At 42.1% G+C, this 57,671-nt stretch carries 61 protein-coding genes and 1 riboswitch (1 of these 62 running past the window's edge); of the genes, 48 read left to right on the top strand and 13 right to left on the bottom strand.

All coding sequences use genetic code 11. The features are described 5' to 3' along the window. The first annotated feature begins 219 nt into the window (after positions 1–219). From C1A47_RS10945 to C1A47_RS10965, 5 genes are all read left to right on the top strand, one after another. Entirely contained in the window at positions 220–831 is a 612-nt protein-coding gene (locus C1A47_RS10945) for a DUF1285 domain-containing protein (protein WP_111895083.1), read from the top strand. Between the two features lie 46 nt (positions 832–877). After that, positions 878–1,744 carry a glutamate racemase gene (murI, locus tag C1A47_RS10950; protein ID WP_111895084.1) on the top strand — a complete coding sequence of 289 codons (867 nt, stop codon included), beginning with the start codon at positions 878–880 and terminating at the stop codon, positions 1,742–1,744. 86 nt (positions 1,745–1,830) lie between these two features. Further along, positions 1,831–2,838: a DUF4062 domain-containing protein gene (locus C1A47_RS10955; protein WP_111895085.1), complete on the top strand. Its 1,008-nt coding sequence runs from the start codon at positions 1,831–1,833 to the stop codon at positions 2,836–2,838. A 44-nt stretch (positions 2,839–2,882) separates the two neighbouring features. Next, positions 2,883–3,887, top strand: coding sequence for a ferrochelatase (gene hemH / locus C1A47_RS10960; RefSeq protein ID WP_111895086.1), 1,005 nt, complete (start codon positions 2,883–2,885; stop codon positions 3,885–3,887). Positions 3,888–3,899: 12 nt separating this feature from the next. Beyond that, on the top strand, positions 3,900–4,544 hold the full coding sequence (locus C1A47_RS10965) for an MBL fold metallo-hydrolase (RefSeq protein ID WP_111895087.1): 645 nt from the start codon (positions 3,900–3,902) through the stop codon (positions 4,542–4,544). A 6-nt stretch (positions 4,545–4,550) separates the two neighbouring features. Here the strand turns inward: C1A47_RS10965 and C1A47_RS10970 are convergent, their stop codons facing one another. Continuing rightward, complete coding sequence (locus tag C1A47_RS10970) at positions 4,551–4,736, bottom strand: DNA gyrase inhibitor YacG (protein WP_111895088.1); 186 nt, start codon at positions 4,734–4,736, stop codon at positions 4,551–4,553. 82 nt (positions 4,737–4,818) lie between these two features. On the opposite strand from C1A47_RS10970, the gene C1A47_RS10975 reads away from it, so the two are divergent. From C1A47_RS10975 to C1A47_RS10995, 5 genes are all read left to right on the top strand, one after another. Further along, the gene (locus C1A47_RS10975) at positions 4,819–5,457 is read left to right on the top strand and encodes a DUF938 domain-containing protein (protein ID WP_171294378.1); all 639 of its coding nucleotides are present in this window, start codon (positions 4,819–4,821) and stop codon (positions 5,455–5,457) included. Continuing rightward, positions 5,447–6,643 carry a TIGR03862 family flavoprotein gene (locus tag C1A47_RS10980; RefSeq protein WP_111895090.1) on the top strand — a complete coding sequence of 399 codons (1,197 nt, stop codon included), beginning with the start codon at positions 5,447–5,449 and terminating at the stop codon, positions 6,641–6,643. Before C1A47_RS10975 ends, C1A47_RS10980 begins: the two co-directional genes overlap by 11 nt. Before the next feature lie 58 nt (positions 6,644–6,701). Further along, complete coding sequence (locus C1A47_RS10985; protein ID WP_111895091.1) at positions 6,702–7,109, top strand: GFA family protein; 408 nt, start codon at positions 6,702–6,704, stop codon at positions 7,107–7,109. A gap of 50 nt (positions 7,110–7,159) precedes the next feature. Beyond that, positions 7,160–7,226: riboswitch (Fluoride riboswitch) on the top strand. 120 nt (positions 7,227–7,346) lie between these two features. Beyond that, positions 7,347–7,730, top strand: a complete 384-nt coding sequence (gene crcB, locus C1A47_RS10990) for a fluoride efflux transporter CrcB (RefSeq protein WP_111895092.1) — start codon at positions 7,347–7,349, stop codon at positions 7,728–7,730. 13 nt (positions 7,731–7,743) lie between these two features. Next, positions 7,744–8,064, top strand: coding sequence for a DUF190 domain-containing protein (locus C1A47_RS10995; protein WP_111895093.1), 321 nt, complete (start codon positions 7,744–7,746; stop codon positions 8,062–8,064). A 45-nt stretch (positions 8,065–8,109) separates the two neighbouring features. Here C1A47_RS10995 and C1A47_RS11000 read toward each other — a convergent pair whose 3' ends face one another. The 7 genes from C1A47_RS11000 to rsgA form a co-directional block, all read right to left on the bottom strand. Continuing rightward, positions 8,110–8,442 carry a HopJ type III effector protein gene (locus C1A47_RS11000; protein WP_111895094.1) on the bottom strand — a complete coding sequence of 111 codons (333 nt, stop codon included), beginning with the start codon at positions 8,440–8,442 and terminating at the stop codon, positions 8,110–8,112. A gap of 137 nt (positions 8,443–8,579) precedes the next feature. After that, entirely contained in the window at positions 8,580–9,917 is a 1,338-nt protein-coding gene (locus tag C1A47_RS11005; RefSeq protein WP_111895095.1) for an ABC1 kinase family protein, read from the bottom strand. Positions 9,918–10,004: 87 nt separating this feature from the next. Beyond that, on the bottom strand, positions 10,005–11,375 hold the full coding sequence (locus C1A47_RS11010) for a sensor domain-containing diguanylate cyclase (RefSeq protein ID WP_111895096.1): 1,371 nt from the start codon (positions 11,373–11,375) through the stop codon (positions 10,005–10,007). A 219-nt stretch (positions 11,376–11,594) separates the two neighbouring features. After that, positions 11,595–12,047, bottom strand: a complete 453-nt coding sequence (secB, locus tag C1A47_RS11015; protein WP_111895097.1) for a protein-export chaperone SecB — start codon at positions 12,045–12,047, stop codon at positions 11,595–11,597. A gap of 24 nt (positions 12,048–12,071) precedes the next feature. Next, the gene (gene grxC, locus C1A47_RS11020) at positions 12,072–12,326 is read right to left on the bottom strand and encodes a glutaredoxin 3 (protein ID WP_413772961.1); all 255 of its coding nucleotides are present in this window, start codon (positions 12,324–12,326) and stop codon (positions 12,072–12,074) included. A gap of 16 nt (positions 12,327–12,342) precedes the next feature. After that, the gene (locus tag C1A47_RS11025) at positions 12,343–12,753 is read right to left on the bottom strand and encodes a rhodanese-like domain-containing protein (RefSeq protein WP_111895099.1); all 411 of its coding nucleotides are present in this window, start codon (positions 12,751–12,753) and stop codon (positions 12,343–12,345) included. Positions 12,754–12,845: 92 nt separating this feature from the next. Next, a complete protein-coding gene (gene rsgA / locus C1A47_RS11030; RefSeq protein WP_111895100.1) occupies positions 12,846–13,904 on the bottom strand; it encodes a ribosome small subunit-dependent GTPase A in 1,059 nt (352 codons plus the stop codon). Between the two features lie 120 nt (positions 13,905–14,024). Here rsgA and orn point away from each other — a divergent pair, with 120 nt between their 5' ends. The 4 genes from orn (at position 14,025) to C1A47_RS11050 (ending at position 18,310) form a co-directional block, all read left to right on the top strand. After that, complete coding sequence (gene orn / locus C1A47_RS11035) at positions 14,025–14,579, top strand: oligoribonuclease (RefSeq protein WP_111895101.1); 555 nt, start codon at positions 14,025–14,027, stop codon at positions 14,577–14,579. Between the two features lie 423 nt (positions 14,580–15,002). Further along, positions 15,003–16,418 (top strand): NAD(P)/FAD-dependent oxidoreductase, encoded by a 1,416-nt coding sequence (locus C1A47_RS11040; protein ID WP_111895102.1) that lies wholly within the window; start codon positions 15,003–15,005, stop codon positions 16,416–16,418. A gap of 218 nt (positions 16,419–16,636) precedes the next feature. Next, positions 16,637–17,365 carry a Bax inhibitor-1/YccA family membrane protein gene (locus C1A47_RS11045; RefSeq protein ID WP_111895103.1) on the top strand — a complete coding sequence of 243 codons (729 nt, stop codon included), beginning with the start codon at positions 16,637–16,639 and terminating at the stop codon, positions 17,363–17,365. 144 nt (positions 17,366–17,509) lie between these two features. Then, positions 17,510–18,310 (top strand): enoyl-ACP reductase, encoded by an 801-nt coding sequence (locus tag C1A47_RS11050; RefSeq protein ID WP_111895104.1) that lies wholly within the window; start codon positions 17,510–17,512, stop codon positions 18,308–18,310. 60 nt (positions 18,311–18,370) lie between these two features. Here C1A47_RS11050 and holA read toward each other — a convergent pair whose 3' ends face one another. The 4 genes from holA to C1A47_RS11070 form a co-directional block, all read right to left on the bottom strand. Further along, positions 18,371–19,357 (bottom strand): DNA polymerase III subunit delta, encoded by a 987-nt coding sequence (gene holA, locus C1A47_RS11055; protein ID WP_111895105.1) that lies wholly within the window; start codon positions 19,355–19,357, stop codon positions 18,371–18,373. Positions 19,358–19,369: 12 nt separating this feature from the next. Continuing rightward, positions 19,370–19,954, bottom strand: coding sequence for an LPS assembly lipoprotein LptE (lptE, locus tag C1A47_RS11060; protein ID WP_111895106.1), 585 nt, complete (start codon positions 19,952–19,954; stop codon positions 19,370–19,372). Positions 19,955–19,971: 17 nt separating this feature from the next. Then, a complete protein-coding gene (leuS, locus tag C1A47_RS11065) occupies positions 19,972–22,596 on the bottom strand; it encodes a leucine--tRNA ligase (RefSeq protein ID WP_111895198.1) in 2,625 nt (874 codons plus the stop codon). Between the two features lie 141 nt (positions 22,597–22,737). Continuing rightward, the gene (locus C1A47_RS11070) at positions 22,738–23,109 is read right to left on the bottom strand and encodes a DUF4124 domain-containing protein (RefSeq protein ID WP_413772962.1); all 372 of its coding nucleotides are present in this window, start codon (positions 23,107–23,109) and stop codon (positions 22,738–22,740) included. Between the two features lie 501 nt (positions 23,110–23,610). Here C1A47_RS11070 and C1A47_RS11075 point away from each other — a divergent pair. From C1A47_RS11075 to ilvC, 3 genes are read left to right on the top strand one after another with little or no spacing between them, the layout of a single operon-like run. Then, positions 23,611–25,338 (top strand): acetolactate synthase 3 large subunit, encoded by a 1,728-nt coding sequence (locus tag C1A47_RS11075; RefSeq protein WP_111895107.1) that lies wholly within the window; start codon positions 23,611–23,613, stop codon positions 25,336–25,338. Next, positions 25,335–25,826: an acetolactate synthase small subunit gene (ilvN, locus tag C1A47_RS11080; RefSeq protein ID WP_111895108.1), complete on the top strand. Its 492-nt coding sequence runs from the start codon at positions 25,335–25,337 to the stop codon at positions 25,824–25,826. Before C1A47_RS11075 ends, ilvN begins: the two co-directional genes overlap by 4 nt. 24 nt (positions 25,827–25,850) lie before the next feature. Then, positions 25,851–26,867, top strand: coding sequence for a ketol-acid reductoisomerase (ilvC, locus tag C1A47_RS11085; protein ID WP_111895109.1), 1,017 nt, complete (start codon positions 25,851–25,853; stop codon positions 26,865–26,867). Positions 26,868–27,138: 271 nt separating this feature from the next. On the opposite strand, the gene C1A47_RS11090 is transcribed toward ilvC, so the two are convergent. Then, entirely contained in the window at positions 27,139–28,032 is an 894-nt protein-coding gene (locus C1A47_RS11090; protein WP_111895110.1) for an amino acid ABC transporter substrate-binding protein, read from the bottom strand. A gap of 1,130 nt (positions 28,033–29,162) precedes the next feature. Between C1A47_RS11090 and C1A47_RS11095 the strand changes: the two genes are divergently transcribed. The 31 genes from C1A47_RS11095 to C1A47_RS11245 form a co-directional block, all read left to right on the top strand. Further along, positions 29,163–29,672, top strand: coding sequence for a hypothetical protein (locus C1A47_RS11095; protein WP_162625940.1), 510 nt, complete (start codon positions 29,163–29,165; stop codon positions 29,670–29,672). A gap of 133 nt (positions 29,673–29,805) precedes the next feature. Next, positions 29,806–30,507, top strand: a complete 702-nt coding sequence (locus C1A47_RS11100; protein ID WP_111895112.1) for a molecular chaperone — start codon at positions 29,806–29,808, stop codon at positions 30,505–30,507. 3 nt (positions 30,508–30,510) lie between these two features. Beyond that, positions 30,511–32,811, top strand: a complete 2,301-nt coding sequence (locus C1A47_RS11105) for a fimbria/pilus outer membrane usher protein (protein ID WP_111895113.1) — start codon at positions 30,511–30,513, stop codon at positions 32,809–32,811. A gap of 57 nt (positions 32,812–32,868) precedes the next feature. Beyond that, the gene (locus C1A47_RS11110) at positions 32,869–33,234 is read left to right on the top strand and encodes a hypothetical protein (RefSeq protein ID WP_227539772.1); all 366 of its coding nucleotides are present in this window, start codon (positions 32,869–32,871) and stop codon (positions 33,232–33,234) included. 187 nt (positions 33,235–33,421) lie between these two features. Next, positions 33,422–34,675 carry a glycosyltransferase family 4 protein gene (locus C1A47_RS11115; protein ID WP_111895200.1) on the top strand — a complete coding sequence of 418 codons (1,254 nt, stop codon included), beginning with the start codon at positions 33,422–33,424 and terminating at the stop codon, positions 34,673–34,675. 38 nt (positions 34,676–34,713) lie between these two features. After that, positions 34,714–35,268 carry a phosphatase PAP2 family protein gene (locus C1A47_RS11120; RefSeq protein WP_111895115.1) on the top strand — a complete coding sequence of 185 codons (555 nt, stop codon included), beginning with the start codon at positions 34,714–34,716 and terminating at the stop codon, positions 35,266–35,268. A gap of 54 nt (positions 35,269–35,322) precedes the next feature. Next, positions 35,323–35,523 (top strand): Fe-S cluster assembly protein IscX, encoded by a 201-nt coding sequence (gene iscX, locus C1A47_RS11125; protein WP_111895116.1) that lies wholly within the window; start codon positions 35,323–35,325, stop codon positions 35,521–35,523. Positions 35,524–35,631: 108 nt separating this feature from the next. After that, positions 35,632–36,063: a nucleoside-diphosphate kinase gene (ndk, locus tag C1A47_RS11130; RefSeq protein ID WP_004902254.1), complete on the top strand. Its 432-nt coding sequence runs from the start codon at positions 35,632–35,634 to the stop codon at positions 36,061–36,063. Between the two features lie 120 nt (positions 36,064–36,183). Then, positions 36,184–37,419, top strand: a complete 1,236-nt coding sequence (gene rlmN / locus C1A47_RS11135) for a 23S rRNA (adenine(2503)-C(2))-methyltransferase RlmN (RefSeq protein WP_111895117.1) — start codon at positions 36,184–36,186, stop codon at positions 37,417–37,419. 21 nt (positions 37,420–37,440) lie between these two features. Then, a complete protein-coding gene (pilW, locus tag C1A47_RS11140) occupies positions 37,441–38,298 on the top strand; it encodes a type IV pilus biogenesis/stability protein PilW (protein WP_111895201.1) in 858 nt (285 codons plus the stop codon). Continuing rightward, positions 38,289–39,071, top strand: coding sequence for a helix-turn-helix domain-containing protein (locus tag C1A47_RS11145; protein ID WP_111895118.1), 783 nt, complete (start codon positions 38,289–38,291; stop codon positions 39,069–39,071). Before pilW ends, C1A47_RS11145 begins: the two co-directional genes overlap by 10 nt. A 21-nt stretch (positions 39,072–39,092) precedes the next feature. Then, positions 39,093–40,208, top strand: a complete 1,116-nt coding sequence (gene ispG / locus C1A47_RS11150; RefSeq protein ID WP_111895119.1) for a flavodoxin-dependent (E)-4-hydroxy-3-methylbut-2-enyl-diphosphate synthase — start codon at positions 39,093–39,095, stop codon at positions 40,206–40,208. Then, entirely contained in the window at positions 40,205–41,497 is a 1,293-nt protein-coding gene (gene hisS / locus C1A47_RS11155) for a histidine--tRNA ligase (protein WP_111895120.1), read from the top strand. The genes ispG and hisS overlap by 4 nt, the downstream gene beginning before the upstream one ends. A gap of 30 nt (positions 41,498–41,527) precedes the next feature. Further along, entirely contained in the window at positions 41,528–42,229 is a 702-nt protein-coding gene (locus C1A47_RS11160; protein WP_111895121.1) for a YfgM family protein, read from the top strand. After that, a complete protein-coding gene (gene bamB, locus C1A47_RS11165; protein ID WP_111895122.1) occupies positions 42,230–43,381 on the top strand; it encodes an outer membrane protein assembly factor BamB in 1,152 nt (383 codons plus the stop codon). Positions 43,382–43,384: 3 nt separating this feature from the next. Beyond that, entirely contained in the window at positions 43,385–44,794 is a 1,410-nt protein-coding gene (gene der / locus C1A47_RS11170) for a ribosome biogenesis GTPase Der (RefSeq protein ID WP_111895123.1), read from the top strand. Between the two features lie 192 nt (positions 44,795–44,986). Then, positions 44,987–45,622 carry a beta-ketoacyl synthase chain length factor gene (locus tag C1A47_RS11175; RefSeq protein ID WP_111895124.1) on the top strand — a complete coding sequence of 212 codons (636 nt, stop codon included), beginning with the start codon at positions 44,987–44,989 and terminating at the stop codon, positions 45,620–45,622. Beyond that, positions 45,616–46,416 (top strand): lysophospholipid acyltransferase family protein, encoded by an 801-nt coding sequence (locus C1A47_RS11180; protein ID WP_111895125.1) that lies wholly within the window; start codon positions 45,616–45,618, stop codon positions 46,414–46,416. Before C1A47_RS11175 ends, C1A47_RS11180 begins: the two co-directional genes overlap by 7 nt. After that, positions 46,409–46,666 carry a phosphopantetheine-binding protein gene (locus tag C1A47_RS11185; RefSeq protein WP_111895126.1) on the top strand — a complete coding sequence of 86 codons (258 nt, stop codon included), beginning with the start codon at positions 46,409–46,411 and terminating at the stop codon, positions 46,664–46,666. The genes C1A47_RS11180 and C1A47_RS11185 overlap by 8 nt, the downstream gene beginning before the upstream one ends. Positions 46,667–46,675: 9 nt before the next feature. After that, a complete protein-coding gene (locus C1A47_RS11190; RefSeq protein WP_111895127.1) occupies positions 46,676–46,936 on the top strand; it encodes an acyl carrier protein in 261 nt (86 codons plus the stop codon). Then, entirely contained in the window at positions 46,921–47,469 is a 549-nt protein-coding gene (locus C1A47_RS11195) for a Clp protease (RefSeq protein ID WP_111895128.1), read from the top strand. The genes C1A47_RS11190 and C1A47_RS11195 overlap by 16 nt, the downstream gene beginning before the upstream one ends. After that, complete coding sequence (locus tag C1A47_RS11200) at positions 47,466–49,133, top strand: AMP-binding protein (RefSeq protein WP_111895129.1); 1,668 nt, start codon at positions 47,466–47,468, stop codon at positions 49,131–49,133. Before C1A47_RS11195 ends, C1A47_RS11200 begins: the two co-directional genes overlap by 4 nt. Beyond that, a complete protein-coding gene (locus tag C1A47_RS11205) occupies positions 49,130–49,876 on the top strand; it encodes a glycosyltransferase family 2 protein (RefSeq protein WP_111895130.1) in 747 nt (248 codons plus the stop codon). The genes C1A47_RS11200 and C1A47_RS11205 overlap by 4 nt, the downstream gene beginning before the upstream one ends. Then, positions 49,876–50,808 carry an acyltransferase gene (locus C1A47_RS11210; protein ID WP_111895131.1) on the top strand — a complete coding sequence of 311 codons (933 nt, stop codon included), beginning with the start codon at positions 49,876–49,878 and terminating at the stop codon, positions 50,806–50,808. The genes C1A47_RS11205 and C1A47_RS11210 overlap by 1 nt, the downstream gene beginning before the upstream one ends. Further along, positions 50,805–52,361, top strand: coding sequence for an HAL/PAL/TAL family ammonia-lyase (locus C1A47_RS11215; protein ID WP_111895132.1), 1,557 nt, complete (start codon positions 50,805–50,807; stop codon positions 52,359–52,361). Before C1A47_RS11210 ends, C1A47_RS11215 begins: the two co-directional genes overlap by 4 nt. Beyond that, complete coding sequence (locus C1A47_RS11220) at positions 52,351–52,782, top strand: acyl-CoA thioesterase (RefSeq protein ID WP_004902211.1); 432 nt, start codon at positions 52,351–52,353, stop codon at positions 52,780–52,782. Before C1A47_RS11215 ends, C1A47_RS11220 begins: the two co-directional genes overlap by 11 nt. Continuing rightward, a complete protein-coding gene (locus C1A47_RS11225; RefSeq protein WP_111895133.1) occupies positions 52,779–53,411 on the top strand; it encodes an outer membrane lipoprotein carrier protein LolA in 633 nt (210 codons plus the stop codon). The genes C1A47_RS11220 and C1A47_RS11225 overlap by 4 nt, the downstream gene beginning before the upstream one ends. Beyond that, positions 53,386–55,722: an MMPL family transporter gene (locus C1A47_RS11230; RefSeq protein ID WP_111895134.1), complete on the top strand. Its 2,337-nt coding sequence runs from the start codon at positions 53,386–53,388 to the stop codon at positions 55,720–55,722. The genes C1A47_RS11225 and C1A47_RS11230 overlap by 26 nt, the downstream gene beginning before the upstream one ends. Further along, positions 55,719–57,023, top strand: coding sequence for an NAD(P)/FAD-dependent oxidoreductase (locus C1A47_RS11235; protein ID WP_111895135.1), 1,305 nt, complete (start codon positions 55,719–55,721; stop codon positions 57,021–57,023). Before C1A47_RS11230 ends, C1A47_RS11235 begins: the two co-directional genes overlap by 4 nt. Position 57,024: 1 nt before the next feature. Beyond that, positions 57,025–57,561 carry a DUF3261 domain-containing protein gene (locus C1A47_RS11240; protein WP_111895136.1) on the top strand — a complete coding sequence of 179 codons (537 nt, stop codon included), beginning with the start codon at positions 57,025–57,027 and terminating at the stop codon, positions 57,559–57,561. Continuing rightward, on the top strand, positions 57,561–57,671 hold the 5' end (the start) of the coding sequence (locus C1A47_RS11245) for a beta-ketoacyl-[acyl-carrier-protein] synthase family protein (RefSeq protein ID WP_111895137.1). It continues 1,089 nt past the right edge of the window; only the first 111 of its 1,200 coding nucleotides appear in the window; it begins with the start codon at positions 57,561–57,563; its stop codon lies beyond the right edge, outside the window. The genes C1A47_RS11240 and C1A47_RS11245 overlap by 1 nt, the downstream gene beginning before the upstream one ends.

A 57,671-nucleotide genomic window follows, 5' to 3' on the forward strand; every position in this document is an offset into this window, starting at 1 on the left:
GGCCCTGCGCCAACGATCACGACATCAAACTCCATCGATTCACGTTCGATGTGCTCCATGTAGGACTCCTCATATTGCTTAAAGGTGGCAACCAAAGTTGGTGCTGCCATGAGTGTTCTTTGGTATAGATTCAAATATTTTCAGTTAGTATAGATTTGAACCGTGTTCAGTCCATTGACTGAGAGGGCTGTATTTTCTGTCAAATAGGGCATAAAAGCGATGGCAAATCAAAAGATTTCACCCGATATGAACAAAAAAACGTCAAGTTGTGATGATAAAAATTTTAAACAGATTACTCAATACTTAAAAGATGGACAGCAAGGTCACAAAAGGTCAATTCCCCCTCTTGACCAATGGCACCCAACACATTGTGGCAAAATGAATTTAGTCATAAAATCCAACGGAGAATGGTGGCACGAAGGTCAATTGATCACGCGAAAAAGCCTGATAGACCTCTTTTCAAGTGTGCTTTGGAAAGATAAAGATACATTTTATTTAAAGACACCCGCCGAACAAATCGAGATTGAAGTTGAAGATGCGCCCTTGCAAATCAATCAGATTGACCAGATCGATCTCAATGGGGAAAGTTATTTGCAATTGACCACGACCCATGGTGATGTCGTGATTGTTGATGCTGAACATCCGATTTTTATGCAGCAGTATGCAGGAGAATCGCGTGCTTATGTCCATGTCCGTTTTGGATTGAATGCACTGATTCAACGTCAGTGTTTTTATCATTTGGTTGATTATGGAACACTCAGTGAAACGGAGCAGGGAGAGTACATTTTGTCTTTACAAAGTGGTGATTTTCTCTTGCAATTACACAGTTGAGGTTTAAGCTTTACCACATGAATTTGATTGCCATTGAAGTCTGACCATGACCGCAATACAACCTAGACCACTTGTTTCTCAACCAATGCCTCAAGCAGATTCGCATGCGCCGATTGGGATTTTTGACTCAGGGATTGGTGGCTTATCTGTTGTACAGGAAATTGCACAATATTTACCGAATGAGCGCATTATTTATTTTGCGGATACGGCACATGTGCCTTATGGCCCGCGTTCTGGACAGGACATTCGTGAGCTGACTGCCCATGCCATTGAGTGGCTGTATCGTCAAGGTTGTAAAGCTATAGTGGTCGCATGCAATACGGCATCAGCGTTTAGTCTGGACTATTTGCGCGAGCACTATGGAGAAAACTTTCCCATTATTGGGTTAGTTCCTGCGCTAAAACCTGCGGTTTTGCAAACTAAAAGTAAGGTTGTGGCAGTGTTGGCAACACCAGCGACCTTCCGTGGACAATTAATTAAAGATGTCATGCAACACTTTGCAGAGCCTGCGGGTGTTAAAGTTCTCCCAGTGACGTGCTTAGAATTGGTGCCACTGATTGAAGCAGGGCAGCAGATGAGTGCACATTGCTTAGACGTTTTAAGAGAATGTTTAAGCCCAGTAGCCGAGCAAGGTGCAGATTATCTGGTGTTGGGGTGTACCCATTACCCGTTTTTGACTGAAGCCATTCAGCAGGTATTTGGTAATCAATTCAAGCTTGTAGATTCAGGTTTGGCAGTTGCACGGCAGACGGCTCGGGTACTGATCAAGCATGGATTAGTAAATAATCAGCCAATGTCTGGCACACAAATTGTTTGTTATGCTAGTGGTGGAAATACACCTCAATTACATCGCGTGGTTGAGCGTCTCATGCCGTTACATTTACAGTGGGAGATTGCAAATCTTGCCCTGTAATTTATACTGAAATGTCAGTTTTTTATGAATTATAAATAAAGTGGAATCTAGTTTATTTTTTGCGCAGTACACTCAAGAGTATAATTATGGTCGATAAACGATACCAAGTGTTTATTTCAACTTCGGGTCAGGAAATGCTTCCTGAGCGTAGTGTGCTGTGTCAAACCTTGGTCGGAATGGGTTTTTTCGCTTGGGGTTTGGAACAAAGAACACCGCTCAGTACAGCTTTGGCACGCCGACAAATTGATGACTGTGATTATGTGGTTATGTTATTGGGTAGCCACTACGGCGAGCAGTCCATGTCGGGCGTGAGTTATATGCAGCTCGAATATATTTATGCGGTCAGTAAAAATAAGCCCATTATTGCTTTTATTCACTCAGACATTGAGTCTCGACGTGATGTTTTACCGAAAGAGCCTGATATTGTGCAGGAAAAATTTCATGCTTTTCGTCAAATTTTGCAGCAAGAAGTTGAGCATATTTTTTATTTTAGGAATCTGCGGGAACTTGAATTGACCGTTCGCATGAACATGTCCAATATGCTGATTCGTTACCCTGCTTTGGGATGGGTGAGACCGCAGAACACCCAACAACTGAATGATGAAATTGTGGTATTAAAAGAAAAAATCAAAGGTTTGGAAGCTGAATTGGCACAAAAAATTCCAGATCCGCTGTTAAATGTGCGTAAAGTAAATAGCTTAGATACCTTTGATTTTGAATACCTATTACATGCCTATCAAGACGGGAACTTTAAAGAACTGAGATTAAAACGCCAAATGACATGGCTCGATATCTTGCAGGTTTTATCTCCCGTTTTTGATCATCCAACACCTGAAGAATATTTTTCTATTCGCTTAAATGATTATTTGAATGAAACAGGCTTGAAAGATGCACAAACACAAATGAAACGTGCACATGCTGTAGCACGTTCGCAGATTAATCTTCGAGCATTGCATAATATTAAGCATCAGCTCAAACAAAGTGAGTGGATTGTACCTGTTGGACGGGATGATCGGCAGCGGTTGATGTGGCAGTTCACTGAAAAAGGCAGCATCTTGCTCAAGAAAATGACAACAAATCAAGTATCCTTATGATATGTTGCAAGCTGAGTGAACAGTGCATGAATGGATAAGTCAGTGTGAATAATAAACCCAAGATTACAGTCATTTTAGCCAATTTAGGCACACCCGATGCAGCGACTGTTCCTGCGGTACGTGAATTTCTCAAAGAGTTTTTGTCAGACTCGCGCGTGATTGAAATCCCTAAATTACTTTGGCAGATGATTTTAAGAGCCTTCATTTTACCATTTCGCCCAAAACGGGTAGCGCATGCTTATGCTTCGGTTTGGGGTGAAGACTCTCCAATGCGCGAAATCATGTTTCAGCAAGTGGCTTGGCTCAAACCACGCCTTGAAGCCGCTTATCCCGAATTTGAGCTGCATATTGTGCCTGCCATGAGTTATGGCAATCCGGGATTAAAAGCACTTCTAAAAGAACTACCACCGCAAGAACATCTTCTAGTTTTGCCACTGTTTCCGCAGTACTCAGCGACTTCAACTGCACCGCAGTACGATCAGTTAGCAGAATGGGTGATGCAGCAACGCAATTTACCAGGTTTAACCATTATTCGGGATTATTACCAGCATCCACTGTATATTCAGGCACTTGCAGAAAGTGTTCAGCAGTATTGGGCAGAGTATGGTCGTGCTGAAAAGCTATTGATGTCATTTCATGGCATTCCACAGCCCTATGCAGACAAAGGTGACCCTTATGCCGAGCGCTGTCATGTCACTGCAAACAAAGTGGCACAAGCTTTGAACTTGACGGATGGTGAGTGGGCAATCAGCTTCCAGTCCCGTTTTGGCAAACAAGAGTGGGTCAAACCGTATACCGATGCGTTGCTAACCGAATGGGCACAACAAGGGGTGAAATCAGTTCAAGTTTTGAGTCCTGCATTTTCGGCGGACTGTCTTGAAACATTAGAAGAACTTGCCATTCAAAATGCCGAACTGTTCCAAAGCCAAGGTGGACAGTCGTATGCCTATATTCCTGCTTTAAATACTCAGCCACTGCATTTGCAGTTGTTTGAACAATTGTTGTCAGCACATTTAACGGCCCTACAACAGACCTTTGCAAGTTACTGAGATTAAGAAATTATGCTTCAAGTTAAAATTGTCCCTGTCACGGCATTTGCACAAAATTGTTCAATCCTTTGGGATGCTGATACCAAGCAGGCCGTATTGATTGATGCAGGCGGTGATGCGCGAAAACTGCAACAAGAAGTCGAAGCACTCGGTTTAACTGTACAAGCACTTTGGGTCACGCATGGGCATCTGGATCATGTCGGGGCAGTCGGTGAATTGGCACGTGTGTGGCAAGTGCCCGTGATTGGCCCACAAAAAGAAGATCAGTTCTGGCTCGATGCGCTGCAAGATGTTTCAGCGCGTTATGGTTTCCCAATTCCTGAACCTGTAGAGGTGACAGAGTGGCTTGAAGGTGGGGAAACTTTAAGTTTGGGTGAACACCAGTTTGAAGTGCGTTATGCACCAGGACACACACCTGGGCATGTGATGTTCTACAGTGCCGAATATGGTTTGCTGTGGACGGGAGATGTGCTGTTTAAAGGTTCGATTGGTCGCACGGACTTTCCACGAGGCAATCATCAGCAATTACTGGATTCGATTCAACGGGAATGTTTTAGTTTGCCCGATGACACCCAGTTTATTTCAGGACATGGGCCAATCAGCACCATTGGACATGAAAAACAGTTCAATCCCTTTGTTGCCAGCAAAGCAGGTTAAGACCTGCTAAAACTCATCTTCTTGGCGAGAAATATCCGATTGCGGTGAGTCTTGAGTGGGTAGACGATAATCTTCGTTTGCCCATGCACCTAAATCAATCAGTTTACAACGCTCCGAACAAAATGGACGATAGGGATTATCTTCCCAGTGGCTCGGTTCACCGCAGCGTGGGCAAGGGAAAGTGCGAGGCATAAGCAACTCCTACAAAAGCGTTTTCGGGTAGGCATTTGGTCAAGCACTTGTTAGACTTGTGCCAATTTGTGAATAGTTTGATCTGATTATGCATCTTCGTCAATTTCAAGCCCAGCGTATGCAAGCCCCGCGTGACTTTCAGGCCATTGAAAATCTGCCTGTTTGTGTGGAAATCGGTGCAGGCAAAGGTAAACATGCTGTTTTGTTTAGTCAGCAGCAGCCTCAGTCGACGCTGTATGCAATTGAGCGTACGCGCGAAAAATTTGAAGCGATGCAAAAACAGCATCAATTGGCTGATTTAAACAATCTGTGTCCTGTTCATGCCGATGCGTTGCCGTGGATTACCCACGCGCTCTATCCTGCACAAGTTGAGCAGTTTTTTATTCTGTATCCCAATCCTGAACCGCATAACCCTGCACAGCGTTGGGTGAATATGCCATTTTTTGAGTTCATTTTGTCACGTTTGCAGTTTGGGGGGCAGATTACCCTTGCCAGCAATATTCTTGAATATATTGAGGAAGCAGAACAGCAACTCAAAGACATTTGGAAATTACCCTATGAAAAACAGTTGATTGCATCGGATTCAGCTCGCACACATTTTGAAGTGAAATATTTGGAACGTGGTGAATTGTGTCAGCAACTCATCATCCGTAAACCTGCGGATTACACCACCCGTTTTGACGATTTTATGCCGCTCTTGGGACAAAACCATGCAGGCTAAATCGGTGGCGATTGTCGGGGCAGGGCCTGCGGGTCTGATGGCTGCAGAAGTGTTGAGCCAGTCAGGTTATGCTGTTGAAGTTTTTGAACAGATGCCTTCGGCAGCACGCAAGTTTCTTATGGCAGGTAAAACAGGACTCAATATTTCTCATGCCGAAGCTTTTCCTGAGTTTATCCAGCGTTATGATCATGCCGATTGGTTGAAACCGTGGTTAGAGCAGTGGGATGCCACATGGATTCGCCAATGGATGGATGGTTTAGGCATCGAATCCTATGTCGGGACATCAGGGCGAATTTTTCCTGTCGAGATGAAAGCTGCCCCTTTATTGCGTGCTTGGCTTAGACGTTTAGCCGATGCGGGTGTGGTGTTTCATTATCGGCATCGTTGTGTCGACATTCAGCCTGAGCAAGTGCTGTGTTTTCAACATACGCAAACGCCCTATGCACCTGTCATTCAACAGAAATTTTCCGCGATTATTTTAGCCTGTGGGGCAGTGTCTTGGTCGCGCTTGGGCAGTGATGGCGCATGGCAAGCATGGCTGAAACCTGAAGAAATTAAAACTTTTCAGGCGAGCAATGCAGGTGTGGAACGAACATGGTCAAGCTATATGCAGCCTGTGTTTGGTCAGCCTTTAAAGCGGGTTAAAGCTTGGGTCGATCAAGCCGAACAGGCGAGTATGGGCGATATTGTGATTACCCAATATGGTCTAGAAAGTGGACTGATTTATAAGTTGAATCGTGCCCTGCGACAGCAAGCTTCCATGCAGCTTTATTTAGATTTATTACCTGAACTGACCCAAGCAGAATTGGCACATAAGCTTCAGCCTCATAAAAAACAGTCGATGGCCAACATTTGGCGTAAAGCGGGTTTGGATGCTGCAAAAGCCAACTTAGTCCGCGAGCTTGTGCCGAAGACACTTTGGCAGCAACCCGAAGCATTGGCTGCTCAGATTAAGCAGCTTCCGATTGCGCTAACAGGTTTTCGTCCGATTGATGAAGCGATTAGTTGTGCGGGTGGAGTCAAGCAAGACGTTCTCAGTGATGCCTTGCAACTCAAGCAGCATGCAGGCATTTTTTGCTGTGGTGAAATGCTGGACTGGGATGCTCCAACGGGCGGTTATTTGCTGACAGCATGTTTTGCAACTGGACGTGCAGCAGCACACGGTGTGGCGCAGTTTTTAAGCTAAAGCCTATCTATTTTTGTTATGCTGACGCCACGATAAATACAACATGAGGGAAGAACAAATGTCTGAAACCATCTATCGTGGCAGTTGCTTATGCCAAGGCATTCAATACGAAGTGCATGGTGCGATTGGCGATATTGTCGAATGTCATTGCCAGCGTTGCCGTAAAGCCAATGGTAGTGCCTATGCGGCCAATGCCCCGATCCGTGTTGCAGACTTTAAAATTGTGCAAGGTGAGCACTTACTGAAAAAATATCAATCCACTGCCACCACACAGCGCTGTTTCTGTAGCGAATGTGGCTCACCGATTATCAGCGTAAAAGAAGAAACGCCTGACTTATATCGTTTACGTATTGGCACACTCGACACACCACTGACGCAAAAACCAACCATGCATATTTTTGCTGACTCAAAAGCAGAGTGGGATGAAATTTGTGATGGATTGCCACAGTATGCAGAACGTCCTTAAAAAGATCGGGAAAAACGATTTTTCATGTGATTGCAAGATCGTCTAAGATAAGTCCATCAGGAGATGGCATTCCTCCTGTCACAAACCGCCGTATCGGCTAATGATGCCTACGCCACCCTTCATCAACGACAGGGTACGTAGGTTTCGTGTGCGTACTCTGTTTAAGGAGTACGTCAATGATCTTTTTATTCTCATCATCTACTCTTTTAGATTTATGCTAAAGGAGAGCTAAAATATATGTATTATTCACTCATTTCGATTGCCCTTGGTTCAATGTTTGGGGCATGGACACGCTGGTTCGTGGGCTTAAAACTCAACTCAATTTACCCTGAGATTCCGCTTGGAACAGTTGTGGTCAATTTGGTTGGAGGATTTATTATTGGCTTTGCAATTTCATTTTTTGCACACAGCAGCTTGAGCCCAAACTATAAATTATTTGTGGTGACAGGCTTCTGTGGTGCTTTAACCACTTTCTCAACATTCTCGGCAGAAATTATTAGCCTATTGCAAAATGGCAAATTCAGTTTGGCATGTTTAGCAATCTCGCTACATTTGATCGGTTCATTGTTGTGTACATTCTTAGGTATGGCTGCACATCATTATTTAACCTCACAGTCTTAAGTTGGAGATCGCTATGCAAGGTTATTTACTGCGTTTTTATACAGAACAAAAAGTACAGCATCGTGGCAAGTCTTTATCAAAATGGTTACTCAGTGTTGCCCAGCAATTTAATATTCAAGGTGCAACCGTATTGAGTGCACTTGAAAGTATGGGGCGACAAGGTCAAATCCATTCGAGTCATTTCTTTGAGTTGGCAGACCAGCCGATACAGGTGGAATTGATTGTCACCGCACAGCAAGCCGAACAATTGTTGGATTATTTGCAGCAGCAAGAGCTGTCTTTGTTTTATGTCAAAATTCCCGTGGAATTTGGCTCAATTGGGCAGTTGTCATAAAAAAAGCAAGCGAGAAGCTTGCTTTTTTTATATGCAGTAACAGCCTTATTTTGCTGTTAAAACTTGACCTTCAAATTGAATCCCTGACCAGCCATGTTGCATAAACTGACGGATATTTTGGTGATCTGTGCCTTCTGGTGTTGCCAATACAGAAGCATAATGTTCTGCAAACAATGCTAAGGTATCTTGTGGATTTAACTCATTCAGTTGGGCAAATGAAAACACTTTAGCGCTGCCTTGGTTTTCAGTGCTGGCATTGTGCTGTGCGCCGTTTTGGAATGCAGTCGGTGTATGCGTGTAGTGTTGTTCAATGAATGCAATCACATCTGCAAATTTTGCTTGACCGTTTTGGAGTTGCTCTAGAAGAACCTGAGCCATAATAACCTCGAAGAATATTTAAAATACAGCGAAGCATAGCATTGTTAACAGGCATAAAAAAAGAAGCCTAAAAGGAGGATATGTTTTAGGCTTCATAATGGTTTCAGGTTAAGACGATTAACTTAAAGCCAGATTAATCAATTTTTAACGGATGTATCGTTTGTAGGAGTGATCTGTTGCTTTGAATCAGGAACCAGCTCATGGAACAGGCTATTTAGATTATCTTTAACTTTCAAATGTACCAGATTCCAGTAATGTCCCGTGAAGGTTCTGTTAAGCATTAAGGTATGCGGAGAAGGCTTGAATAAGTGCCAATACTTTAAAGATGGTTTCATTAACGACATACCATCATGATGCGCACTGTTTTTAGCAAAATCATAATGATGGGTTAAGGGGCGTAACAGAACTTCAAGCCAGTCTAGATATAACTCATTGGGAAAACGCTGCTTTTCGGTTAAGACATGTAGTTCAGCCAAGGTATCTTCGAGTAACTCAATATTGCCATGTCGGGCAGCTTGAATCAGTTGTAGAAAAAATTGGACTTGTTCATGACTGAGTTGTTTGACGCCACCGTAATCATAAATAATGACACTCCCATCGGGACGAAAGGCCAAATTACCTGGGTGAGGGTCACAATGAAAACGTTTGAGATAAAAAATTTCCTGTCCCATTGCGGTAAATAAGCGTTTACCCAATTCATTACGCAGTTCTTGTGACCATGTACTGGCATATTCAATGCTTTCACCTGCTTCAAAACTCAGCGTTAAAATATGGCGAGTTGAATATTCTTTAAAGACCTGAGGAATAACAATTTTCTGATCTAGTTTTTGATGAAATGCTCGTGCGATTTCAAGATTTTGTGCTTCGAGTTCATAATTCAGCTCATTTGCCAGACTCTCTTGGATTTCCTCAAATAATTGATCTTGCAGCTCTTTATCAATCTTGAGCATACCCATCATACGTAGAGCCAAGCGAATTTGTTTCAGGTCACTTTCACATGCGGCATCGACCCCAGGGTATTGGACTTTTACCACAACCTCCTGACCATTTTTTAAGGTCGCACGGTGTACCTGACCAATCGATGCTGCGGCAAAAGGTGTTTCGCTAAATTCACTAAAAACTTGTTCTAAATCTTGTCCAAGTTCATTTTCAACTTGTGCTCGAATTTCACTAAATACAACAGCAGGGGCTTGGCGTTGTAGTTTGCTAATCGCATTGGCCACTTCAGGGGGGAATACATCTTTATACTGAGATGCAATTTGTCCCACCTTCATGGCGGCCCCTTTCATTTGCCCGAGCGTATCTGCAATTTGGACACCAATTTCCTGAAATAGCTTCGACTTTGCTGCATGTTTTTGTTCTTCATCGGCATTTAAACTGCGAAGTGTATTTGAAACTGTTTTCGTGGCAATGCTCGCTGTCATCCCTGCAAGTTTAAAAAAACGCCGTGTCGGGGAGTGTGCTGAATTTGCCATAGAGTTGAAAACCTTTATTGTTGTATGAATTAAATCATAGAGAGCTTTAGCTTTAAATGTGATAGAGAATTGTTAACTGTAACGGGATTAAATGTGTTGATCAGCTTGAATCGTGCGACCACGTCCCGATTTTTTGGCACGGTACAAGGCCTGATCAACACTTGCTAATAAATTGGTCAAATTGCCATTACCCTGATCAATCAGCACGACACCAGCACTGTAATTCAGCTCTATTGGTTGATTTTGATAAATTAACGGATGGTTACTGAGCGTATTTCTTAATGTGTGATCTATTTCCATCGCTTCGTTTATAGAAGCAACTTTCATAATCACTAGAAATTCTTCTCCACCAAAGCGTCCAACCATCATGGTTTTTTGAGAATGAGAACGTAATAATTTACTAAAGTGAACCAGTGTCTTATCGCCAGCCAAATGTCCCCATGTGTCATTAATCATTTTAAAATGATCAAGATCTAGCATAAAAACACAAAAAGGCTGATGCAGATCTTGATTCTTACTCGATTGAAGGAGTTGTTCAAGCTGGTGCAGAATTTCATCACGATTTAGACACTGGGTTAGACCATCAATACTGGCACGTGTCTTGAGTATTTTTTCAGCTTTACGCTGTTCGGTAATATCAATCCCAAAATTCAGCGTTGTGTGATCAGGTAAAAGCAGCTGTGCCCACAGCGTGGTGAGTATGCTGCCATCGCGATGCAATGGATTCCATTCTTTGAGTTGTTTTGACCCAGCATTTTGTTGACTGTGTTGTAAAACCTGATCACGATATTTTTTATCGGGATAAAACAGTTTAAGTGGTTGTTCAAATTCTTGCAGTTCTTGTTTTGACCAACCAAAAATGTGTTCACATTGCTTATTCCACATCACGATTTTTTGTTGTTCATCCAGCGCATAAATCATGATAGGGGCATCGTCCACAATATCTTGATAAAATTCACGAATGTTTAAAGAGTGAAAAAAATTATTCTTAAAATTAGCCCGTTCGGAAAAATACAGTCGAACAATATTCAGAAAGAGAATGAATTCAGTACTGGTAAATAAATGATTGGGTTGTGATGAATAAAAATTTAAATATAAATAAACAGTTGATAGGTTTTCACGTGTGGTTAGTTTAAAAATGACTTCTTTACTTTCAAAATGGTTGCCACTTGAACTTGGTATATGAAAGGCAATCTTGGGATGGCAGGCTTGGAATGTGTGCTGGTGAATGTACTGCTGACATTGCTGTTCAGAAAACTGATGATGTGGTTCAGAAAAAAAATGACATTCGTCCCATTTATGATATTGCTCAATCAGCCATGTTGCAGATGTGTGGAGTTGAGTTGAGCTCTTCTTCAACAATTCATAAGGAGTAGTGCTTTGTTGAATTGTATCTGTAAGTTGGCTGACTAAAGATAATAGTTGTATGGAATTAAGGGTACGTATAGGGCTATGCATTTGAATTTATTCTGACCTACTCGGTAAATATCTATTTTAGCCATGTGTCCATGGATCTATTTGTTATATGCTTAATTGTAATAGATATACTTGTAATAATGAACAACTGTTGTTCATGGAAAAAAGGGATAGTGTGAGTGTGATCACAGCTTAGAAAAAATATTTTATTGTTCCATACATAAAAAAAGCCACATGATGTGGCTTTTTTTAGCGGTCAAATTATGCTTGACCTTGAGCCGCCGCCATTTCAGCGCGTTGCATGTTCGCTTCAAATTCAGCATCAAAGTTGATTGGAGTCAACAACAATTGAGGGAAGCTACCTTTAGTCACAAGGTCATTCACTGCTTCACGTAAAAATGGGAACAAGATATTTGGGCAGTATGCACCTAAAATGTATGGAAGGCGGTCTTCTTCTACACCACTAATGAGGAAGATACCAGACTGCGTAACGTCAACTAAAAATGCAGTTTCATTGGCATTTTTTGCTTCAACAACGACTTTCAATGAAACTTCATAGTGCGTTGGATCAATCTTTTCAGCAGCAGAAGAAAGATTGATATTGAGTTCTGGTTGCCATTCTTGAGTAAAGACTTGTGCACCTGGAACTTCAAAAGAAACATCTTTAGTATAAATACGCTCTAGAGCTAATTGAGCTTGTTGTTCTTCACTCATTTTAAATCCTTAGTGTGATTGTGGTTAAGCAAGTAGTGGATCGAGCTTGCCTTCACGCTCTAAAGCATAAAGTTGATCAAACCCACCAATAAATTGATCATTAATAAAAATCTGTGGCACAGTACGATGATTGGTGCGTTGCATCAATTCGATACGGACTTCAGGCGCTTCATTTGAAAGATTGATTTCTTTAAAAGCAACGCCTTTGCGCGTAAGCAATTGTTTTGCACGAACACAATAAGGGCAAACGGTTGTTGAATAGATGACAACTTCAGCCATGATCGACTCCTCTGACTTATTTCTTCGCTTTTACGAGTGGTAGACCTTGGGCTTTCCAGTTTGCAATACCACCATCTAAACGATAGCTATCGGCATGTCCTACTTGTTGTAAAGCACTGCCCGCAACCTGACCCAAATTACAGATAAACACCAATGGGCGATCTGAACCTTTCAGTTCTTCAAGATGGCTCGAAATCTGGCTGTAAGGAATGTTACGGCTACCACTGATATGTCCTTCACGGAAATCCTTAGCATCACGTAAATCGATGAGAATGGCATTTTTAACTTTGACTAAAATACCAAGGGATTGTGGTGAGATTTTTCGACCGCTGCGTCGTCCTTCAAACACGAAGAACAACACGATAAGAACGGCAAGAATACCAAATAAAAAAGGGTGGTTCCCCATGAATTCAAACCAACGTTCCACAATTCACCTTATAACCATCAAAAATTGAGCTAGAGTATAGCCTATATTAATAGTGATCAAAAACCTCGCTTCAAGGGTAAATTTCAACAAACTTAATTTTTTTGTTGCGCTTCTTGAATCTCATCACACAAACGTAAAAAACTTTCTAGGCGACGGGGTAGGATTTCACCTGCGGAAGCCGCTTTTTGTAATGAGCAGTTTTTCTCATGCTTATGGGTACAGTTACGGAACTGACAGGTGCCTAACAAGTTGAAAATCTCAGGAAAACCATGTTCAACGGCATCGAGAGTTAAATGCCATAGTCCAAATTCACGAATTCCAGGAGAGTCAATTAAAGCACCAGTTTCACCAAAACTAATCAGACGGGTTGAAGTTGTGGTGTGCTGACCTAGAGCTGAGTTTTCTGAAATGATATTGGTTTTTTGTGCCGCTTCAGGGGCAATTGCATTAATCAGTGAGCTTTTGCCTACACCTGATTGACCGACAAAAGCCACGGTTTCATTGTCTAAACGCTGTGCCAGTGTTGAAATATCGCCCGTAGAACAGGTGTGTAGTACTTCATATCCTAAAGCCTGATATTCGGTGACGAGTTCTAAAATAGGATCATTGTCTTGTAACAAGTCGGTTTTATTCAGCACCAATAACGCAGGAATCTCTGCATTTTGACACGCCACCAAATAACGGTCGATCAGCATGGGTGCAACTTCAGGCAGTGGAGCAAATACAATGACGATGAGGCTGACATTGGCTGCCACAGGTTTAACTTTGTGATAACGGTCAGGGCGGGTCAGTAAAGACTGACGTGGATGAATAGCAGTGATAATGCCCAAACCTGTATTAGGATCAGCTTGCCATTTGACCCGATCGCCCGTCACTAGCAGTTCAAGGTTGGTTCGGGTATGACAGCGCCATACACTGCCCATTTCAATCGGTTTCCAAAAGGGTTCTGGTTCGCCTTCGGCAACCACAGGTTTTTCAGGATGTGGCTCAGGGGTAGAGAGCGCTTTAACTTCTAGCTGACGTCCATAATGTTGCACCACCAAACCTTCAAGATCATTGGAAGTATCGAGATCTTCTTGGCGTGATTGATGCTGTTTTTGAATCCGTCGCTGTTGTTGCTCAGTTAAGCGACGTTTACGGATGAGAGCCATGCATATCCTAAAGACCAACTGAAGAGAATGGCAAAAATAGCATGAAGCCCCGATGAATTACAGCGAAGTTGCAAGAAATTTGCTAATATTGGGGTTTTCAGATAGATAAGAATTGAGTACATGAGCAGCACCCCAGATACACGTTTGATTTGGATTGACCTCGAAATGACAGGTCTGGATACAGATAATGATCAAATTATTGAAATTGCAACAATTATTACAGATGATCATTTAAACGTGTTAGCTGAAGGCCCTGTGCTTGCAGTGCATCAATCAGATCCAATTATCAATGCAATGGATGAGTGGAATACCCGCCAACATGGTCAATCAGGTTTGATTAACCGTGTACGTCGTAGCCAACTGACGGCGCGTGATGCCGAAGTTCAAACCATCGAATTTTTGAAAAAATGGGTCAACCCAAAAGCATCGCCAATGTGTGGTAACTCGATTTGCCAAGACCGCCGTTTCTTACATCGTCTGATGCCTGAATTGGAACAATTCTTCCACTATCGTAATTTAGATGTTTCTTCAGTTAAAGAGTTGGCGAAACGCTGGCGCCCAGAAATTATGTCAGGCCTGAAAAAAGAAGCCTCACATTTGGCTTTAGATGATATTCGTGACTCGATTCGTGAGTTGAAATATTACCGTGAATATTTTTTCATCATGAATAAATAATCCCTAAAACCTGCCCAAGCGGCAGGTTTTTTTATGGGTGAACGAACGTGATAGCGCAAAGAAAAGCAGAAGTGCTCTCTAGAAAAGCATCAGAAAATACGCCACTATATTGAAAAGGTCGAGAGTTTGAGTCGTGGTTGAGTAACGATTTCATAATAGATACTTACCCAAAATGGCATATTAATTGCTCAATTTTCAGTAAACACTCAAACGTAAAGGATGATGTCGGCCGATCAAATATTGAATAATCTGTGGTTATCATGGAGGTTACACGGCAAGTTTGAATATTTTTCTAGATTTCTTTTTTAGCGCGACATAAACCGTTTTTTCATTATCTATAGTTTCTTTGGTTTTCTCACTATTGAACCCTCTCCAAGAAAACGCTCAATCAAAATAATCAAATTCAAGATTTGGAGTCCGATTATGCGAAAGATAGATAAACCTCTTATTTTAGAGGACGTAGAATATAAGCGAAGTATTCACAACCAACTCGATAAGGAATGGAGTTGGTTGAACCCCGACTGTGCCGATATTGATCAGCCTGCCAATTATTATGAAAGTTCTCTGGCGGACTGGCAGTGTTTTGACACACTGAGTAGCGATCAGGAATGTGATGTTGTGGTGATTGGTGGCGGATTGCTCGGCTCATCAACCGCATTACATTTATCCGAAATGGGTGTAGACACTATTTTGGTGGAAAAAAACCGTATTGGTAGTGCCGCTTCAGGACGAAATGGTGGACAACTCACTCCAGGCTTGGCACGTTGGGAAGCTTCGGAAATGCTTGAGCACATGAGCGTAGAAGATGCCAAAAAGCTTTGGCGTTTTACAGCCGATGAAGCCATGCAACTCATTGATGACATTATTGATAAATATGATTTGTCCCTAGACCGTAAGCAGGGGCATATCACAACTGCAGTACATGAAGGGCATTTGATTGCACTAACGCAAGGTGCAGATGCTCGAAAATTCCTTGGCGAAGATCACACAAAAATCATAGGCAAACATGAAGTACATAACTATGTAAACAGCGAAGCGTATCATGGTGGGCTAATTGACAGTTTAGGTGGACAAATTCACCCGTTGGCACTAACTCGTGGTTTAATTTATGGCTTCTCTAAAAATGGTGGTCAGGTTTTTGAACAGACAGAAGTTATAGAATTAAAAACGCAGGCTGATGGTGTCTATGTGCATACGACACATGGCGTGATTAAAGCACGTAAAAGTGTGGTGCTGGCGGTACATCATGCCTCGTTTAAATTGCTAGAGTCACATAACCAAACCACGATTCCATTATTTACTTATGTCTGTACCACAGCACCTTTAGAAGTAGATTTAAAAGACATCATTCCTTCTGACTATGCGGTTTACGATACTCAATTTGCACTGGATTTTTATCGAGGGGTGTCAAAAAATCGTTTGTTATTTGGTGGTGAAGGTACAGGAACCTGCTGGAATCCACATCGTGCCTATCAGTATTTACAAAGACGGATTCATCACGTTTTTCCACAGTTAAAATCTGTTGAACTCGACTTTGTCTGGAGCGGGGAAACCGATCTTACCTATAATGGTGCAACCGATTGTCGTAAGTTTGGCGATCGTTACCCAATTTATGCGGTACATGGCTGGAGCGGTCACGGTGTGGCGCAAACGGTTCGGATTGGTAAAGCCATCGCCCATGATTTTATTGGTGTATCGCATGATTATGAAATGCTGACCAAAATTCCACATAAGGACATCTTATTTGGTCGGGAGCTTGCACCTTTAGCGATTCCTTTGGCAAAAGGTGCTTATGAAATTAATGCTTTTTTTAACCCAGCCAAACTGATTTCATTTTAATTCAGTCAGTCGAAAATTTAAAAAACCGCCGTGAATGGCGGTTTTTTTATTGCATTAAAATAATGAAATTAAAAATTCTTTAATTAATCTTATGTTTTTAATTTTTAAAGATATAACACAAAATATCGTTACAAAAATACAGCGTAAAATTTATATTTAGCACGCTTTAAAGATTAAAATTAGAAGGTATCTAGTTAAATATAACAATGAGTGAAACGATGCAAAGCAATAACCCCATTTTAACGCGTGTAGAAACCTACAGCGATTATCAGCACCCGATGACCATTCAGGGTGCAGTCAACAAGTCAGTCTTACTCACCAGCATTGCCGCAGGTCTAGGTTTGGTGTTCTTCTTCTACTGTGCCATGAGCATGAACTTTGGTTTAGCCATGACAGGTGCAATGGTCGGTGCGATTGGTGGCTTTATTTTGGCACTCATTACCACGTTTAAGCCAAACACCGCTCGTACACTGGCGATTCCGTATGCATTGTTTGAAGGTGCATTCCTTGGCGGTATTTCGTTTGTATTCCAAGCGAAATATCCAGGTGCGCCACTCCAAGCATTATTGGCAACTTTCGTCACTACCTTGGTTTTGTTTGGTCTGTACAAAATGCAGATTATTCGTGCGACTGAAAAATTTAAAGCCATTGTGCTTTCAGCCACTTTAGCCATCTGTATTGTGTTTGTTGTGCAAATGATGATGAGCATGATCTTTAGCTCAAGTATTCCTTATGTCTTTGAAAGCAATGCCTTAGGAATTGGTTTTGCGGCATTTGTTGCGATTATTGCTTCTTTAAATCTAATTCTAGATTTCGATTTAATTGAGAATGCAGCAGCGCAGCGCGCACCACAAGCATTTGAATGGACATGTGCAATTGCATTATTGGCAACTTTGGTTTGGATGTATATTTCATTTTTACGTCTAATCGGCATGTCACGTGATTAATCTCATGTATTGTTAAGCGAAAACGCACCTAAAATCAGGTGCGTTTTTTATTGGAAATCTTGAAAATAGGCGCATTATGCAATTTCTAAAAGTCTGAAGAATTGGCATTATGCAGATATAAAACATCTTGATGAGAGAAAATTCATGGCAGGATTATTAGCAGGAAAACGCTTTTTAATTGCTGGTGTTGCAAGCAAACTATCTATCGCATTTGGTATTGCACAAGCTCTACACCGTGAAGGTGCTGAATTGGCATTTACTTACCCAAATGAAAAACTAAAAAAACGTGTGGATGAATTTGCTGAGCAATTTGGTTCAAAATTGGTGTTTCCTTGTGATGTCGCTGTAGATGCAGAGATTGATCAAGCATTTGCTGATCTTGCACAACACTGGGATGGTTTAGACGGTGTGGTTCACTCAATCGGTTTTGCGCCAGCGCATACACTCGATGGTGACTTTACTGACGTGACTGACCGTGAAGGTTTCCGCGTTGCACATGACATTAGTGCGTACAGCTTCATCGCGATGGCTCGTGCTGCTAAGCCATTGTTACAAGCACGTCAAGGTTGTTTGTTGACATTGACTTACCAAGGTTCTGAGCGCGTAATGCCGAACTACAACGTGATGGGTCTTGCGAAAGCATCTTTAGAAGCGGGTGTACGTTACTTGGCATCAAGCATGGGCGTTGACGGTATTCGTGTGAATGCGATCTCTGCTGGTCCAATCCGTACTTTGGCTGCTTCTGGTATTAAATCTTTCCGTAAGATGTTAGATGCCAACGAAAAAATTTCTCCACTTAAACGCAACGTTACTATTGAAGAAGTGGGTAATGCTGCGTTGTTCCTATGCTCACCTTGGGCTTCAGGGATTACAGGTGAAATCATGTATGTTGATGCAGGTTTCAACACTGTTGGTATGAGCCAATCAATGATGGATGACGAATAATTTTTTAAATTATTTCACCCATAAAAAAATCAGCTTTTTTAAGCTGATTTTTTTATGTCTTTAATTAAACAAAGGCTTGCCACATAGTTCAGCCACGGCTTGTAAACATAGGTGTTCGGGATCTTCTTCAGAGGCGCCTTTAATTGCAGCATCAATTCGTAGTAATAAGCCTGACCAAGCTAAAAAACGTTGTGCTGAAAGTCGACGTAAGGCTTGTTGATATAAAGAAACACGTGTTTTCCAGATGCCAAGCTGTAGCGCATTCTGCGGTTGCTCATAGAGTTGCATTAACAAACGCATTTCTTTACTGATTGACCATAAAATCAGACTCATGGCTTCACCTGTGGCCAATAAGTACTGATAAATTTTCACCGACTGAGCAAAGTCACCTTGTAGCATGCTGTCATTTAGATCATAGGTACTATAACGTGATTGGTCTTGTAGACACTGATAAAGTTGCTCAATTCCGATGTGCTGTAAGTCGGGGAAAGTATCACTCACACGAATTAAACTGTTTTTGGCTGCCAGCAAGTTGTGCTCATGATGTTCAAGCAACCATTGCCACGCATCCTGATTTAAAGTGATGCCGAGTTTGTCGGCTTCTGTTGCTAAAATGCGTTGACGGTCTTGCGGGTAATTGGCTTGCAAAGAAACCAATACACCATTGGCTTCAATGGTCTGAAAAAAACTGGATTTTAGGCTTTGTGCATCTTGCTTGGGCATCACCACAACAAGCAGGTTCTGCTCATTGTATTGCAGGTATTCTTTGAGTAGCTTGAGTCCTGCTGCATCGGGTTTAATATTGCCATGTGCTTCAATTGCCAGTTGCTGAGAAAAGAGCGACAGGCTATTTAGCGCATTAAAGACATTTTTCCAGTCCTGAACACTGTGAATTTCATAGCGTTGTCGTTCAATTTCCTGACTTTGCCAATGGCGGCGCAGAGCATCGAGCAGGTTCTGTTCAAGCAAAGGTTCTTGACCTTGCATAACCCAAGCACCCTGTGCTTCGTGGACACGTTTGAGTGCTTGTAGGTAGTCGAGCTTCATAACAACAAAAAATTAAGGTGCTGTTGCTGGTGAGGAAGAAGCGGGAGCAGGTTGTAGCTGTGGTAAGCGATTGGTCGAAATTTGACGCGCCATTTGTTGAGCCACATCGTCAATCAAGTTGATAATTACAGAATCTTGTTCGTTATCATCGACGTTGACCGATTCAACGTTGTATTGATAGCTTTTTACACCATTAATGGTACGAGGGGCAGTGACAGGATTGCCTTGCGCATCTTCAATTTGGAAAGTGACATTTAAATGTAAAATCACTTCGGCAACCCGACCGCTAAGTTTTTGACGGCGGTAGTTGTACTCTAAGATATGAAGCGTATAAGCATCTTTAGCATCATCAAATTGAATGCCATAACCAGATAAATAGCTTTTTAACTTGGTTTGTAAAGTGTTCCCTTGAGGAATCAAATTATTGTTTGTATCTGTTACATGAAGGGCTTCACTTGGCAAGTTCAACTTCATGTGTGGGTATGCCACAGGCATTGAGGTCGGACTGAGACCTTTTAAATGAAAGCCACAGCCGACTAAGCTTGCACTTAGACCAAGAGTTAAAACGATAGATGCTAAACGTGGGACTAAGTGCATGCGTATTCCTCAACTAATTAAACGACTAAGTTCACCAATTTGTTTGGTACAACAATTTCTTTCTTGGTTTCACCCGTTAAGAATTGTTGAACTTCAGGTAAAGCTTTGGCTTGTGCTAACAAATCTTCTTTAGAAATATCAACACTTACTTCTAATTTACCACGAAGTTTACCATTCACTTGTACCACAATCGTTTGTGTATTACGGGTCAATGCTGACTCGTCAACACTAGGGAAAGCTGTTGTGGTTAAGTCGATACCAAACTGAGCCAAAACGGTTTGGCTTAAGTGTGGTGCAAATGGTGCAAGTAAAGTCAGTAAGGTAATCACAGCTTCACGTGCAACCGCTGCATCGTTGTCTGATTTTACTTCAAACTTGGTGATCGCGTTAAGCAATTCCATTTGAGCGGCAATCGCCGTGTTAAATGCATAACGACGTTCAACATCATCACCCACTTTGGCAATGGTTTCATGTACTTTACGACGCAAGTCTTGTGCTTCTTTAGACAAGTTTGCTTTATCTAATGCAACAGTTGCATAACCTTGTTCAAAGAAGTTACTGCTTAAACGCCATACACGTTTCAAGAAACGGTTTGCACCTTCAACACCTGCATCAGACCATTCAAGTGATTGATCTGGTGGAGCAGCAAACATCATGAAGACACGTGCAGTATCTGCGCCGTACTGGTCAATAATCGCTTGTGGGTCAACACCGTTATTTTTCGATTTTGACATTTTTTCCTGACCGCCAATGATCACTGGCTGACCATCTGCTGTGTATATTGCAGACAGGATACGACCTTTTTCATCACGCTCAAGTTCAACGTCAGCAGGGTTAAACCATGTTTTCTTGCCAGACTCATCTTCACGGTAGAAAGTGTCTGCCAATACCATGCCTTGAGTGAGCAAGTTGGCAAATGGTTCATTGCCTTGTACCACACCTTCATCACGCATCAATTTATGGAAGAAACGTGCATAAAGTAAGTGCAAGATTGCATGTTCTACACCGCCGATATATTGGTTCACGGGTAACCAAGTTTGAGCAGCTTCAGGTTTGATCATGCCATCGGTGTAATCAGGTGAAGCATAACGTGCGTAATACCAAGAAGACTCAACAAAAGTATCTAGGGTATCGGTTTCACGTTTTGCTGCTTTGCCACAACATGGACAAGTCGTTTCGTAGAACTCAGGCATTTTAGCCAATGGGTTACCAGAACCGTCTGGAACAACGTCAGTTGGCAAGATCACTGGAAGTTGTTCTTCAGGAACAGGCACTTGACCACAGTCGTCACAGTTGATCATTGGGATTGGACAACCCCAGTAACGCTGACGAGAAACACCCCAGTCACGTAAACGGAACTGAACTTTTTTGTTGGCTAAAGTTTGTGGTTCTAGTTTTGCAAGGAAAGCATCGAATGCAGCTTGGAAACCTAAACCGTCAAATTCACCTGAATTAACCAGTTTGCCGTCTTTAGAGCCGTACCATTCTTGCCATTCAGTTGCATTGAATGCAGTGTCATCTTTACCTTGAGCATCAATCACTTGCTTGATTGGTAAGTTGAACTTGTTTGCAAATTCAAAATCACGTTCGTCATGTGCAGGAACTGCCATCACTGCGCCAGAACCGTAAGTCATCAGAACGTAGTTTGCGATCCAAACTTCAACATTTTCACCTGTTAAAGGATGTTTTACGAATAAACCAGTCGCACGACCTTTTTTCTCAGCCGTAGCAAGATCTGCTTCAGCAACTGAACCATGACGACATTCTTCAATAAATTCATTGAGTTCAGGGCGAAGCTCAGCCGCTTTTTTCGCTAAAGGATGGTCGGCTGCAACAGCAACATAAGTCACACCCATTAACGTATCTGGACGTGTGGTATACACCATCAAGCTGTCTGCATAAATGCTTTCATCAGCAGAAGGGAAAATGATTTCCATGCCTTCTGAGCGACCAATCCAGTTACGCTGCATGGTCACAACCTGTTGTGGCCAGCCTTCTTTTAATTGTTCTAAATCATCCAGTAATTCTTGTGCATAGTCAGTAATGCGGAAGTAGTACATTGGAATATCACGTTTTTCAACCAATGCACCTGAACGCCAACCGCGACCATCAACCACTTGTTCATTGGCAAGGACGGTTTGATCGACTGGATCCCAGTTAACCGTTGAAGATTTACGGTAAATTAAGCCTTTTTTATACAATTGAACAAATAGCCATTGTTCCCAGCGATAGTATTCTGGTGTGCAGGTCGCAATTTCACGATCCCAGTCAATTGCAAGACCTAAGCTTTTTAATTGATTACGCATGTAATCGATATTTTCAAATGTCCATTTTGCGGGTGCAACTTTGTGTGCAATCGCAGCATTTTCCGCAGGCAAACCGAAAGCATCCCAACCCATCGGTTGTAGGACTTGTTCGCCTTTTAAACGGTGGAAACGGCTGATGACATCCCCAATGGTATAGTTACGCACATGACCCATATGCAGTTTGCCACTTGGGTAAGGGAACATCGACAGAATATAGCGATGTTTACCTTCTACCGTGTCAGCAACTTTAAAGACTTTACGATTTTCCCAGTCTTGTTGGACTTGAGGTTCAATCGCACTGGCTTGATATTCAGGGTCAATATGAGGTGTAGTCATAAACGTAATAAGAACAATGTGAAAATAGTTTGTGGCAAAGCATAGCGCAAAATGCACCTAAAAGTGAATTTTGCGCAAGAAAATATCATCTGTCTATCGGCAAATTTCGACAAACAGAAGAAAAGCTGGGAATTTTAAAGCTTATTGGGCTTGGGGTACTTTCATTGGCTGGTTTTGTTGGTTGCCTTGAGGCGGTTGTTGCATATTAGCTTGATTTTGAGCGGGTGCATTGTGATTTGTATTGCTTTGCGCTGTATTTGCCTGCTGAGCATTATTATTTGCAGTCATGGTTTTATTGCTTGGTGCTTCTGTTACTGGTGCAGGTGCCCAACCATGAGTTTGAATTTTACCACGAGTTTTTACCCCTTTGATTTTTGGAGGAGGTGTCGTGGTGTAATGTGTTGAACCATGCGCATCAACCCACTTGTAGTAGGTTGGTTGTGCAAAAGTGATATTGCTTAACCCCATTAAGCTCAATCCAATGATACTGGCAATTGTTATGTGTTTTTGCATTTTCATGGCAATCCTTATTGGTTTTAAATCATGATGCTGTGCAAATTTTAGCGTGTTTTTTTGCTGAAAATATGAATTTCTCGGATTAATTAACATTAAAACTTGGATTTTCAATTATTGAGTTCGATAGGGGATTGATAATTTGATTTTTGTGAGGTTAAGCAATTTTAGAAAAAAATCACAGAAGCCTTGACAATCGGAGATGAAACAACAAGAATGCTACACTTATTTATCTGATCACCCTTCGGATAAGTAAACGAATTGTGCAATAGGCATATATCTCTAGCCGAGCTATATGTTGAATTAAAAATGTGTTTATCCCAGCATGTTTTTTTTACGTTAAAGATGCAGTATTTACAGGTTATATCGCTGTTGCATCTGATTTTTATCCTATTGCAGCGCCTAGGCGTAAAATTTGTGCTATAAGAGTACAGTTTGTATGAATTAAACACTATGTAATGCCTCCCATTACATAGAAAAAAGATATTAGGGTGAATCACGTTGGAACTTCTATCTGGTGGTGAAATGCTCGTTCGTGCACTTGCGGACGAAGGTGTTGAACACGTTTTCGGATATCCTGGTGGCGCAGTTTTGCACATCTATGATGCATTATTTAAACAAGACAAAATTGAGCACTATCTAGTACGCCATGAACAAGCGGCTGGACATATGGCGGATGCATATTCGCGTGTCACAGGCAAAACTGGTGTTGTACTGGTCACCTCAGGTCCTGGCGCAACCAATACTGTTACACCAATCGCAACAGCGTACATGGACTCCATTCCGATGGTGATTCTGTCTGGTCAGGTCGCTTCACATTTAATTGGTGAAGATGCTTTCCAGGAAACAGATATGGTCGGTGTGTCACGTCCAATCGTGAAGCACAGCTTCCAAGTTCGTCATGCAAGTGAAATTCCTGCCATCATCAAAAAAGCATTCTATATCGCTGCGAGTGGTCGTCCTGGCCCGGTTGTGGTCGATATTCCTAAAGATGCGACTAATCCAGCAGAAAAATTTGCTTACGAATACCCTGAAAAAGTGAAGATGCGTTCTTACCAGCCACCTTATCGTGGTCATTCTGGTCAGATTCGTAAAGCAGTTGAAGAGCTGATTTCTGCTAAACGCCCTGTGATCTACAGTGGTGGTGGTGTAGTACAAGGTAATGCAGCAGCATTGTTGACTGAGCTTGCGCATTTATTAAATTACCCTGTGACTAATACCTTGATGGGTCTTGGTGGCTTCCCTGGTACAGATCCACAGTTTGTGGGCATGTTGGGGATGCATGGTTGCTATGAAGCCAATATGGTGATGCACAATGCCGATGTAATTTTTGCAGTTGGTGCACGTTTTGATGACCGTGTAACCAATAACCCTGCAAAATTCTGTCCAAATGCCAAAGTCATTCATATTGATATTGATCCAGCAACAATTTCTAAGACGATTTCTGCGCATATTCCAATCGTGGGTGCTGTTGAACCAGTACTTCAGGAAATGTTGAGCCAGTTGAAACAGTTGAATGTGTCTAAGCCAAACCCTGAAGCATTAGCGGATTGGTGGAAGCAGATCAATGAATGGCGTCAAGTTCATGGCTTGAAATATGAGCCTGCGGTTGATGGTGGTATGAAGCCACAGCAAGTGGTTGAAACTTTATATAAAGTGACCAATGGTGAAGCGATCATCACGTCTGACGTGGGTCAGCACCAAATGTTTGCTGCTTTGTACTATAAGTATGATCAACCACGTCAATGGGTAAACTCTGGCGGTTTGGGTACGATGGGCGTTGGTTTGCCGTATGCAATGGCAGCAAAGCTTGCAAAACCTGATCAGCAAGTGGTGTGTATTACAGGTGAAGCATCGATTCAGATGTGTATTCAAGAGCTTTCAACCTGTAAGCAATATGGCTTAAACGTCAAGATTCTATGCTTGAATAACCGTGCACTTGGTATGGTTAAACAATGGCAAGACATGAACTATGAAGGTCGTCATTCAAGTTCATATGTTGAATCATTGCCAGACTTTAGCAAGTTAATGGAAGCTTATGGACACGTGGGTATTCAAATTAACCACGCAGATGAGCTTGAAGCCAAACTTGAAGAAGCCATGGCAATTAACGATAAATGTGTGTTTATTAACGTGATGGTTGACCGTTCTGAGCATGTTTACCCAATGCTGATCGCTGGTCAGTCCATGAAAGACATGTGGTTAAATAAAGGGGAGCGTACACAATGAGACACATTATCTCTGTACTGATTGAGAATGAATCAGGTGCGCTTTCTCGTTTAGTGGGCTTGTTTAGTCAACGTGGTTACAACATTGAAACACTCAATGTTGCGCCTACGGAAGACCCAACTTTGTCTCGCCTAACATTAACGACGTATGGCGATGACCATAAAATTGAGCAAATCACCAAACAACTCAATAAGTTAATTGAAGTTGTAAAAGTGGTTGATTTGAGTGAAGGTGCGCACATTGAGCGAGAACTCATGCTGATCAAAGTGAAGGCATTAGGTGCAGCACGTGATGAAATCAAACGCACAACGGATATTTTCCGTGCTTCAATTGTTGACGTTACACCAACGACTTATACCATTCAGATTGTTGGTGCGACTGAAAAACTCGACGGATTTATTGATGCTTTAGCTGAAAATACCATTTTGGAAGTGGTGCGTTCAGGCGTGTCAGGTATTGCACGCGGCGAAAAAGTATTAACGGTTTAAAAAAGATTTTACTGGAGAACACAAATGCAAATTTTTTACGATAAAGACTGTGACTTATCTATCATCCAAGGCAAAAAAGTAGCGATCATTGGTTATGGTTCACAAGGCCATGCACACGCACTTAACTTGAAAGATTCTGGCGTAGACGTAACTGTTGGTTTACGTGCTGGTTCAGCATCTTGGAAAAAAGCTGAAAATGCTGGTCTTAAAGTTTCTGAAGTTCCTGCTGCAGTTGCTCAAGCTGACTTGGTCATGATCTTGACTCCAGATGAGTTCCAATCTCAACTTTATCGTGATGTAATTGAGCCAAACATCAAAGAAGGCGCAACTTTAGCATTTGCTCACGGTTTCTCTGTTCTTTACAACCAAGTTGTTCCACGTAAAGATTTAGATGTAATCATGGTTGCTCCTAAAGCGCCTGGTCACACTGTACGTTCAGAATATCAACGTGGTTCAGGTGTACCTGACTTAATCGCAATTCACCAAGATGCTTCTGGTAATGCACGTAACGTAGCACTTTCTTACGCTTCAGGTGTAGGTGGTGGTCGTACAGGTATTATCGAAACTTCATTCCGTGAAGAAACTGAAACTGACTTGTTCGGTGAGCAAGCAGTTCTTTGTGGTGGTGCGGTTGAATTGGTTAAAATGGGCTTCGAAACTTTGGTTGAAGCGGGTTATGCACCAGAAATGGCTTACTTCGAATGCTTGCACGAACTTAAATTGATCGTTGACTTGATGTTCGAAGGCGGTATTGCGGACATGAACTACTCAGTATCTAACAATGCTGAATATGGTGAGTACGTAACTGGCGTTGAAGTAATCAATGAACAGTCTCGTGAAGCAATGCGTAATGCACTTAAACGTATTCAATCTGGTGAATACGCGAAGATGTTCATTAACGAAGGTGCATTGAACTATCCTTCAATGACTGCTCGTCGTCGTCAAAATGCTGCACACGGTATTGAAGTAACTGGTGCGAAACTACGTGCGATGATGCCTTGGATTCAAGCAAACAAAATCGTTGATAAAGAGAAGAACTAATTTCTCGAATCAATTGATTTGAATGCAAAGACCCACTCTATTTGAGTGGGTTTTTTATGTTTACGGTTACGTGCCTCAAAAAGATGAACGCAGTGCTTTCATTTTTTTCGTACCTTGGATTCAAGCAAACAAAATCGTAGATAAAGAGAAAAACTAAGTTTTAGTTTATTCTAAATAAAAAACCCTAACTTAATGTTAGGGTTTTTTATTGCTCATTTCCCAATCTATGCTGTATAGCGTAAAAGTAAGCTATACAGCATGCTTTTAGGTTTTAGATACCTGCATCCGTTGGACGACGTTGCAAGTTTAAGTATGAACGACTTGGGTCTAAATCGAGGTTAATATTTTTTGGTGGAATTGGAGACTGGAACCATTTTTTATAAAGGTTTCGCATTTCGCCAGATTTCCACAAGCCATTCACGCTACCATCAACAACTTCTTTGAACTTACTATCTCCTTTTGGCAGCATGATTCCATAAGGTTCAGCGGACAATACAGGCCCTACAATCGCATAAGCTCCTGGATTTGAACTTTTAGCAATTAAGCCAGCAAGAATGTTGTCATCCATTACAAAAGCTTCTGCCTTGCCATTTGCTAAAATCGCAAATGAGTCATCCATATCACGACCATACAGATTGATGACATCGATATTCTTGCCGCGTTCATTGCGTTTGACATATTGGTCTGATGTTGTACCTGCGGTTGTGACAACTGCTTTATGATCTAAATCCGAAATATTGTGAATATTGGCGCCCTTTTTCACAGCCATACGTACTTCTGTGTAGTAGAAGTTGGTTGAGAAAGCGACTTCTTGCTGGCGTTTATAAGAGTTGGTGATTGACTCGCATGCCATGTCAATACGACCCGATTTAATGTCTGGAATGCGTTGGCTTGGTGTGACTGCCAGATACTCAATACGTAAGTTTGGCATATTGAGTTGTCTTTTGACATCGCTTGCAACATGACGACAAATATCGATGGCATAACCATCTGCTTTACCATTCGCGATATAAGAAATTGGCATCGATGTATCGCTGAAGCCAATGATGATTTTCCCCGAACTTTTAATCTTTGCAAGTGTATCAACAGCGTAAACTTGGCTTGCCCCGAGAGAGATGCAGGTGAACAAAGATGATGCAATGATGGATTTTGAAGATAGTTTCATAACTTCCCTAATTAGTAGCTTAATCGCTCTGTTTTGTTGTAAAAATAGGCAAAAACCCAGTGTAATTTATAAGCAAAACAAATGCCATAATTTTGCCTCTAATATTCTGATTTTGTTGGTTTTTATTTGAATTTTTGATGTTAAATCATTGATTTTATTTCACTATTTATTTTTAAAATTTTCATATAAAAATCCTGAAAAAACAATGTATTGTATAATAATTAACCTTTAAGATGTGAGGTGTCATTCAAATGAAACATAATGGTGCATTCATTGTTTAGTTGTGCTTTTTAATGGTGCTTTTATTTAAAAAAATAATCATTTTTTACTAAAAAACAGGTTAGAGGTGGTGTCTGAAAATGACTGACTTGAGCTAAAAACGGATTGCTGGATTGTCTTTTTTAGCAAGTTATGAATTTTTTGTTACACACATAAAATGTGAAAATGGCAAGTGAAATGGCTTCATCATTATGGGCTAAAAATTAGAAGTAATAGGATTATTGGGAAAGGAGCTTTTGCTAAATTGTTTGCTTCATAAGGTATGATATAAGGTGAAATACTTTTTAGGGTAAGTGTGGCAAAAGAAGACTCAGTTTGTTGTGCATTTAATTGTTAAATAGCTTGATAGTCATAAATTTTATAAAATACAAATAGTTAAATTTTTAGGGCATATCAGCGAATTGATTTTTATAAATAAGTATAAAATGTGAATTAAGTCTCATTTTTATGCTTAAAATATAAAATATTTATCAAAAATTGCTTTTATTGTTAACTTTTATTGTTTTTATATATTTTAATGTATTTCTTATGGAAAAATTAAGAATTATGTATGTATATGATTTTTTTGTTTGAAAAAATAATATGAGAAAGTTTCTTTTTTGTATTTGAGAATATTATATATAAGTAAGAAAATATTTAAGAAAATCTGTGTAAAAAATTATCATAATAAACAGAAATTTAAAGGAATAATTTTAATTTTTTAATTAAAACATGAAATCGGATGCTTTTTTCATCATTTTAAAAAACGTCGCTAACATTTATCCAGCACTTATAAAAAGATCTAACTCGAAATATAAAATGAGCTAAGGAATTTTATAAATGCCAATAAATAAAAACAAAGGAGATGGGTTATGAACATAATGATGAAAACACTATTATCTACAGTAGCATTCGTTGGTTTTGTTAGTATTGCGCATGCAGATAATGGTCCAAACCGTCATCACCGGTGTAATTTTAATGAGTTATGCACCAGTGCAGATATTCCAGTTGAACTAGCTGTAGATCCGGGCTGTGAATTAACTGTAGACACCAGTGCAATCACATTGACAGATCCGAATAATACAGGCACAGCAACACAATCGCGTAACTTTAATGTCAAAGCAAATTATGCTTATAAAATTAAAGTTGATACAGATCATCATGCAAGTGATACAACAACAAACCTAACATTTGGTTCTGATACAGTCTTGACCACTGTTTCTACAAGTGGTGGTTTATCTGCCTTAGGACAAATATATAATAAATCAATGCCATCTGCTGCTGGTGATGATTATACTGCCACTTTCACAACAGCAGAAGATTTCTCTACAAAACCAGTTGGAACTTATACAGATACTTATCATATCTATATTTACTTTTGATCTGGAATTTTAATTTGAATAAAATCTGAGTTCTATCAAAATTAATTTTGATAGAACTCATTATTATAATTTTGTTAAATAAAAAATTAACTATGAAATTAAACTAATCAAAAATATATAAAGGATGAAAAAAATGAAAAAATGGATATCTATCTTCTTGTTAATGTTACTGATGATGCAGACGCTATGGGCTGGACTTCGTATAATTCCATTGCAGATGTATATTTCAGATAAAAAGCAGCAAAGAAGTACATCAATCATGTTGACTTCAAAAGGAATGCCAGAAGCTAAAATTTTTGAAGTTTCGGCTGCAAAATGGTCGCAAAATGAGAAAGGTGAGGATATTTTAGAGCCAGATTCGAGTATTATTATAAATCCTAAAAACTTTGTATTAAAACCGGATTCAAAACAAATTGTAAGAGTGGGTTTTAGTAAAATGCCAAATTTGGGAGAAAAGGAAGGAACATGGCGAATTATTTTTTCAGAAGTTCCACCTGCATTATCTAATAATACAATTGGTTTTTTGCTTAACGTTTCAGTTCCACTCTTTGTTGGTAAGCAAAGTCCAGTGGATTTAAAAATTACTCCAAAATATGAAGATAATGGGTTCACTGTTAATATGAAGAATAATGCAGATTCGCATATTCAGATCTTAGAAATGAGCTTAGTTGATGAAAATAAAAAAGAAATTTCAGCAATTCATGATATGAAATATTTGTTAACGAAACAAGAATATGATTTTAAATTTCCTCAGATAAAATCAAGAAATACAAATAAAATTTTAATAAAAACAGATAAAAGTGAAAAACCATTGGAGTTTAAACTTAAGGAATAGACAATGAAAAAAATGATTATGATCATCAATGGATTGGTTATTTGTTCATTTGTTCATGCAGGGGGAGGAGTAGATAATGAACAAGTTTTGGTAGATGTTTGGCTCAATGGCGTTGATCGAAATGTAGAAACAGTATTGCTTAAAGATAATAACCAACTTTATGTGGAGTGTAGTGTACTAAATGAGTTGGAGGTGAAAATGGAATTTTTTCAAAACCATCCGAGTCAAAAGCAATATTGCTTGGTGAGCTCATCTTCAGTGACTTCTGAGTTAGATATGGGCTTGCAGGCGGTAAAAATTAATGTTCCTCCAGAGTACTTTTCTGGATTTTTAACAAAGGGAAAGCTATCGGTACCAAACAAAGCTAGCTTTGGTGGTTTTTTAAACTATGACTTTTATTTCGATAAGTCTACAAACTCGCATAGTTTCAATAATTTGTATGAATTAGGTTTTTTTAAAGATTATTGGATGTTTAAAAACTCTGTGATTTACAGAGATCAGGTTAATAGTGGTGAGGAATCAGTCGTTCGGTTGAATACTGAGTTTAGTCTTGATTTTCCAGAGAATTATACTCGGTTGATATTGGGAGATACTACAACAGTCTATAATCCTTTGGCGAGTTCTTTTCGTTTTGGAGGGGTGAGCTTTGGGACCAACTATAATGAACGTTCTGATTTTATTTACTGGAATTCTCCAATATTGAGGGGGAGTGCTGTAGTTCCTTCTATTGTTGATTTATATATCAACGGAACGCGAATTTATAGGCAAAACGTTACTCCTGGTGATTATGTATTACAAACTGGTGCTAATATTCAAGAGTCTGGAAATGCACAGATTGTCGTACAGGACGTGCTTGGAAATCGGAGTGTACAAAATTTTCCAATTCTAATTAATAATCGATTATTACAAACGGGTTTAAATGATTATAATATTTCGATAGGTAAGATACGTTATAATTATGATTATAATAGTTCGGACTACCGTGAATTCTTTTCAAGTGTTTATTTTCGACGTGGTATAACTGATAAAACAACTTTAGGTTTTACAGCAGAATATAGCTCAGATATTCAGACTGCTGGTTTAATGTGGACCCAAGCAGCTCCCAAATTTGCTTTATTTGATTTTTCTGCAATGGGAAGTCATGGACATGGTGAAAATGGTTATGCATTTGGTGCATCAGTCAGTCGTACTTTTCAGAAGTTTTCATTTGGATTAAGCTCTCGTTATTCATCAAAAAAATTCCAGTCATTAGGTTATACTGATTCAACAAGTATTCCTGAATTTGATAATTTAGCTTATTTAAGTTTTTATAATATTCCATTTTTTGATAGTGTAAATTTAAATTATATTGATCGACGATATTATAAAGATGCAGTCTATGGTTCACCAAATACAAAGTTACTTAATGTAAGTGTTTCAAAAACTATTACTCCTCGAATTAGCTTAATGCTAACTTATTTTAAAGATTTTGGTGATATTCCAAAGGATGGAGCTTATCTTGCATTGAGATTTAATCTGGATAATAAGGCTGTCTATTTTAATCAGTCAGTTGATGGGGATACTCGGATTGATTTTTCACGAACATCATCGGAGCAAAATGGTTTTGATTATTCTGTGGGTGCAAATCGAAGTAATGGTGAGATGGGCTATAATGCATCCGGAATGTTAAGAACATCTTATGGTGATTTACGAGTTCTTTATAATCAAGATCAAAAATACTATGATACTCAGTTAGATTATAAAGGAGCTTTGGTTTGGTTAGATAATCAGTTTAATTTTACAAAGGCAGTTGATAATGCCTTTGCTTTAGTTAAAGTTTCTGATTATAAGGATATTGAGGTTTATCGCTCATTGGTTCCAGTTGGAAAAACCAAAAAAAATGGTTATTTCTTTATTCATGATATATTGCCATATATCACATATGACCTATCTTTTAATCAAGATCAAATTCCTATTGAAAGTAAACTTGAGGGTTCAACTAAAAAACTGATTGCCCTTGATCAACGGGGGTATTTCTTTGATTTTCCAATTTATCAAACCAAGCAAGTTGTTGTTAAACTTTTAAATACCAAGAATGAAATTTTGCCGAGAGCAACAGAAGTTTATTTGGATGATAATCAGGATGAGATTTATCCAGTAGATGTTGTGGGTAATGTGTATTTATACGGATTATTGCCAAATCATCAATATCACCTTAAAGCAAAAATAGGGGAGGACTCGTACTGCACCAGTGAATTGGATGTACCTGCACAAACTAAGGAAAGTAGTGATTCAGAAAAACCACTGGAGCTTATATGCAAGTGATGGAGAAATCTCATGAAAAGGTTATGTATTTTTTGTCTAACTTATTGTGTGTTGAGCATGACCTATGCTGCTTCGTGTTCAGTAAGTGGTGTGACGGAACCAATGATGAGGTTGGCAAATTATTATCATAGCCAATCTGCAACTTCATTTACTGTGAATTGTGATCAAGGATATTCAATTCGCTTTAGTAGTATGAATTTATATAGTACAGATGGTGCCAGCTTTCTATCAAATGGACCTAATAAAATTAGAACGAGAATGACGGTTTCGGGACCCGTAGGAAATTTATGGAATGTACCATTGACTGCAAATACTACGGGGACTAATCGGTATATTATCTCTGTTCATTTGGAAGAAGAGCCAAAGGTTAGTACACCCGCAGGCATTTATCGAGATGTGATTTATGTTAATTTATCTTTCTAATTTTTGGTGATACCTGTTTCATTAAAAGATGCAGGTATCATTTTTATCTTTATGAAAATATAAAAGATCAACTAACAAAAAATACCTTACTCTGTCAAAAAAGCGTCATTGACTGATCATTAAATTGCAAGAAACTTCACCTAGAGTAGTCGTAATAAAACAACAAAATTATGGTGGAACTATGCTCATGCCATCGACTGCTGCATTGAAACGCCAGTTAGATATGCCGTTTAGGTTTAAGTTTAAACGTGTTCAGAAGGAATCTGTACAAGAACGGACTGTCGAACAACTGATTCGCCCAAAACTCAAAATTGCAATTGTTACCGAAACATGGCCACCTGAAATCAATGGTGTTGCGCTCTCATTGATGCATTTGTCTGAAGGATTGCAACAACAAGGGCATAAAATTTTACTAATTCGCCCTGAACAAAGTCATAGCTATAGTCGGTTTCAGCCTGATCAGGAATGTTTGGTAGCAGCGCATAAAATTCCAAAATATCCAACTTTGCAGTTTGGTCGACCTCAATGGAATAAGGTGGCTAAAGCAATTGAACAGTTTCAGCCTGATGTGGTGCATATAGTTACTGAGGGGCCACTGGGGTTGTTGGCATTGCAAGTTGCTAAAATGAAGAAAATTGCGGTATCTAGTGGTTTTCATTCACCATTTCAAGAGTTTAGTCGGTTTTTTGATTTGGCTTTTTTGGTTAAGCCGATTCAGCATTATTTACGCTGGTTTCATAACAATACCGATTTAACTTGTGTGCCGAGTCAGGATACAGCGCGTGCTTTAAAAGCTTATGGTGTGACTTGTCCAATTCAGGTCATTAGTCGCGGTGTTGATCATCGGCTATTTTCGCCAGAACATCGCTCTGAGAATCTTCGTGAGCATTGGGGTGTTGATAGTCAGACTAAGGTTCTCCTGTATGTTGGACGCCTGTCTCCTGAGAAAGAGATTCATGTGTTGATTGAAGGTTATTTACAAGCACGCTTTCAGCAACAAGCCGTCCAGTTGGTTATTGTTGGAGATGGGCCGGATCGGGAGCGCTTACAGCAACTTGACCCAGAACAACAAGTGATCTTTATGGGAAATCTGACAGGACAGCGTCTTGCAGAAGCTTATGCTAGTAGTGATGTCTTTGTATTTGCAAGTCGAGTAGAAACTTTTGGAAATGTGGTGCTTGAGGCAATGGCAAGTGGATTGCCTGTATTGACATACGACTATGCATGTGCGCATGCTTATGTGCAGGATCAATTGTCTGGGTGGTTACTCGACATAAAAGACGAGCTGGGTTTTTTACAGCGCATGCAAGATTTACCAACCATAGCCCAGTTGCATTTAATGGGGCAGCAGGCACGTATGCAAGTTAAAGACGCAGGCTGGCAAAGACCTGTACAGCAATTTGAACAGGCATTGTATGGGCTGGTCATGAGTGAGAATTAAGTAAATTCATCTTTATCATCTTCGATGGGGAGCGGGTTATGACAAATTTTCAGCGAGCTAAGTTATACATTTTGGCACTTGATTTAAAAGGGTGCTTGTACCTGAATCATTTTTCCCACTCACAAGGCGTGAGTCAGTTTTTTAAAGTGATTAGTCGTTTAGGTGATGGTTGGTTTTGGTATGTCATGCTCAGTATTGTTTGGTTGAGTCATGGTTTTACTTATTTGACTAAAATCGCTTATTTAATTGTGGCAGGCTCAGTCGGAACCTTACTCTATAAATTGCTCAAGCATAAGACTGTTCGCCCAAGACCTTATCAGGTGCATCAGGTGATAGTTTTGGGTGAGCGTCCGCTGGATCATTTTAGTTTTCCATCTGGACATACCTTGCATGCGGTGCTGGCAACCACAGTTCTTGGATACATTCAGCCGATTCTACTGATTTGCATGTTGCCATTTACGCTCTTGGTTGCACTTTCGCGCATGGTGCTGGGTTTGCACTATCCGACTGATGTAATTATTGGTGCCATTTTAGGTGGTACGGTGGCATGGGGGGTAATTTCCTGTGCGCCAATTTTTAATCTGGTGTTGTAAAACCTAGGTTGAGATTTTAAAGTAGCCACAGCTATACACAGACTAGGATAGATGATGGGCTTACGTTGGACAGATACAATCGATATCGCAATTGAATTACTGGAAGCACATCCAGATGTAGATCCACAGTGGGTTCGCTTCACGGATTTACACGCATGGATTTGTGCATTACCTGATTTTAGTGATGATCCAAATAAGTCAACAGAAGGCTTGCTTGAAGCCATTCAGATGGCTTGGATTGATGAAAGTAACTAAAAATAGTTAAAAACCCAAACTTTTACATTTTCTTAGCTGATTATTCCGATTGACATCGGTATAATGCGGCAAAAATTTATCCTGATTTTTTGAGTTAAGGAGCCAGACATGGCAATTGAACGTACTTTATCTATCGTAAAACCAGACGCTGTTGCTAAAAACCACATCGGTGACATTTTTGCTCGTTTTGAAAAAGCTGGCTTAAAAATCGTTGCAACTAAAATGAAACACCTTTCTCAAGCTGAAGCTGAAGGTTTCTACGCTGAGCACAAAGAACGTGGTTTCTTTGCTGACCTAGTTGCGTTCATGACTTCTGGTCCAGTGGTTGTTTCTGTTCTTGAAGGTGAAAACGCAGTTCTTGCTCACCGTGAAATCTTGGGCGCTACAAACCCTAAAGAAGCTGCTCCTGGTACAATCCGTGCAGATTTCGCTGTAAGCATCGATGAAAATGCTGCTCATGGTTCTGACTCAGTAGCATCTGCTGCTCGCGAAGTTTCTTACTTCTTCGCTCAAACTGAAGTTTGCCCACGCACTCGTTAATCGAGACACTTCAAACCAGATAAGTGTTATAATGCTTATCTGGTTTTTTTATTCTTGAAAATCTCTTGGCTAAAATACGGCCGTTCTTGTTTTTTCTTTGACATTGTTTAGGTAATACACATGGCTCTTGAAGCAGTTGGTTCATCTTTGGTTGTGGATGGACAAGACAACACCGCCACATTGCATCAGCCTGCGAATTCAGTGCAAAAAGTTAACTTACTTGGCATGTCACGGGCAGAACTCGAAAAATTCTTTGAAGATTTGGGCGAAAAAAAGTTTCGCGCAGGTCAGGTCATGAAATGGATTCATCAGTTCTTTGTGACTGATTTTGCTGAAATGACCAATATTTCAGGTAAACTTCGAGAAAAACTCGAGTCGCTTTGTGAAATTAAAGCACCTGAAGTTGTTCACCGTAATTACTCAAAAGATGGCACACGTAAATGGGTGTTCCGCGTGGGTGAGGGTGAAGGCTCTCTGGTTGAAACCGTATTGATTCCTGCGGAAGACAAAACAGGTTCACGTAAGACCTTGTGTATTTCATCACAAGTGGGCTGTGCACTGGATTGTTCATTTTGTTCAACAGGGAAACAAGGCTTTCAACGAGATTTGACCCCAGCCGAAATTATTGGTCAGCTGTGGATGGCAAACTTCTCTTATATGGAAGAGGTGCCTGTAGCAGAGCGCGAACGCTCAGTGACTAATGTGGTGATGATGGGTATGGGTGAGCCATTGCTCAACTACGATGCCGTATTAAGTTCAATGCGCATTATGCTGGATGACTTTGCTTATGGCATGTCCAAGCGTCGTGTGACTTTGTCCACTTCGGGGGTTGTGCCAAAAATTGATCAGTTGGCGCAAGATATTGATGTGGCTCTCGCCATTTCTTTACATGCACCAAATGATGAACTGCGTAACGAGCTTGTACCTATCAATAAAAAATATCCGTTAGAACAACTCATTACAGCTTGTCAGCGTTATATTGGTAAAGATGGTAATGAAAGTGCACGTAAGCACGTCACAATTGAATATGTCATGTTGGATGGTGTCAATGACCAACCTGAACATGCACAGCAGTTATTGAAATTATTAAAGAATTTACCAAGTAAAATTAACCTGATTCCTTTCAATCCGTTCCCGCATGCACCTTACGGTCGCTCAAGTCGTAACCGTATTATTGCATTCCAAAAAACTTTGTCAGATGCTGGCTTTGTCTGTACTATTCGTCAGACACGTGGCGATGATATCGATGCTGCATGTGGTCAACTGGTTGGTCAAGTGGCAGACCGTACCCGCCGCGCAGCACAGTGGCAAAAGAAAATCGCTGAAAAAAATGAGATTATACGCTCAAAAGGATAATAACCAACTGAGGTGTTTGGCGTGAAAAAAACGGTACAACATTGTGTGACATTATTTGGTTTAGGTCTCTTGGTAGTGAGTTTTCAGGGGTGTAGTACCCTGAGTTTATTGAAAAAAGATCAAACACCGACGTATGCTGATATTAGTACGCCAAGCGGTAAGTTTAAGCGAGATAAGAAAAAAGCTGCTGAAATTCGTGTGGAAATTGCAGCTGAATATTTGCGGACAGGTCAACTGGATGCGGCAAAACGTGCATTGGATGAAGTGTTTGAAGAAACTAGTCGCAATGTGCGGGCGAATATGCTGATGGCAGTGTTGCTACAGCAGGAAGGTAGTCCCGAAAATGTGGCGAAAGCCGAAGAATATTTTAAACGTGCAATTTCGATTGATCCCGAAGATGCACAAACGCGTAACAATTATGGGCGTTATCTGTTCCAGTTAGGGCGCTATAATGACGCGCTCGAACAACTCAAACTTGCAGCGACGACTTTGGGGTATGATCAGCGCGGGATGGCACTTGAAAATCTAGGTTTGACTTATATGAAACTAGGTGATGTGCCGAACGCTGAAAAAACATTCAGACAGGCGTTGCAGGTGAATCAAAACTCAGCAGTTTCGATGGTAGAGTTGGCAGACATTTTTTACCTGCGCCAACAATTTGCGCTTGCAACAGAAGCGTATGGTGATTATGTGCGTGTTGTTGGTGATAAAAACCAAAACGCACGAGGTCTATGGGTTGGTATTCGCGTTGCCCGCGCCAATGGCGATAATATGGGCATGCAAGTTTTGGTGAATCAATTGCGGGCTTTGTTCCCGAATAGCCAAGAATATCAACGTTATTTGCAATTACAGTACAGTACTGAGGCGGTATGGAAGTAAATCCAAATTCACAGCAATCGACGGGTACATCAGCAACCCCTAATACTTTAGGCAACGTTCAACGTCCAGGTGAATATTTACGTCATATCCGCCTTGCTCAAAAACGTGAATTGGCTGATGTGTCAAAAGCTTTGAATATGCCAGTAAAAACATTAGAAGCGTTAGAAGGGGATGAGTACAAATCATTGCCTGAAGCAACGTTTATTAAAGGTTATTACCGTGCATATGCGAAGTTTCTCAATGTTGATGCTTCGGCGATCATTCAGCGTTTTGATGAAATTTATGCCAATGATACGGGTTTATTACCAAATCATGCTTTAAAAGATTCACCGATTAAAATCATGGGCAAATTGCCTGGTTCAAACAGTGATCGCAATAAAAAGTGGTTAAAACGCATTCTGATTGCGATTGTGGTCATTGTTGTTGGAAGTTTGGTGGTTGTAGGGTTGCAAAAATGGGCAGCGAAAAAACAGCCAGCGCAGGCAAATCCACAATCTAATATGCAAGTTCTATCTGTGGATCCAAATGCAGCATCAACAAGTGATCAGTTGGATTTGAAATTTTCACAGCCAACTTCAGTAAATATTGTTGATTCAACTGGTAAGGTTCTGGCAACAGGTCGTCAATCTGAAGATTTAAGCCTGAAAGGTGTCTCACCATTCCAAGTTCGTTTAGATGATGCGAGTGTTGTGACTTTAAGTCTGAACAATGAAACTATTCCTTTAGGACCGTATACGGTAAATGGTAAGGCAGACTTCCGTTTATCACGTTAATGCAACAGAGTTGACCTAGTCATGATCGAAAATCCAATTAAACGCCGTCCAACACGTAAAATTCGTGTTGGTTCTGTGTATGTGGGTGGGGATGCGCCAATTTCGGTGCAAAGTATGACCAATACTGAAACTTGTGATGTTGATGCGACCGTAGCACAAATTGAACGTTGTGTTCAGGCAGGCGCAGATATCATGCGAGTTTCTGTACCTTCTATGGAGGCAGCAGAAGCCTTCGGTGCAATTCGTCGCCGCGTACAAGTGCCATTGGTTGCCGATATTCATTTTGATCACAAGATTGCACTGGCTGTTGCTGATTATGGCGCTGATTGTTTGCGTATCAATCCAGGCAATATCGGTTCAGACCAGAAAGTACGCGAAGTTGTTGCAGCAGCAAAACATCATGGTATTTCCATCCGTATTGGGGTGAATGCTGGGTCACTCGAAAAAGATTTGCAAAAAAAATATGGCGAACCAACTGGTCAGGCACTCCTTGAATCTGCGTTACGCCATATTGATATTTTAGATCGTTTAGACTTTCAAGAATTTAAAGTCAGCGTAAAAGCATCAAATGTATTTTTAACTTTGGATGCTTATCGTTTATTATCTCAACAAATTGATAATCCGTTACATTTGGGTGTGACCGAAGCGGGAATTTACCGCACAGGTACAGTCAAGTCAGCGATTGCTTTGGGTGGTTTACTGCTCGAAGGTATTGGCGATACCATGCGTATTTCCTTAGCTGCTGAACCCGAAGATGAAGTCAAAATTGGTTTTGATATTTTAAAATCACTTGGACTTCGTTCAAACGGCATCAATTTTATTGCGTGCCCAAGCTGTTCGCGTCAAGAATTTAATGTGATTAAAGTGATGCAGACCTTGGAGCAACGTCTAGAAGGTATTCGTACACCAATGGATGTTTCGGTAATTGGCTGTAAGGTCAATGGCCCAGGCGAAGCCAAAGAAGCCGATATTGGTGTGGTAGGGGCAAGCCCTCGTTCACTGGTTTATCGAAATGGCGAAAAAAGCCATCTCATCGATACCGATCAGTTAGTTGATGAAATCGAAACCATGGTTCGTCAACGTGTTCAAGAGCTTGAAGAAGCTAAAGCTAAAGAGATTATTCGTAGTTCATCATGAGTTCAATTGTCGCAATTAAAGGTTTTAATGACGTTCTTCCTTCACAAACACCAGCGTGGAGACGTCTAGAGCAGCATCTTGCATCGTTAATGGATGCCTATGGCTATCAACAAATCCGTTTGCCGATGGTTGAACATACGGGCTTGTTTAAGCGTGCGATCGGTGATGCAACCGATATCGTTGAAAAAGAAATGTACACCTTTTTTGACAAAGGGAATCCACCAGAGTCATTGACCTTACGTCCTGAAGGAACGGCAGGTTGCGTGCGTGCCATGCTCGAACATAACTTATTGCGTGGCGCAACACCTCGTGTGTGGTATATCGGGCCAATGTTCCGTTATGAAAAACCACAAAAAGGTCGTTACCGCCAGTTCCATCAGTTTGGTGTTGAAACCTTTGGTGTTGCAACGCCAGATATCGATGCTGAACTCATTTTGATGACTGCACGTTTATGGCAGCGCATGGGTGTGGCGGATAAAGTTCAACTTGAACTCAACACACTGGGTGAAGTGGATGAGCGTACAGAATACCGTAATGCTTTGGTTGAGTTTTTGACTGCGCAAAAAGATGAATTGGATGAAGATTCTCAGCGTCGTTTAGGCACGAACCCACTACGTATTTTGGATTCGAAAAACGAACGTACTCAACAAATTCTTGAAAATGCACCGAAATTGCATGACTTCCTGAAAGAAGACACCATGCAGCATTTTGCTCAGTTACAGCAATATTTGACTGATGCAGGTGTGAAGTTTGTGATTAATCAAAAACTGGTTCGTGGTTTGGATTATTACAACAAGACTGTATTTGAGTGGACAACTACACACTTAGGTTCACAAGGCACAGTCTGTGCGGGTGGACGTTATGATGGTCTGGTTGGTCAACTTAAAGGAAAGGCTGATCAGTCTGTGCCTGCAGTTGGTTTTGCCATGGGGATGGAACGTTTATTGTTATTGCTTGAACAAGTAGAGCAAGAACAAATCGTTCGTGATTGTGAAGTCTTCTTGTTGGCTGATCCAGTTTGTCAAGGCAAAGGATTGGTATTGGCAGAGCAACTTCGCAATCAGCTTGAAGCAGCAAATAGCAAGATTCGTGTGAAAACAGGTTCTCAGGGCAGTATGAAAAGCCAAATGAAAAAGGCAGATCAGTCTGGAGCAGTATTTGCTATGATCTTGGGTGAGCGCGAGTGGGAAAATCAGCAAGTGAGTCTGAAAACTTTGGCAACTGCTGAGCAGGTTGAGCTGAAGATTGCCGATATTGTGCCATTTTTAATTGAAAAATTTGCCGAATAAGCCGCATAGGAACGTCAGAAGGACAGTCACATGAGTGCACTAACACAAGAAGAGCAACTTGATAATCTTAAATCACTGGGCAAGAAATATGGTTCTGCTGCGGTCAGTGGTATTCTGGTTGCATTGATTGCATTTTTTGGCTGGAATTACTGGCAGAAAAAACAAATGAATGGCGCGCAGAATGAAACTGCGCGTGTTCAGCAGTTAATGGATGAAGCGCAGAGTTTGGCAGGTGATCAAACTGCCTACAATAAACTGGCACCTTCTGCGGATACAATTCTGAAAAAGAACCCAGATTCTGTGCAAGCCATTCAAGCTGAATTGGTCATGGCGAAAGTCGCATTTGATCAAGGTGACTACGCATCAGCAGAGCGTGAACTGAAAAAAGTACAAAATGTGAAGGTGGATGATGAAGGTTTACTTCAGTTAGCTAACCTGCATTTAGCATATGCACAAGCAGCACAAAAAAAATATGATGATGCTTTAAAAACATTGGATTTGATTAAAGTCCCAGCGTTTAAAGCCTCAGCAGATGAAGCACGTGGTGATATTTACGTTGCAAAAAATGATATTGCTCAAGCACGCAAAGCGTATCAAAGTGCATGGGATGCCGTTGTTGCGCGTAAACAAGAACGACAAATTTTACAAATTAAACTCGAAAGTGTTGGCGTTTTAGTGAATGATTCGGATATCGAACGCCCAATTTTGAAAACACAAGTGGATGAATCTTAAATGAATAAGAAATTAACCATACCGTTTGCGCTAACACTTGCAGCAGTTGCTTTGGTTGGCTGCTCTAGCAATAAAACCAAAGTGGAAGAAATTAAGCCCAATAAGCTTCCAAAAATCGTGCAAGCGAAAACTTTAGTTCCTGTGTTTTCTGAACATGTGAGTCCAACCGATAAAAATGATCCATTGCGTTTGCAAATGGGAGCAGACAATGGTGTCATTTTCTTGGTTGATCCAAAAGGTTATGTAGAAGCCTACAAAGGTAAACAACGTCTTTGGTCAACAAAAATTACTAAAAAACACGGCTTAAGTGCGGGTGTTGAAGTGGGTGAAGGCATTGTTGTCGTTGGCAATGAAAAAGGTCAGCTGTTTGCGCTTGATGAAACTTCAGGTCAAATCAAGTGGTCGGCACAACTTTCAGGTGAAATTATTGCACCGTCACTTGTTCAGGCAGGACGTGTGATTACTGTTAGCAACGATGGCAATGTCTATGCGCATGATGTCAGCACAGGTCAGCAGTTGTGGACATATCGTTTACCGAACGTCCCTTTTAGCTTGCGTGGACGCGCAGCGCCTGTCATGCTTGACCCAAATAATGTCCTGATTGCGACATCAAATTCGTATGTCTATATCATTGATGTCATCAGTGGTGTGCCACGTTTACAGCGTCGTGTTTCTGTTGCGGAAGGTCGTTCAGATGTTCAACGCTTGAATGACATTAGTGGCGATCCTGTGATGATGGGTCAGTATATGGTTACAACCAGTTACCAAGGACAAGTCATGGTCACCGATCTTGCACAGCAACAGGTGCTGTGGAGTGAAAATGCCAGCAGTGATCAACGTCCAGAAGTGACACAAAATAAAGTCTTTGTCAGCACTACCGATGGCAAAGTGATTGCTTATGATTTGATGAGCGGTCAAAAACTTTGGGAAAATACTCAGCTTCTGCATCGTAATCTAAGTAACCCTGTCATGTTGGGTTCTGACCTTGTGGTTGGGGATTATGAAGGTGCTTTGAGCTTATTAGACCCAAATACAGGTAATTTGATTGGTCGTTCCAACACTAAGGGACAAGTTACGTCCTTACGAGTGATTGACAACCAACTTTATGTTTCAACTCAAAAGGGCGCGTTAAGCGTTTGGCAGAATCGTTAATTTATGAAACCCGTTATTGCGCTGATTGGGCGTCCGAATGTCGGAAAATCAACGTTATTTAACCAGATAACCAAAAGTCGTGACGCACTGGTTGCCGACTTTGCTGGTCTGACTCGTGACCGCAAATATGGTGATGCAGTTTTCCAAAACAAATCGTTCATTGTGGTTGATACTGGGGGTATCGGCGAGAGTGAACAGGGCATTGATGCCTACATGGCAGAACAGTCCAAAACAGCCATTCACGAAGCTGACATGATTATCTTCGTGGTGGATGCGCGTGCGGGATTATTGGCATCTGATGAGCAAATTGCTCGTGAACTACGTACTTTAGGTAAAAAAGTCCACTTGGTTGCCAACAAAGTGGATGGTGTACATGCTGAAGCGGCTGTTGCTGAGTTCTTTAAACTTGGTTTTGGTGAGCCGTTACATGTGGCTGCAAGTCACGGTCGTGGCGTAGCGCAAATGCTTGAAGATGTGTTGGAAGATGTTCCTGAAGATGAAAATCCTGAGGAACATGACAAGGCGACAGGTCTGCGTTTGGCGATTATTGGTCGTCCGAATGTGGGTAAATCGACTTTGGTCAACCGTTTATTGGGTGAAGACCGTGTGGTGGCATTTGACCAACCAGGCACAACCCGAGATTCAGTCTATATTCCATTTGAACGTGATGGTCGTCAGTACACCTTGATTGATACAGCAGGTGTACGTCGTAAAGGTAAAGTCGATGAAATGATTGAGAAATTCTCAGTCGTGAAAACTTTACAAGCGATGAAAGATGCCCATGTTGTGGTTGTGGTTCTCGATGCGCGTGAAGGCGTGGTTGAACAGGACTTGCACCTTATCGGCTATGCACTTGAAGCAGGTCGTGCCATGGTGATTGCCATTAACAAATGGGATAACATGACCGAATATGATCGCAAGCAATGTAAACTCGATGTTGAACGTCGTTTTGACTTTATTCCTTGGGCACGTATTCACCTGATTTCAGCATTGCATGGCACAGGTGTTGGTGAGTTGTATCCATCGATTCACCGTGCTTATGAGTCGGCAAATCTGAAAGTTTCTCCTGCGAAATTGACCCAGATCTTGAATGATGCGACAGAAGCGCACCAACCCCCAATGATCAGTGGTCGTCGTATTAAAATGCGTTATGCGCATATGGGCGGACAAAATCCACCGACTATCGTCATTCACGGTAACAAAGTGGATAAAACGCCTGCGGATTATCGTCGTTACCTAGAAAACGTATTCCGTAAAGTATATAAGCTTGAAGGAACACCTGTTCGTATTGAGTTTAAAACCTCTGAAAACCCATTTGAAGGACGTAAGTCACAAATGGATGAGCGTGTTGCTGCACGTCGTCGCCGTTATATTCAGAAATTTAAGAAAGCGGAAAAGAAATTTAAACGCTAATCGATATCAAGCCATCTTCGGATGGCTTTTTTTATGGTGTACAAATATTGAGAAGATATAGAGTCTTTATACTTTTAGCGTATCTTTTATAGAAACTTATTGTTTTCATTTTTTTTTAAATGTTTTTTTGCTATTTTAGCGCCCTTGTTTATTTATAATAGATTCCATTTTTTGGTCAGTCCGAGGTAGAGTGTGAACTTAGAATTACAAGTACAACAACTCTATAGTACAGCTCATGATGCCGATTTACAGGCCCTGCAAGCAATTCCTGCGATGCAGCGTCGTCGGCTGTCTGCCTTGGCAAAACTGGCATTCAATAGTGCAATACAGGCTTTAGAGGGGCAGCAAGTCGACTATATGGTCTGGGCATCGCATTTTGGGGATGAGCAAAAAACAATCAGTATTTTGCAGGATATCTTACAAGCACAAACACCCTCACCGACACAGTTTTCGACCTCTGTACATAATGCGATTGCGGGTTTGTATTCTATTTTGTATCAGGATGCCACACCTTCAACCAGTTTAAGTTGTTCATGGTCAGAAGCAGTGGTGGAAGCCTATGCATTTTTAAAAACGCATCCGACAGCACAGCGAGTATTGGTGGTGTATTACGATGCGCCGTTGCCAGAAGTCTATCAAGGAGTCGCTCATTTTGAAGCGTTTTCCATGGCTGCCATTGTGACTTTAGCAGAACCTAATCTTCGTTTGAATCCCTTGATACATTCGGACTTGAGCAATCAGGAACCTGAGCAGGATGCTCTGGAGTTTGTACAGTTTTGGCAATCCAATCAGCCTCAATCAGCCTCAGGGAAGTGGCAACGATGTTAAAAGGCAAAGCTAAACAGCGTTTAAATTACATGTGGCGCATGGCGGCTACAGGCTTGGGTTTTGCCAGTTTTGGCGTAGGTGGTGTTGCCATTGGAACCGTGATTGCACCTGCCGTAAAACTGTATACCTCTGATCCAAAGCGGCGGGTTGAACTGACCCAACAAGTGATTCGGCATGGGTTTCATGGATTTATTGAAACCATGACCAAGCTTGGGGTGATGACTTACAGTGTGGAAGGCTTAGATAAACTACAAAACAGTCAGCAGGAACTGGTGATTGCCAATCATCCGACGCTGATTGATGTCATGCTGTTGATTGGTCTGATGCCCAAAGCCAATTGTGTAGTGAAACAGGCACTTTGGCAGAATCCGTTTACCCGAGGCCCTGTGCAAAATGCCGCCTATATTTTAAATGCAGGCTCAAAACAGTTTATTCAGGATTGTGTGCAGCGTTTGCAGGAGCCCGATGCAGCATCATTGGTGATTTTCCCTGAAGGAACACGGACTGAAAAAGATCAGATGCTCAACGAATTTCAACGTGGTGCAGCCAATATTGCCTTACGTGCCCAAGTGCCGATTCGCCCTGTGCTGATTCGCTGTAGCCCCTCGACGCTCACTAAAAATGAAAAGTGGTATCACATTCCCAGCGAGCCTTTTCATATTCAGATACAGGTACTTGATCCGATTCGGATTGAGGACATTTTAGCAGATACAACGGTTTCGCCAAAAAATGTGCGTGCCTTGAATCAGTATTTATATCAACTATTTAACCAAGAGTTATCTACACATGAGTAATCTTGCTGACGAGCTAAAACAGATGATTATCGATGTTTTGGCACTCGAAGATATTTCGATTGACGATATTGATGATGAAGCCCCTTTGTTTAATGAAGGTTTAGGGCTAGATTCAATTGATGCCTTAGAGTTAGGTTTGGCGCTGAAAAAACGCTATAACATCCATTTAAATGCTGAGTCAGATGACACCAAACAGCATTTCAGTTCAATTCAAAGTTTAGTGAAGTTGGTTGAAAGTCAGGCCAGTTAAGGGGGAAAAATGTTAACTCAAGAGCATATTTTGGCTCAGCTACGTGAGTGGATGGAAGATCTGTTTGAGATTGAGCCTGAAAAAATTCAAATGAACTCGAATCTGTATTCAGATCTTGATGTCGACAGTATTGATGCCGTCGATTTGATTGTGAAAATCAAACAACTGACAGGCAAGCAGGTTAAACCTGAAGATTTTAAAAATGTACGCACCATTGAAGATGTGGTGTTGGTCATTCAAAACATGTCGAAAGAATGTCAAAACTCGTAAAACTGGCAACAGCCATCGTGTTGGTGGTGTATCCGTTTTTAGTGGGTTGGAGTTTATCTCATGGGAAGCTGTGGGAGATCAGCCTGTTGCTGCTTGTGGTGGGGGTCATTCGTTATTTTAGCGCCCGACAAAGTCCGTTATTGCCTTTGACTTATTTGGCGATGCTGTGTGGCGGTTTAAGTTTATTGCTGCGCAATCAGGCATGGCTCAAGCTGTATCCTGTTGCGATGAGTTTGGCCGCACTCACGATTTTTGCACTGACACTCTGGCGACCGCCTTCTATGATTGAGCGTTTTGCCCGTGTTTTTGAGCCTGATCTTCCTGAGTCAGGTGTGCGCTGGACGCGTAAAGTCACTCAAGTGTGGTGTGGTTTTTTTGTGATCAATGCCTTGATTGCACTTTGGACGGTATATTTTGCCCCAATGCAGGTTTGGGTGCTGTATAACGGTTTAATTTCTTATTTGCTTATGGGCATTTTGCTTACCGTCGAGTTTATTTTGCGTAAGCGCCAACAACGACGACATCAACCATGAAACTGTGCCATTTTAACGATTATTTAACAGCAGATACGCCGCTGTGTTTTGATGCACCACTCAACAGTTTGAGTTTTGCTGAATTTTGGCAGGATGTTGCCAGTCAGTCACAGGCAATTCAACAATTGCCTGAATCGAGTTTTGCCTTGTGGCAATCAGACAGTTACGAATTTTTGGTGCTGTTTTTTGCGGTGTTGCTCGCCCATAAATGCTTAATTCTGCCACCCAATCAGGTACAGCAGTTACAGCAGCAGTTGGCTGAACAGGGCATTGCTTTTATTCAGCGCCAACGCGTTTTAACGCTTGAGCCAATTCAGCCGTTGTCTGACCAATCGCTGAAAGAGAGTGAAATTGTATTTTTTACCTCAGGTTCAACGGGTACGCCCAAGCAGATTTTACGTTCTTTACAGCAGTTACTGTGTGAAGTTCAGGGTTTGGCGCAAAGTTTTGAGCTACCTCAAACTGCAGTTGCGGTTGCTACGGTCAGTCATCAGCATATTTATGGTTTGTTGTTTAAGGTCTTGTTACCGCTTGCCACAGGACGCAGTTTCTACCGTGAGCAGTTGATTTACCCTGAATATGTTGTGCAATTGCAACAGCGTTTTGCTGACATTCAGTTGCCCAATTATGTGATTTCAAGTCCTGCATTGTTGAAGCGTTGGCCGAGTGATGTGCTGCTTGAGCATTGTGCAGCGTTGTATTCATCAGGTGGCAAACTTGAAGATGGTGTGCGTGCTGGGGTGAATGTTCCGATTACTGAAATCTTTGGCAGTTCGGAAACAGGTGGAATTGCTCACCGTGCGGCAGATCATGCAGTATGGCAACCTTTTGCCGATGTCGAAATTCGTAGTGACGAGCAGCAACAGTTGTGGATGCGTAGCCCGCACGCTTGCGATGCCGATTGGGTTGCAACAGGGGATCGTGCTGAACTGCTTGAACCGAACAATCTACAGAGTGCATTTCATTTATTGGGACGTATGGATCGCATTGTAAAGCTTGAAGAAAAGCGCCTGAGTCTAGATGAAATTGAAAGTAAGATTTTACAGCTCGATGCAATCAGTCAGTGTCATGTGTTACTGATTGAGCGTGAGCAGCGTCAACTTTTGGTTTGTGTAGCGGTGTTGAATGATGCTGCTCGAGATGTGTTGCAACAGCAAAGTAAGCACCAGTTTGTTACTCAGCTTAAACAACAATTGCAGCCGTTATTAGAGCGGATAGCCATTCCTCGCCAGTGGCGTTTTTTGAGTCAGTTACCGATGAACAGCCAGTCGAAATTAAATAAACCTGACCTGATTAAACTGTTTCAAGATGCCAATCAGCCTGTGGTTTTGTCACGGCAACAGCAGGATGAGCAGCACATTTTTCAATTGGAATTCCCCACTGAATTGAATTGTTTTAAGGGACATTTCCCGAATTTTCCGATCTACCCTGGTGTTGGGCAGATTGCATTTTTACAACATTTTGCACGCGAACTTTGGGCAGACTTGCTGTGGTGTCAGGGCTTTGAACAATTGAAGTTTCAAGACCTGATTCGCCCTTATCATGTGTTGCAGCTCAGTCTGAGCCGTAAGCAGCATAAAGTCAGTTTTGAATTAAAGCATGCAGACAAAAATATTGCTTCAGGGCGGTTATTGTTTGCAGTTGAGGAGAATGCTACGTCATGAGCTATCGTGCTGCCCTGATGATTCCTGTATATAACCATCCACATTATATTGCGGACTTGGTGGCGTATTTGAGCCAGTTTGCCTTGCCGATTGTATTGGTCAATGATGGCAGCGATGCTGAAACCACCCAAATTTTACATGATTTGGCTGCCCAATATGCCGATGTGGTCTTGGTGGAGCATGCGCAAAATATGGGGAAAGGTCAGGCGGTCATGACAGGTTTACGCCGAGCGGCTGAACTAGGCTGTAGCCATGCCTTGCAACTTGATGCCGATGGTCAACACCACTGGCAGGATGTTGCCAAGTTTCTGGCTGTGTCGGAGCAACATCCCGAGTCAATGGTCATTGGTCAGCCGATCTTTGATGACAGCGTTCCGAAAAAACGTCTGTATGGACGTTATGCCACACACATTTGGGTGTGGATCAACAGTCTGTCACTGGAAATTCATGACAGCATGTGCGGTTTTCGCGTGTATCCGTTGGCAGCTACACTGGCGATTATGGATCGGGTCGAGTTGCCTGCACGTATGGGCTTTGACAGTGAAATTTTAGTGCGTCTAAGCTGGGCAGGGGTACATTTTGAAAATATCGCAACGCCTGTGATTTATCCTGAACAGGGCATTTCCCATTTCCGTTTGTGGGAAGACAACTGGGTACTTACCAAAATGCATACCCGCCTGTTTGCAGGTATGTTGTGCCGCTTACCACGCCTACTGCCACAGCGCCTGAAAGGTCGTGATTGATGTCTGATTCACGTCCACCTGCATGGAATGAAATCAAGGAAAAAGGCGGTGTGCTGCCTTTACTGTTGGTGCTTTGGCTATATCGCCTGTTTGGACGTTGGCTGATTCAGGTACTGCTGTATGTAGTGGTGATGTGGTACTGGCTGTTGTCGCCAAGTGCGCGTCAGGCTTCGCTGGACTATTTGCAAAAGCTACATGGTTTTGCGGGGGCGCAATCCCCATTTCAGCAGATGCCGACATGGCAGCATAGCTATCGGCATTTTATTGCCTTTGCAGAGGCCATTGTTGACAAAATGCAGGGTTGGCTCGGGGAAATTTCCGAGCAACGTCTACAAATTCATGGTCATGAACATTTGCACCGTCACTATGGGCAGGGGTTGATTATTCTGGTGTCGCACTTTGGCAATATTGAATTGTTGCGTGCGCTCAAGTCCGAACATCAACAGAAAATCAATGTCTTGGTCTATCAGAAACATGCCGACAAGTTTAACGCCTTCCTGCGAAAAATCAGTTCCAAATCCAATGTCTCCTTGATTTCAGTAGATGAACTGGGTATGGAAACCACCATGATTTTGCAGGACAAACTGGATGCAGGTGAGTGGGTGATGATTGCTGCTGACCGTGTGCCTGTGCATTCGCAGCGCATACAGATTTTGAGTTTTTTAGGGCAAGATGCCCCGTGGTCACAGGGCGCATGGATTTTAGCCAACTTGCTGAAAGTGCCTGTGATTGCCAGTTTTTGTTATCGCGTACAGCATAATTTTGAAGTGCATTTTCATCCGATTGCCGAGCGTGTGGATTTACCCCGCAAAGCACGTTTACCTGAGATGGCGGTTGTAACACGCAAGTATGTCGATTTGCTCGAGCAGCATTGCTTACGTGCGCCATATCAGTGGTTTAATTTTTATCAGTTTTGGAATATTAAAAAATGACAACGCTCATTGTTGGAGAACAGCCTTTAAGCATCGAACAGGTGCTGCAAGTCGCACAGCAAAAAATGCCTGTGGCACTGCCCAACTCAAAAGAATGGCGTGAATTAATTCAACGTGGTGCAGATTTTCTCGATCAACTGCTCGATGAAGATGGCGTGATTTATGGCGTGACCACTGGTTATGGCGATTCTTGTCTGGTCGAAATTCCGAAACATCAGGTGAATGAGTTACCCCTCCAGCTTTCGCGTTTTCATGGTTGTGGGATGGGTGAGAATCTTGATTTAGTGACGGCACGTGCGGTGTTGTTGGTTCGTTTATGTTCTTTGGCGCGGGGTTATTCGGGTGTGTCACTGGCGCTGTTAGAGCGTTTGGTGTGGATGCTGAATGAAAATATTGTGCCTGTGATTCCATCGGAAGGTTCTGTTGGCGCAAGTGGTGATTTAACCCCGTTGTCGTATATTGCAGGGGCGCTAGTCGGTGAGCGTGATGTGTACTGGCAAGGGCGGATTGTCCCGATGCAGCAGGTTTATCAGCATTATCAGATGGAGCCACTTTGCTTACGCCCGAAAGAAGGTCTGGCACTGATGAATGGCACAGCAGTCATGACGGCAATTGCCTGTTTGAACTATAAAAAAGCTGAGCAAACGGCGTATGCGGCAACCCTGATTACTGCGCTGAATGTCTTGGCACTGGAAGGTAATCCGAGTCATTTTGATGAAGTGCTGTTTGCGCAAAAACCGCATGTCGGACAGCAGAAAATTGCCAGCATTTTACGTCAGGTGTTGAATTCGGAAGTACAAACCGAGCGCCAAAGCCCACGTTTGCAAGACCGTTATTCGCTACGCTGTGCGCCGCATGTGATCGGGGTATTTGAAGATTCCAAAGTCTGGCTACGTCAGTTTATTGAAAATGAGCTGAATTCGAGTAATGACAATCCGCTGATTGATCCAGTGAATTTACGTGTGTTGCATGGCGGGCATTTTTATGGTGGGCACATTGCCCAAGCCATGGACAGCCTGAAACTAATGGTGGCGAATATTGCCGATTTGCTCGATCGTCAGATGGCGCAGTTGGTGGATCATAAAATGAATCATGGTTTACCCCGTAATCTGACAGGTGCAGAAGCCGAGCGTTTACCGCTAAATCATGGTTTTAAAGCGGTACAAATCGGGGTGTCGGCTTGGACTGCCGAAGCCTTGAAGCAAACCTTACCTGCTTCTATTTTCTCACGCTCAACCGAATGCCATAACCAAGACAAAGTTAGCATGGGCACCATTGCCGCACGTGATGCAACGCGTGTTCTGATCTTGACGGAACAGGTTGTGGCAGCACTGTGCTGTGCCAGTGTACAGGCGATTCATTTGCGTGGGCTGACCGAGCAACTCAGCTCTATATTGCAGCAGTTTGTTGCATGGACATTGCAGAGCTTTACTCTGGTTAAAGAAGACCGACCATTACAATACGATTTGCAACAGATTGTTGATCGTTTCGAGCAGTTACAGTTGTTGAATAGTGCATGGTTCAACCAAGTGGAGAATGCAGATGTATGCTGAGGTGACCCTTGATGTCCCGTTTCATGATGTGGACAGTATGAATGTGGTGTGGCACGGACATTATTTAAAATATTTTGAAATTGCCCGTTGTCACTTGCTGGATCAGTTCGGCTATAACTATCTGCAAATGCAGGAATCGGGGTATTTGTGGCCCGTGATTGAAAGTCATGTGCGCTATGTCTACGGCATCCAGTTTCAACAGAAAATTCGGGTACGTGCCATTTTAAAAGAATGGGAAAACCGCCTGAAAATTGATTATCTGGTGTTTGATGCCGAAACAGGCAAGCGTCTGACCAAAGGCTACACCACACAGGTGGCGGTCAATGCCAAAACCCGCGAACTGTGTCTGCAATCTCCACAAGTGTTGTTTGATCGCTTAGAAGCATGGTCAGGCTTTCAGCCGACAGGAGCAACAAAATGAAATTCAACACCCGTGCTATGTTTTGTGCTGGCATATTCGCGGCTGCCAGCAGTCAAACTGTTATTGCTGCACCGATCAATGAAGTCCGTGACATTTTTCAGCAAGTTTCTGCAACGCCTGTGGTGCATGCACAGTTTGAACAGCAGAAAAAACTGACCTCATTGAACAAAACCTATGTCTCAAAAGGCAATGTGGTGTTTAGCAAACAGCAGGGTGTCCTCTGGCAGATGCAAAGCCCAGTCAAAGCAGATTTGGTGGTGACACCACAAAAATTGGTACAGAAAACCCAGCGTACCATGAGCCAGATCAATGTGCAGCAGTCGCCGTATGGTTCGGTGGCAACCCTGTTTTTACAGTTGATGGCAGGCGATGAAAAAGCCTTAGCCAGCAATTTTAATATTGTCAGTGCCACACATAACAATCAGGCTTGGGCAGTGACCTTAACCCCGAAAAGCAGCCTGTTCAAAAAACTGTTTAATCAGGTCAATGTGCAAGGTGGACGCTATGTCAACCAGATCGTGATTCAGGAAAAAGACCGCAACATCACTCAAATTCGCTTTAGTCAGCAAACTAGCCAACCTCACAACCTAACAGCCCAAGAACATGCGTTATTCCAATTGGCAAAATAAGGCCTTTGCCATTTGGCTGGTCATTTTACTGTGCTGTGCAGTCAGCATGGGCTGGTTGTGGCTGAAAAAAGACATTCATATTCAGACCAATATTTTTGCGTTGTTGCCGAAGTTTAGTCAGCAGGAAGGTTTGGCAGACACGCAGCAGTATATGAATCAGCAGCTCAACAACAAGCTGTTCGTGGTGTTGGATGCCAAAAATAGTCAGGCACTGGATCAGGCAACGCAACGCTTGCAGCAGCAAGTGACCAAGAGTGGTCTGATTCAGCCATTACGTCCACAGTTTGACAGTGAGCAGTTTGGCAGGGTGCTGTTTCAGCATCGGGCAGGCTTGCTGACATCACAAGATCGGCAGTTGCTCCAGCAAAAAGATTATGCGGCTTTGTCCGATCAAAGTTTGCTGCAACTGATGAGTCCAGGAATGCCTGTCACTGCACAGTTGTTGCAGCATGATCCATTGTTGTTATTTCCGCGTTATGCGATGGGACTGGCGCAGCACAATACTCAAAATATTCAGCTAGAGCAGGGCTTTGCCACCTTGCACGATGCCAATAAGGTCTCGCGCCTGTTGGTACTTGAACTGAAAGACAGTCCATATAACATTGATTATCAAGAAAAAGTCTCGAAGTGGATTGAACAGGTTAAACCACAACTACAGGCAGATCAGGTGGTCAGTCACTGGACGGGGACACTGATTTTTGCCAGTTTCGGTACGCATTCGGCACAACAGGAAATTTCCACCATTGGTCTAGGTTCAAGTCTAGGGCTGATTTTCTTGGTGTGGTTCGGTTTCCGTTCATTGCGCCCGATGCTGACCGAATTTATTGCGGTGAGTAGTGGCAGCTTGGTGGCACTTGCGGTCACGCATACATGGTTTGGGGAAATTCACCTGATTACGCTGGTGTTTGGTGCCAGTCTGATCGGGGTGTGTGTCGATTTCTCGTTTTACTTTATGGCTTTGCAGTCACAGCATCGTCAGCTCAAAGGTTTTCAGATTCTCACGCCATTGTTACCAAGTCTGTTTATGGGGTTGTTGACCACCGTGGCAGCTTATCTGGTATTGAGTTTCACACCATTTCCGGGGTTTCGTCAGATTGCGCTGTTTTCGATGGTCGGTCTGATTTCGGCATGGATTACCAGTATTCTGCTGTTACCGCGCTTGCCACCGCTGAATGCTGAACCTGCGATTCGACGTTTACACTGGATTGGTCAGGCGCGTGAATATTTTCAGGCAAAGACCAGCTTACGTTATATCAGTATTGTGGCTATTTTGCTGGTGGCTGGCTTGAGTGTCCTTCGTCTGCAAAGTAATGATGATATTCGTAATTTGCAAAGTATGAATGCGCAGCTCAAGCAGGAAGACCAGTACATTCGTCAGCGTTTTTCACAGCAGCAGGCGACTGATTATTTTGTGATTCATGCACAGTCCGCGACGCAGTTGGAACAACGAGAACAGCAGCTCATTCAACAATTACAACAGTTACAGACGCAAGGCAAACTGCAAGGTTTTCAGGCGCTCGGTCAATGGCTTCCTTCGCAAACTGAGCAGCAGCAGAATAAACAATTGCTGATGCAGATTCCTGCTTCTGCCCTGACTGTTTATGCCAAAGCGCTAGACTTACCTGTCGCAGAAATTCTGACATGGCAAAAACAATTGCCACAGCAGCCACTGCTGACCATTCAGGATTTTCGTCAGCATCCGCTATATTTCTTACAGCCAAATGCCAAAGAACGTTTGGTGTTGTTGCAAGGCATTCATGATGTAATCGCCTTAAAGCAGCTACAAACGGCAGATGTGCAGTTGCAGCAACCGATCACCACATTGTCCAACATGTTCCGCGATTATCGGGTGCAGGCACAGTGGTTATTGCTCGTGGCGCTGATTGGTTTGGCTGTGGGTTTGGGGGCGATTTACGGCTTGCGTTCGGTGTTGCCCTTGGTGCTCCCTGTCAGTCTGGCACTTCTCACGACGTTTGCGATTCAGGCATGGCTCGGTGTGGAAATTAATGTGTTTAGCATTATGGGCACTTTCCTGATTATCGGGATTGGGGTCGACTATGCGATTTTCTATCGGCACGGGCATGATCATCCCAAAGTGGTCAGCATGGCCTTATTTCTGTGCATGTTGTCGACCTTGCTCGGTTTTGGCTTGCTGTCGTTTAGTCATACCTATGCCATTCACTGTTTTGGTTTAACCGTACTGTTGGGCGTAATTTTTTCTTTTATTTATGCCACTTTATTTACCATGGCTGATCCGCATCATCAGGTCATCAGCACACTAAAAATACAAACGGAGTCAGATTCAAAATGACCGAATTACAATTACAGCACACCGATGTTTTGATTATTGGGGCAGGCCCATCAGGCAGTTCAGCCGCCGCCTTGCTGCGTAAAAAAGGCTATCAGGTGGTGATTTTGGAACGTCAGCATTTTCCACGTTTCTCGATTGGCGAATCGTTATTGCCACAATGTATGGTGTTTTTAGAAGAAGCAGGATTGCTCGACACGGTGCGTGAGCATGTTGAGGAATTTGCTTTTCAATATAAAAATGGCGCGAGTTTTTTGCGTGGTCAGCAGCGCAGTTTTTATGATTTTCGTGAGAAGTTTAGCGCAGGGCCAGGCACGACGTGGCAGGTACGCCGTGCGCCATTTGATCAGCTTTTGGCAAATCAGGCACAAGCCGATGGCACAGACATTCGCTATGGGCATGAAGTGATCGCGGTGGATATTGAGGCCGAGCAGCCTGTACTCACCGTGCGCGATGAAGCTGAAAATGTCTATCAGATTCAGGGCAAGTTTTTGCTAGATGCCAGTGGTTTTGGGCGCATCTTGCCAAAATTCTTGGACTTGGAAAGTCCGTCCGATTTCCCCGTGCGCCGTGCAGTCTTTACCCATATTGAAGATGGTATTTTGGATGATCCTGAATTTGATCGGGAAAAAATCCTGATTACCGTGCATGAGAAAGATCACCGTGCATGGTACTGGCTGATTCCATTTGCCGATGGTCGCTCTTCATTTGGCGTGGTGGCAGAGCAGAGCTTCTTTGATCACTATGGTTATACAGGCACAGATACGCCTGAAGCTTTAGAGTCTTTGTTTAAAACGATTTTACAGGATGATCCTGCGCTATCGCATCTGCTGCGACGTGCCCAGTTTGATACCCCTGTGCGGACACTGGTGGGTTACTCCGCTAATGTCAAACATTTGGCACAGAAGAATTATGCCTTGCTTGGCAATGCAGGCGAGTTTTTAGATCCTGTGTTTTCATCGGGTGTGACCATTGCGTTGAAGTCATCCAGTTTGGCTGTGCCACTGGTTGAACGAGTTCTGCAAGGTCAAGCGGTTGACTGGTTGGCAGAGTATGAAAAGCCGTTGCGCCAAGGCATTCAGGTGTTCCGTGCTTATGTCGAGTCATGGTATAGCGGTGAATTTCAAGAGGTGGTGTTTAGCCAGAACCAGCATGTGAAATTACGTGAAATGGTGGCTTCTTTACTGGCAGGTTATGCATGGGATGCCAGCAATCCGATTCATAAAAATGCCAAACGCCGCCTGACAATGATTGCCGAGTATTGTCGTGAAGGCTTGCCTCAGGAACAGCTTTTAGGAGGCTAATATGCACAGATACGGACGGATTGTTTTGCTCGGGCTGGTGTGTAGTTTGAGTGCCTGTCAGTCGTTTTATCCCAAAGCACCTGCATTGGCTGCACCAGCATGGCAGGCGCAGCAGTACCAGCGCCAAGATCAGGTCGAAGTACAGTGGAAACAGCAAAGTTTTAGTTTTCTGCTCTATCAGCAGCAGCAAGGTAAAAACCTTAGCATGTTGGGACTGAGTCTGACAGGACAGGTGTTGTTTAAACTGCAATTTGATGGGCAAAAGGTCAAGGTGGAACAACGGATTGAGCAAATGCGCTTGTTGCCATTTGACTTTGTGGTGCGTGATATTTTATTTGCGACTTATCCCAAGTTTGCAGAATCAGGACAGCCCGATGTTGAAGTCAAACAGCAGGGTGATACCCAGCAAATCGAGATTGCCCAGCAGCATGTACTGACCATTCAAAAGCAGGCAGACAGTATTCAACTGGACAATTTACATGTACCGTACACCATTGTCTTTAGCCCAATCGATGATGCTTTACAGGCAGGAAATTAATGTCAGCGCAGATTCAACATTTAACCGCCGTCGGCATTCAGTGTAGTGCCAGTTTATCGGCTTTGGGCGCTCGTGCACAGGATGTGCGCCAAGCCTTGACCCAACGTGAA

The organism is Acinetobacter sp. MB5 (assembly GCF_003261585.1).
Taxonomy (GTDB): domain Bacteria; phylum Pseudomonadota; class Gammaproteobacteria; order Pseudomonadales; family Moraxellaceae; genus Acinetobacter.

Bases quoted from the DNA above. Each gene is read 5' to 3' on its own strand.
- C1A47_RS10945 (WP_111895083.1), top strand. From the start codon at position 220: ATGGCAAATCAAAAGATTTCACCCGATATGAACAAAAAAACGTCAAGT.
- murI (WP_111895084.1), top strand. From the start codon at position 878: ATGACCGCAATACAACCTAGACCACTTGTTTCTCAACCAATGCCTCAA.
- C1A47_RS10955 (WP_111895085.1), top strand. From the start codon at position 1,831: ATGGTCGATAAACGATACCAAGTGTTTATTTCAACTTCGGGTCAGGAA.
- C1A47_RS10965 (WP_111895087.1), top strand. From the start codon at position 3,900: ATGCTTCAAGTTAAAATTGTCCCTGTCACGGCATTTGCACAAAATTGT.
- C1A47_RS10970 (WP_111895088.1), bottom strand. From the start codon at position 4,736: ATGCCTCGCACTTTCCCTTGCCCACGCTGCGGTGAACCGAGCCACTGG.
- C1A47_RS10980 (WP_111895090.1), top strand. From the start codon at position 5,447: ATGCAGGCTAAATCGGTGGCGATTGTCGGGGCAGGGCCTGCGGGTCTG.
- C1A47_RS10985 (WP_111895091.1), top strand. From the start codon at position 6,702: ATGTCTGAAACCATCTATCGTGGCAGTTGCTTATGCCAAGGCATTCAA.
- crcB (WP_111895092.1), top strand. From the start codon at position 7,347: ATGTATTATTCACTCATTTCGATTGCCCTTGGTTCAATGTTTGGGGCA.
- C1A47_RS10995 (WP_111895093.1), top strand. From the start codon at position 7,744: ATGCAAGGTTATTTACTGCGTTTTTATACAGAACAAAAAGTACAGCAT.
- C1A47_RS11000 (WP_111895094.1), bottom strand. From the start codon at position 8,442: ATGGCTCAGGTTCTTCTAGAGCAACTCCAAAACGGTCAAGCAAAATTT.
- C1A47_RS11005 (WP_111895095.1), bottom strand. From the start codon at position 9,917: ATGGCAAATTCAGCACACTCCCCGACACGGCGTTTTTTTAAACTTGCA.
- C1A47_RS11010 (WP_111895096.1), bottom strand. From the start codon at position 11,375: ATGCATAGCCCTATACGTACCCTTAATTCCATACAACTATTATCTTTA.
- secB (WP_111895097.1), bottom strand. From the start codon at position 12,047: ATGAGTGAAGAACAACAAGCTCAATTAGCTCTAGAGCGTATTTATACT.
- grxC (WP_413772961.1), bottom strand. From the start codon at position 12,326: ATGGCTGAAGTTGTCATCTATTCAACAACCGTTTGCCCTTATTGTGTT.
- rsgA (WP_111895100.1), bottom strand. From the start codon at position 13,904: ATGGCTCTCATCCGTAAACGTCGCTTAACTGAGCAACAACAGCGACGG.
- orn (WP_111895101.1), top strand. From the start codon at position 14,025: ATGAGCAGCACCCCAGATACACGTTTGATTTGGATTGACCTCGAAATG.
- C1A47_RS11040 (WP_111895102.1), top strand. From the start codon at position 15,003: ATGCGAAAGATAGATAAACCTCTTATTTTAGAGGACGTAGAATATAAG.
- C1A47_RS11045 (WP_111895103.1), top strand. From the start codon at position 16,637: ATGCAAAGCAATAACCCCATTTTAACGCGTGTAGAAACCTACAGCGAT.
- C1A47_RS11050 (WP_111895104.1), top strand. From the start codon at position 17,510: ATGGCAGGATTATTAGCAGGAAAACGCTTTTTAATTGCTGGTGTTGCA.
- holA (WP_111895105.1), bottom strand. From the start codon at position 19,357: ATGAAGCTCGACTACCTACAAGCACTCAAACGTGTCCACGAAGCACAG.
- lptE (WP_111895106.1), bottom strand. From the start codon at position 19,954: ATGCACTTAGTCCCACGTTTAGCATCTATCGTTTTAACTCTTGGTCTA.
- leuS (WP_111895198.1), bottom strand. From the start codon at position 22,596: ATGACTACACCTCATATTGACCCTGAATATCAAGCCAGTGCGATTGAA.
- C1A47_RS11070 (WP_413772962.1), bottom strand. From the start codon at position 23,109: ATGCAAAAACACATAACAATTGCCAGTATCATTGGATTGAGCTTAATG.
- ilvN (WP_111895108.1), top strand. From the start codon at position 25,335: ATGAGACACATTATCTCTGTACTGATTGAGAATGAATCAGGTGCGCTT.
- ilvC (WP_111895109.1), top strand. From the start codon at position 25,851: ATGCAAATTTTTTACGATAAAGACTGTGACTTATCTATCATCCAAGGC.
- C1A47_RS11090 (WP_111895110.1), bottom strand. From the start codon at position 28,032: ATGAAACTATCTTCAAAATCCATCATTGCATCATCTTTGTTCACCTGC.
- C1A47_RS11095 (WP_162625940.1), top strand. From the start codon at position 29,163: ATGAACATAATGATGAAAACACTATTATCTACAGTAGCATTCGTTGGT.
- C1A47_RS11100 (WP_111895112.1), top strand. From the start codon at position 29,806: ATGAAAAAATGGATATCTATCTTCTTGTTAATGTTACTGATGATGCAG.
- C1A47_RS11105 (WP_111895113.1), top strand. From the start codon at position 30,511: ATGAAAAAAATGATTATGATCATCAATGGATTGGTTATTTGTTCATTT.
- C1A47_RS11110 (WP_227539772.1), top strand. From the start codon at position 32,869: ATGACCTATGCTGCTTCGTGTTCAGTAAGTGGTGTGACGGAACCAATG.
- C1A47_RS11115 (WP_111895200.1), top strand. From the start codon at position 33,422: ATGCCATCGACTGCTGCATTGAAACGCCAGTTAGATATGCCGTTTAGG.
- C1A47_RS11120 (WP_111895115.1), top strand. From the start codon at position 34,714: ATGACAAATTTTCAGCGAGCTAAGTTATACATTTTGGCACTTGATTTA.
- iscX (WP_111895116.1), top strand. From the start codon at position 35,323: ATGGGCTTACGTTGGACAGATACAATCGATATCGCAATTGAATTACTG.
- ndk (WP_004902254.1), top strand. From the start codon at position 35,632: ATGGCAATTGAACGTACTTTATCTATCGTAAAACCAGACGCTGTTGCT.
- rlmN (WP_111895117.1), top strand. From the start codon at position 36,184: ATGGCTCTTGAAGCAGTTGGTTCATCTTTGGTTGTGGATGGACAAGAC.
- C1A47_RS11145 (WP_111895118.1), top strand. From the start codon at position 38,289: ATGGAAGTAAATCCAAATTCACAGCAATCGACGGGTACATCAGCAACC.
- ispG (WP_111895119.1), top strand. From the start codon at position 39,093: ATGATCGAAAATCCAATTAAACGCCGTCCAACACGTAAAATTCGTGTT.
- hisS (WP_111895120.1), top strand. From the start codon at position 40,205: ATGAGTTCAATTGTCGCAATTAAAGGTTTTAATGACGTTCTTCCTTCA.
- C1A47_RS11160 (WP_111895121.1), top strand. From the start codon at position 41,528: ATGAGTGCACTAACACAAGAAGAGCAACTTGATAATCTTAAATCACTG.
- bamB (WP_111895122.1), top strand. From the start codon at position 42,230: ATGAATAAGAAATTAACCATACCGTTTGCGCTAACACTTGCAGCAGTT.
- der (WP_111895123.1), top strand. From the start codon at position 43,385: ATGAAACCCGTTATTGCGCTGATTGGGCGTCCGAATGTCGGAAAATCA.
- C1A47_RS11180 (WP_111895125.1), top strand. From the start codon at position 45,616: ATGTTAAAAGGCAAAGCTAAACAGCGTTTAAATTACATGTGGCGCATG.
- C1A47_RS11185 (WP_111895126.1), top strand. From the start codon at position 46,409: ATGAGTAATCTTGCTGACGAGCTAAAACAGATGATTATCGATGTTTTG.
- C1A47_RS11190 (WP_111895127.1), top strand. From the start codon at position 46,676: ATGTTAACTCAAGAGCATATTTTGGCTCAGCTACGTGAGTGGATGGAA.
- C1A47_RS11195 (WP_111895128.1), top strand. From the start codon at position 46,921: ATGTCAAAACTCGTAAAACTGGCAACAGCCATCGTGTTGGTGGTGTAT.
- C1A47_RS11200 (WP_111895129.1), top strand. From the start codon at position 47,466: ATGAAACTGTGCCATTTTAACGATTATTTAACAGCAGATACGCCGCTG.
- C1A47_RS11205 (WP_111895130.1), top strand. From the start codon at position 49,130: ATGAGCTATCGTGCTGCCCTGATGATTCCTGTATATAACCATCCACAT.
- C1A47_RS11210 (WP_111895131.1), top strand. From the start codon at position 49,876: ATGTCTGATTCACGTCCACCTGCATGGAATGAAATCAAGGAAAAAGGC.
- C1A47_RS11215 (WP_111895132.1), top strand. From the start codon at position 50,805: ATGACAACGCTCATTGTTGGAGAACAGCCTTTAAGCATCGAACAGGTG.
- C1A47_RS11220 (WP_004902211.1), top strand. From the start codon at position 52,351: ATGTATGCTGAGGTGACCCTTGATGTCCCGTTTCATGATGTGGACAGT.
- C1A47_RS11225 (WP_111895133.1), top strand. From the start codon at position 52,779: ATGAAATTCAACACCCGTGCTATGTTTTGTGCTGGCATATTCGCGGCT.
- C1A47_RS11230 (WP_111895134.1), top strand. From the start codon at position 53,386: ATGCGTTATTCCAATTGGCAAAATAAGGCCTTTGCCATTTGGCTGGTC.
- C1A47_RS11235 (WP_111895135.1), top strand. From the start codon at position 55,719: ATGACCGAATTACAATTACAGCACACCGATGTTTTGATTATTGGGGCA.
- C1A47_RS11240 (WP_111895136.1), top strand. From the start codon at position 57,025: ATGCACAGATACGGACGGATTGTTTTGCTCGGGCTGGTGTGTAGTTTG.